Raw genomic sequence first — 57,671 nt, forward strand, 5'->3', positions numbered from 1 at the left:
TCGGTTGACGCTTTAGCGTCTTACTCTGGTCCCATGCAAGATAGTTGTTCGGTTGACGCTTTAGCGTGTCGACCAGAGTTCGCGCTTTAGCGCGCTACTCTGGTCCCATGCAGAGCACTTACTCTGGTCCCATGCAAGATAGTTGCCCGGTTCGGTGCAGATCAGTCCTTCAGACTGTCGAGCAGATGTTTCTTGAGCTTGCCGAGGCGTTGATGGGTACGCGATTTTTCATCAAGGCTCAGGCCGCCGAACAATTCGACGACCCATTGCTCGTGCGCGACCGCCATATTGTCGAACGCCTTGCGACCCGCAGGCGTCAGGCAAACGCTGATCGAACGGCGATCGTTGGGATCGGTATCCCGCGAAACGAGCCCTTCTTTTTCGAGCTGATCCGTAATGCCTGTGACGTTGCCGCCCGTCACCATCAAGCGGCGTGACAACTCGGTCATCTTCAGGCCTTCTGGATGACGTTCAAGTTGCGCCATCAGGTCGAAACGCGGCAACGTGGTGTCGAATTCGTTACGCAGACGCTTGCGCAGTTCGGCTTGCACAAGATTGGTCGTGGTCAGCATGCGCAGCCACAAACGCAAACCCATGTGACTATCGGCACCCGTGCTCATTTCCAGATCCACGACGTTCTCCGCAGGTTTGGCGATGCCTTTGCGCGGCGATTTAGTCTCAGCCGTCACGGGCTTTTTGACATTCGATGACTTGGTCACATTACTTCTCCACCGGAGATGGAAATGGATTGGCCCGTGATCGCGTCCGAGCCGGGTTGGCAGAGCCAGAGCACAGCGTTGGCCACCTGTTCAGGACTGACAAAGCGACGCTGCGGATTTGAGCGCAGTAACGTGTCGCGTGCTTGCTGTTCGGTGCGCGAGGTCTTGCTGGTGATCTGTTCGAGCGATGCGTGCAGCAGTTCGGTCTCGGTATAGCCTGGACACACCGCGTTGACCGTCACACCTTTCGTCGCGACTTCCAGGGCGAGCGAACGCGTCAGGCCGATCACGCCGTGTTTCGCGGCGCAGTAGGCAGCGACGTACGCGTAGCCGATCTGTCCCGCCGTGCTCGCGACATTGACGATGCGGCCGTGGCCGCGTTCGAGCATGCCCGGCAAGGCGGCGCGCGTGCCGAGGAATACGCCGGTGAGGTTGACGTCGAGCATGCGCTGCCAGAGCGCCATGTCGGTGTGCGTAAATGGGGCGGCTTGTGCCTGGCCCGCGTTGTTGACGAGGATGTCGATTGCGCCGGTTTGAGCGAATGCTTTTTCGACCGAGTCTTCGCTGGTGACATCCACACTGATGCAAGCGACCTCGCCGAGCGCTTCGAATTTTTCCCGCTGTGTATCGAGACGTTGCGGGTTGCGGCCCATCAAGGTGACGCGCGCGCCGGCTCGCAGCAGCGCTTCGGCTACTGCCGCGCCGATGCCGCTGCCGCCGCCGGTGACGACGGCGTGCTGTCCTGCCAGCGTCGAGATCTTCGTATTCACGTGGTTCCTTCAGCGCGTTGCGCGCGTTCTTGTGGCGACAGGCCCGCATTGGCGGCAGCCTGCGCGCGTTCACGTTCGAGATTGCGTTCGAGCTGCGACTTTGCCGCCATGTAAGGCTTAGGCCACATCACGTCGAAATAGCCGATTTTTGCGGCTTCGTTCAAGGTCCACGACGGATTCGCCAGATGCGGACGCGCGATTGCACATAGATCGGCACGGCCCGCCGCGATGATGCTGTTCACGTGATCGGCTTCGGAGATCGCACCGACCGCGATCGTCGCGATGCCAGCTTCGTTGCGGACACGATCCGCGAACGGCGTCTGAAACATGCGGCCAAATACGGGTTTTTCTTCTTTGCTGACCTGACCCGACGATACGTCGATCATGTCCGCGCCCGCGGCTTTGAACGCGCGTGCGATTTCAACCGCGTCGTCGGGCGTCGTGCCGCCGTCGACCCAATCGTGGGCGGAAATGCGCACCGAAATCGGCTTGTCTTGCGGCCAGACTGCGCGGATCGCTTTGAAGACCTGCAACGGGTAGCGTAAGCGGTTTTCCAGCGAGCCGCCGTACTCGTCGGTGCGATGGTTGGTCAACGGTGACAGGAAGCTCGACAGAAAGTAGCCGTGTGCGCAGTGCAGTTCGAGCCAGTCGAAGCCGGCTTCGTTTGCCATTTGCGTGGCGCGGACGAATTGCGTTTCGATTTCGCGCAGATCATCCTGGCTCGCTTCGTGCGAGCGTTGGCTGATGCCGCGCAGATATTGCTGTGGCGATGCGGATATAAGCGGCCAGTTACCTTCGGCGAGCGGCTGATCGATGCCTTCCCACGCGACGCGGGTCGAACCCTTGGCGCCGGAATGGCCGAGTTGCATGCCGATCTTCGCGTCCGACTGGCGATGCACGAGATCGACGATGCGTTTCCACGCGGTGAGATGTTCCGGCGCATACATGCCGGGACAAGCGGGCGTGATGCGCGCTTCCGGCGACACGCAGGTCATTTCCGTCATGACCAGCGCGGCACCGCCCATCGCGCGGGCGCCGAGATGCATGAGGTGATAGTCGCCGGCGATGCCGTCGACAGCGGAATATTGCGCCATTGGCGAGACGATTACGCGGTTCTTCAGCGTGACGCCGCGTAGCTTGAACGGCGTGAACATCGGCGGGACGGAATGCTTTTCCGGTGCGCGTTCTACGCCCGAACGCCGCGCGAGCCAGTCTTCGAATTCAGACAAGTAGTGCGCGTCGCGCTCACGCAGATTCTCGTGCGAAATGCGCTGCGAGCGTGTGAGCAACGAATACGCGAACTGTTCAGGCTCGAACGACGTATAGCGGTCGACGTGCTCGAACCATTCCGTGGAATTGCGTGCGGCGTTCTGAATACGCAGTACGTCGATGCTGCGCACGTCCGTGTAATGCTTCAGCGCGGCGGGCAGATCGCCGGGGTGCGCGCCCATGCTGTTCGCGAGTTCGATCGAATCTTCAAGTGCGAGCTTGGTGCCTGAGCCGATCGAGAAATGCGCTGTGTGCGCCGCGTCGCCCATCAATACGATCGGCGTTTGGGTGCCGTCGGCGTTGTCGCGCCAATGCACCCATTCCTCATTGACGACGCGCGGAAATCGGATCCATTGCGACGAACCGCGCAGATGCGCGGCGTTCGATAGCAATGCGTTGCCGTCCAGATATTTCGCGAAGAGCTTTTCGCAGAACGCGATGCTGTCTTCCTTGCTCATCTCGTCGAGACCGGCGGCGCGCCACACGCGCTCGGGTGTTTCGACGATGAAGGTCGAGGTCTGATCGTCGAAACGATAGGCGTGCGCCTGAAACCAGCCGAATTCGGTTTCTTCGAAGGCGAAGGTGAAGGCGTCGAATAATTTTTTGGTGCCGAGCCAGACGAAGCGGCAATCGCGCATGTCGATGCCGGGCTTGTATGTGGCCGCGTGCTTTTGGCGGATGGCGCTGTTGGCGCCGTCGCAGGCGACGATCAGGTCGGCTTCGTAGGTGGTGTCGTCCGTCACCTGGGTTTCGAAGACCAGCTTGACGCCGAGTTCTTCACAGCGCGCTTGCAGGATATTCAGCAGACGTTTGCGGCCGATGCCGCAAAAGCCGTGACCCGACGAGCGAATCTGCCTGCCGCGGAAATTGATCTCGATGTCGTCCCAGTGGTTGAAGGCGTCGAGGATCGCATCGGCGCTTGGGGCGTCCGCTGCGCGCAGGTTGCCGAGGGTCTGGTCGGAGAATACGACGCCCCAGCCGAAGGTGTCGTACGGGCGGTTGCGCTCGACTACTGTGACGTCATAAGCCGGGTTCCGGCCCTTCATCAACAAGCCGAAGTACAACCCGGCCGGACCGCCGCCGATACAGACGATGCGCATGCTTGTTCCCCAATGTGGACTCTGCTATGGGGGGTAATTTAGGCCTCGATAGTTTAGGTGTCAAGTAAATATTCATGCGATCCAGCCCTATGGCGGCGGCGCTTGTGTCACTACACATTTAAGTCGTGACGAATTTTCAGGGCGATTTTTATGCATCTAAGATGTGACACCGCTTTCGGAATGTGAAACGAAAGCTGGCGAGGCAAAGCAGGCGCGCCAAGCAAGGCGATGCGTACGCCGAAAATGCTGCGGAGCGGGGACGTGTTGGTCTCTAAACGTCCGAGTTAATGAGTAGTTATCCAAAGCAATAGTTGTGACAAGACGTCCCGTCGGGCTTGTGCGCGAGACCGGAGACGCGCGAACACAAAGGCTTGGAAAATTCCTGTTTTTGTGCTCGGCTCGTCACGAGATAAATGTTAATTAAATCAATGGTCTAGCTATTTTGCGATGCATCATTGCAAGTGCGACTGTGGTGAAGTCGCGTTACTGCGGGCGGGGCAGTGTGTAGTGGCTGCGCTCGGCGACGTGCCGCCAGGCGAACGAGGTCAAGTTTGAATTCTTACAGTGACGGACTAATCGTAATAATAATGAAAGATAAGTGGTTTCGACGCAAACCAACTGCGGTAACATTACGAGGCCGACCCTGGCGCATTATCAATTCATCGTTCCGAGACTCTTCGCTTCGGATTGACCACGAGCATTAGCAATTGACCGACTCTACGGAACTCGCGATCGTCGATTATCGACGTCGGCTTGGCGACGTCCTCTGGAACTTGCGCACAAAAAGTGGCAAGACTCAGAGTGATGTCGCAGCGCAGGTCGGACTCAGTCGACAGTTCTACGCGCACGTGGAACAGGGGCGAACGAATCTCGGGTTTGATGTGTTATTCCGGTTATGTCGCGTTTTTAGCGTGACTCCAGCAATCCTTCTCAGTATGGTCGAACAGGAAGAGACAACGTCGGACTCAACAATTGCGGAACGTGACGCGACCGAGAACAATGATTGCGCTTTGACGGACGGGACTCATTTGCGACCGCAGACCAAGCCGCCCAACCCGTCCTGATATTCAATTGTCCAAAGTCATCAGTGCACGGAAGGTTCGCCGCAATTCGGCACCGAGGTGCGGGTCAGTCGAAGCGCTGCGACAACGCCATCGCCCTCCTGCATGTAAAACCGCCTTTTGAATTACCGGCGCGGTCACACGGATGACCGCCGTCACCAATATTCGCGTTTGCAAGCGTGTCATAGATTGCCGAGTACGCGAATTCGCAATGACCCACCCTGAAAAGGTGAGGGCGCTGTCGCGTCGTTGCTCACCAGTCATTTTCTTGCGAGTAGAGGGATATACCGAAAGGTGCGATCAGGAGCAGTCCTAGATAATGCGGCTCATGACGCATCCAGGTGTTTACGCTATAAATGTAATGTATACATTGCATTGTCGCGCGTATGCTCATAGCCTGATTTGGCATTCCCACTTTTGGAGAAGGCCATGCGGCTTCAGGTTGCGTCTGACCTGCATCACGGCTACATCGGTTCCGGCTTGGCGACGGCGCGCCGGTTGACCGTAAGTCCCGAAGCTGACGTCCTCGTGCTGGCGGGGAACGTGCATTCAGGCGCAGAAGGCATTTCCCTTTACGCGGACATGCATGTGCCGGTTGTCTATGTCCATGGAAATCAGGAGCTACACGGACTGGACATCGACCGCGCGAGACAGGCATTGAGGAAACGTGCTGCGGCGACGTCCGTCACGTTCCTCGAGTGCGCCGAAACATATATTGAGGGCGTACGGTTCTTGGGCTGCTGTCTATGGACCGACTATCAACTGTCATCGATCGACAAAGTGTTGACGATGAGCGAGGCGGACAGGTATCTGGTCGATCACCGGCGAATTCGTCGTGGGGCCAGGAAATTCCTCCCCCAGGACGCTGTGCGTGAGAATCAGAAGGCGCGTTCCTGGCTAACGGACCGCTTGCACGAGATCACTGCAAGTCCAACGGTAGTGGTCACTCATCACGCACCCTGTTTGAGGTCAATCCCAGAATCTCTGATTTCAAGTCCGTACGCGCCGAGCCTCGCATCCGATTTGCGAAACCTGCTTCCGCTGGCGAGTCTGTGGATTCACGGACATATTCATAACACGCACGAGTACACGGTGGGCGAAACTGCGGTGGTTTGCAATGCTCGAGGCTATCCGTGGGAGAGAAACAGTTTCAGGCGAAAATTCGAGCCCGAATTCGTGATTGATATACCAGTGACGAAGCCCTAGACACCCGGAAGGGTTGAGGATGTCGTCGACGTGGTCCACCAGTCTGAGGACGTTGCTATTTTGTAGATGAGCAGAAAGAAAGGCAAGTTATACGTTATGTATTAAGGATAGCAAAATGAATACACGTAATCAGGTGGCGTGGCGCGCGTGCGCGTACGAAAGAAAGGTCTTACAGGATATGCGTGGTGAGCTGTTGTGGGCTAGTCGCGGGCAATCTCGTTTCGGGCTGGATCGCGAAGCACCGCAGGACATCGCGAGTCAGTGCCTACTAGCAATGCGTCTGCTGTTTGAGCAACTGCAAAAGGACCACGATCGATCGAAGTCGATGGCTCAGATGTCTCCGGGGATGAGTATCGTCGTCGAAAATCTCGTCGACGAGCATTCTCTCAGCGGGCCGGTGGTAGCTCATCTCGACATCGATGTCACTAATGGGATTGCATACGCGAGAATTAGTCCATCGGGATCAGCGATGGTCGAACTAAACCCCATGGTCGTGGAGGCGGACGCAAACGCATGGGCTGTGATCGTTGCGTTGCTCGCGTATCTCTAGTCAACAACTCGCTCAAGACTCGGTCGTCGTCTTTGGCGTAGAAATCAGGATCAGCCGACTATTGCATCAATTTTTGGTTTTGGTGACCTGGGTCAAATGCGGACCGAGACTTTTGAGAGACTAGGATTGATGATCTCACGAGAGCGGACATTACAGCGCCCGCTCTCGACTCGCTCGCAGTCAAGACGTAAGACGACACTCGACAGTGACGTCATGGTGAACCCGTGCAGGTTGTCACTGCCTTACTGTGCCATGTTAAGATTTTCGAAAGAAAATCGCGCAGACGCATTTCACGTTAATCGATGCAGGGTTAGAGTCAAGTTGGAGCCGGCTAAGATGGACGATACAGCTTTGCAAGATTCGGGTAAGTCGAGCGCAGGAGAGGTGCGGGTTTTATCTCGCGGACTCGCCATTTTGCGAGCGTTCACGACCCACAACACGGAGACACCCAGGGGGCCCTGGCTGTCGAACCAGGAAATTGCTGAGGAAGTTGGACTGCCACGTCCCACGGTATCTCGGCTAACAGCGAATCTGACGTCAGCTGGATATCTCGAATACTCGCATACGACCGCACAATACCGGTTGGCGAGTGCTGTCCTTACATTAGGCTACGCGGCATTTCTCGCGCTTGACGTTTTTACCGTTGCACGGCCGATTCTGCGATCTTTTGCTGAAAGCGTCGATGCGTTGGTTATACTCGCGACTCGCGATGGATCACAAATGGTTTGTCACGAAGTCCATCACGGACCGAATCTCGTGACTCTAAAGTTGCAATCGGGCTCCCGAGTACCACTAGCCTGGTCATCGATTGGGCACGCTTGGGTCGGAAGCGTTTCTGCGAGCCAGCGTCAAAAGGCGCTTAGTGAACTCCAGGCCCTATATCCGGAAAGTGAGACGCAACTCGAGAAATTAGTGGGCGACGCGTTGTTGCAGATCGAAACAGATGGGTTTTGCGTTTCGATTGATCCGCAAGGCGAAGGAGTGAATAGCGCGAGTGTCGCGCTGAACTTCCCCAGGGATTCAAGTACGTACGTGGTCGGTTGCGCGGGGCCAGCGAATAGATTCTCCGCCAACCGCTTGCACACAGAGATTGGCCCGCAATTAATCGCGGTCAAACGCAGAATCGAGATGCAGCTGGACGCCAGCACTGGTTAGCGTCCTTTCACGTTGTATCAAGTGACCTCATTGAAACAAGGCTTGCCGCTCCATCGCGGGAGCGTTAGCGGCAGCGGTCGTGTCGACGCGTACGATGTCCTTTTTTATAGCTTCCAGAGCGTCGGTAAGCTGATTGGCCAAATTGCTCTGCGCTGCGGGTGTATTGAAGTCGGAAAGGGTTGCGGTGCACGAAACTGCGGCGTTGACGGTGTCGCGTACCTGAAGCGGCATCGCAATTGTGAAATCGTTCGCCGACGACTCGTTCACCTCGGCGCAGTATCCGCAGATTTCCAGGTCGTGGAAAGCGCGATAAACGGCGGAAATGGCGACTCTTCCATATTGCGGTTCGACCTCCCTCCGGATTTGTTGTATCAGATCCGCCTGCAGATGCGGTGGCTGTGCCCAGAGCCAGACGCGGCCCAGCAGCGATGCGGCCATCGGAACCGTGGCGCCCTGCAATGGCCGATCGTTCGCGCCCAGACGTGGCAGATGGAGAACGAACAGCATATCAAGTCTTTCACGAACTCCCACGCACACGCTCGAGCCAGTTCTCTCAGCTAACGCACCGAGCACAGGTGACGCTGCGCGGACCAGTGCCTCATTTTGAAGAAAGGCATTTCCGAGTTGATGGCAAGCAAAACCAGGTCGATAAAGATCGGTTCCCTCGATAGCGGTGATAAATCGCTCCGCGACGAGCGTATTGACGAGACGTACCGCCGTCGGACGCGGTAGGCCTGTTCGCAAGGCAACTTGAGCGATGGATAGGGATGTCGTTGTTAAATCGAAGAGCCTGAGGAGTTGCAAGCCACGTTGAAGCGAGTCCACGTTCGCGTGCAGGTCAGGCGCGGTCGTCAGGCTAGGAAGAGGTTGGTTTCTAACGCGCATTGATGGCAAACGACTAAGTAGCAGCACTCATATGGTCCGGCGCACGACGCTGAATAGGTGCGATGGTCTCCGTTATCGTTACAAGGCTAAGAGCAGTGTTGACGGCGTTGCCTGGACAACCCGCAGCGCGGACTATGCCGAAGCTCATCCGGGCGTGTTATCAAATCATTATCAAATGTAGATATTCCACTTTGATAAGTCAAATTTCATTTTGTCAACACGAGCGTTCGATGTCTTTCTGAACATCGATAACACGTTGTTGATCCGGTGGTCTTTCCAGTGTGCCAACCCGTACATCGCACAACTGGATGGGCGACCAAACAATCATCCTCTAACGGCCGGCGCATGACAACACGTATAACCGCCGATCACAGGAGGACTTAGCCTATTTATCAGCTGAATGTTTTAGCTATCCGGCACGTAACTATCCTCAGACAACAGCAAAAATAAGAGTGCGACCCTGTTTATCCAGTCGGTTTGTCTGACTAAACAACACTCCATTACTGCTCGTGAGAGGGTACGTTCCCGTCAAATTTCATTTCATTGCACAGCCGCTGTGTTTGAACTAGTGTTAAAAACCCGACCCTTTGAGGTGGTCGCGGCCGAGCACCCACAGACGGAGGTCGATATGGACGGATGAGAGGGAAAGTGTACAAGCGCGAAAGGTGTCGAGACAGCGCGCGCGGCGATCCGCCTGGCCTAGTAACCGAAGGATCGCCGCCATCGTCTTCGCACCCGGCATTAACGCCGTTGCTCCTCAGTATAGCGGAGAAACGGCGATGGTCAACGCACGTCTCTTTGGAGCGCAATATGAATTCGTCTGACTTTTCGGCCCTTTCTGAACAGCCTGGCGCGACGCAGCACACGCCGCTCTCCACAATCGACGCGGAACCTGCCCCAGCATGCTCGCGCCCCCCGGGCAGACCACTAGGCGGCCACGTCGGATGGGGGTTTCCCGGTTTCGACATGTCTATCCTCGCGTTGATTTTGGCCGTATTGCATTGCCCATTTGACGTGACCTCCTGTCTGTTGCATCTGGTCGGCGTGCCTAGCCGAGTAGCGAGAATCTTGATTGCACACCTCGCCGCCGAACTCCCCCAATCGGGGGTGTGGATTCCCAAGCCAATCTACGTCTCGAAGGGGATGACCGATCGAGCACTGTCACGGCGAATCCGGTCTCTATTGGCGCAGTCGCAATTTACCGGCGAGAGATGTCTGATTTTGGTGCACTGCATCGAGAATCTACATGGAGTGGCACGGTTCATCGACGAATTGAGTCGAGCCGATCGCTTCGATTTCTCCAACGCGTCTCTGTTGGTCACGGGGAATTCAGACTCGTTCGCCAGCCGGCGGATATTTGGCGCGGTAACCGAGGCGAAAAACAGGACCCTGGAGTGCACGAAACACCTGCGGTTTGGAATGTATCTTGAGGAGGACTCGCGAATTCTGGGCGAGATCGCCTGCCGCCGGTATTTCAGCCATCAGTATCTCAGCGATAGCGAGCCGGGCAAATCGATGGACGGTTACGCGCGAGACGAGATCGTTGACTGCGCCGGCCTTCATGCGTCCTCGGGCGGAAAGCATCACTACGCGTGTCCGGTTTGTATTCCGGAATTCACGGTCGCACGAGTGCTCCACTGGGCAAACCATTCGACCTTTGCGCTGGAATACTTCGCGCACGAGGCCGCAGCGTTTCTGAAAGAGGTTGGCTACCCAGACTTCTCCCCTTCTACTCTTTCACATCATCTGGAGTCGAACCTGTTGGCGAGCTATTCGGACTGGGCCGAAGTCCAGGAGAATCAACCCGTCACGGCAGACGAAGGTTCGAACTAATCGTTCCGAGAGTCTCGCAAGAGACGGAGTATGCCTGAGCACCAGACCTCGCGCCTGCTGAGGTCAAAGGCTTCGGCTCGTAGAGTCGAAGCCTTCTACTTCGCCAACAGGCTCAGCATCCACGCCGGGAAAACGTCATAAGGTTGACGAATCGCGTCGTGCGGGGCGCAAAACCTTACTGGACGGGCGTTTGCGGGGAAAATGTTCGAAAAAGTTGATTTGTCTCCGTCGCGCCGAGTAAAGTTGGTTTCATGGCTTGACACCCCCTTTCACTGGATTCGTCTCACGCAGTCTGCAAAAGTGGATGTTCGAGTTTCGTTATTAATTCGCAGTGCGAATCGACGTAGTCGTTGCCACCACTCGATCAATGTCAGGAGAATTGCCATGAACAGAACTGAATTTGCGAACAATATTTGTGGTGTGAAGCTCATGACGATGGCGGTTTTGGGCAGCCTACCGGACTGGGATGCCTTGCAACCGTTGCTGGTTGACTGCGACGTTGCGGTGACGTACGAATCACCCGAAGTCGTCGCGCAGCAGCCAGTCGTCATGGCTTGCTCGGGTGTTTCCTTCATCTGCGTCGGAGACGGTCGCGTTGAATCGAACCCCACGTCAAATGACGATGACGCTGGTTTGTTACCTAAAAACGTTCACGTCCTCAATCGCTCCGAGATTGACCTCGGAATAATCCGACTGGGCGGCGCCTCGCTGACTTTGTCCCCAACGGGCTCGCATGACCCCGCAATCGGTCGTGCGACGGCGCCTTCCACCAAGGAGGTGGTGACCTTCTGTACGGATGCGGAATGGCTTGCAGACGTCGAGGAACGACACCCCGGTGATGGGCGGCTCTACGTGCTCGTAATCAGAGGAGGGCAATCGTCGTTGCAAAATCCGGAAACACCTACAGGGGTCCGAGAAACCCTTCATAGTATTGGACGTCGAATCCAGCCTCTCCTCAGAGGTGGTCTACGTGTTGACGCCACGCTCAAGGCGCGAAATGAACGAGTCCTGCGAAGGGTCGGTAGCTATGCGTCCATTCTCATTGATCAACACTCGATAACGTTACCGAAAACTCCACTATTGCCGGACGTGGTGTCCGGTCGAGCGTTGCTTGGGGCACGTCAGCAGGTTTTCGAAAAGCCAACCACCTGGTTGACAAAATTTTGCATTGGCGACGCATTGTATACAACAGCCAGACGATTTCCGGGAAACGCTAGCGAAGCACCGGTTACCGCACACCTGCGGTCGAATGTGCTGGCATGGTGCAACGTCGTGTTACTCGTGACGAGATACGCAACCTTGATCGGTCACCAGTTTGCGATCGAGACGCTGCCGCTTGAGGCGATAGGTACCTACGATTCAATCTTAGTTGGCACTTTCGTAGAAGGCATTGATGACGCGCTTGCATCCCACATTCGAAGCGAATTGAATCAGGCAATTCGAAAAACCCGGTACTTCGGATTAGCCAGCGTTCATGTTGCTGGAGTCGACCGACTCACCGAAGTTAAGGCATTCGTGCGTACGCTCTCGGTGGACGCCATTGAGGCAATTCACGCAGTGATCAGCGGGGATGAAAGTTTCCTCGACGAAACTCTTACGCTCCCTGACAGCGGATCCGCTTTGCAAGAAGAGCCAGCTTCGATACAACCTGAGGCAGAGCCTGAAGTCGCTCCCGAGGAATCGGTTGCATAGCGGGACCCCAGCATCGTCATTAATCACTGTTACCGGAGCACGCCCAGCGCGGTGACGGATCAACGCGGTAGCCAGATGAGCCGTCGCGTGCGGTGTTGCGTAAGCGCATCTTCGATTGCTCGTAGGGGCGCAAATGTCTGAAAACCTTCTTGAGTCTAGTATCTGCTGGAGCGTGGGACGATCAAGCGACCGTGTTCATCGGAGCGGTGCGGCGCGATTTAAAAGCGAAACCATGTACCTGACGTCCAACTGCGAACTTGCAACATATCTGTTGATGTACAACGCGTTGCCCGTCGTTGTGCAAGGGGATTGTGAGCCTTTCGATGCAGTGCGGATCGCGGACGAATTGTGTATCAGACGGACACGAACACGCCGATAAACATTGCAGACAGCGTTGCAATAGTCACATCTTCTTTTACGCGTAGGAAACCTGAATGTCGGAAGACTTCCCTGAACCAGGTGTGCGACTTAGGGCGGGACCTTCGTGCGGTCGCATTCATCGGATCGGTACGGCGAGATTCAAAACCGATGCGATGTATCTCGCTTCCGATTGTGAACTGGCGACTTATTTGTGGGTGTACTACATGCGGCCGGCGTTGCACATTGCTGCCCAGGTGGATTGCGAACCGTTTGAGACGGGACGCATCGCTGATGAATTACGCATCAGTCACCCACGAAAACGTAATGGGGAGGCACGTGTCATTTCCACTGATCTCGTGGCAACTGTGGCGAAAGACGGTGAGTCATCGGTCGAAGCCCTAAACGTGAAATATTGGACCTTCGACGTGAAGAAACCATCGTTCGGTCGCCTGTGTTCTATCGAGGCCCGGTACTACACGTCGCGAGGCGGTGAATGGTATCTGGTCCGAAGTCGCGGCTTGAACACCAACTGGGCAAGGAATTTTTTTTATCTCTATCCAACCTCCGATCTGTATTTTTTCGAAGGATTTAACGATGCACAACTGACAGCGCAGGACATGTTTCTCAGGCGATTGCGAAACCCTCGTGGGGACGTAACTGTTGGCGACGTGTGCCGAAACCTTCAAAAGGATTCACAACTCGGGAATGGTGTTGCAGCGCGAGCATACCGTGAGCTTCTCGCTACAAAACGGCTCTGGACGGACATGAATGTGGACGACCTGATGCAGATAGCTCCGTCCGCGCTAGTGAGAAACTCGCCTGAACTGGTAATGACCTGACGACGGCTACAACCAATCGGGATTGGTGAGCAGAAACGGTTTGCGGCGGTAGAGCCTCCAAAAGGTCATTTCAGGAGAATCAAATGGCGATGCATGTAAAGGCCTTGCGTACGCTCGCCCTGCGTGACCTCTACGAGGAGATTGAGAGCAAGGAACTGTTTCGCATCATCTACACCGGCTTCGGTCAACCCAACACCTATCTTTGCAAAATACTCGGAGAGAAGCTTGCAGTTAAACGCTATGAGACGGAAGAGTTTTTGAATCTATGTGACGAAGATAATCCGGAGCGACGCTTCACCCAGTTCAAGGGAGAGGATCCATTTTGTCATACACGGCAAGCTGTCGGTCAAACGGACGGACAAACGGCGAAGACCAGTGAAAACTGGAGAATCACTTCAGGACTCGTCGATGCATTTGACGCGAACGGACGATGGGCAGTCGAGGAGCTAGTAGATGCGCGAACGCGTCGTCGACGTTTGCTGGAGTACGCGGACGAGCACGACTTCTCCATGCCGTTGCTCTACAAACTCATCCGACGTTACTTCCAGAGAGGTATGGACGCAAGAGCGGTTGCGAGTGCCTACGTCAATTGCGGTGCAAAACGGACCAATCTGCTTTACACAGATGGAGTTGGAAAAGACGGTCCGGTACAAAGCGTGCCGATAGTAAAAGAGTACACGAAACGCCCGGGTCCGGCGCCCAGTGAGGATGAGTATGATTACGCCATACCTGGGCCAGTCCTGGAAAAGTTGCTATGGATGCATCTGGATCTGTATACGACATGGCAGCAGGGCGTTTGGACGCTTCCCGAGGAAGCCAGGAAACTCGGAAAGAGATTGCGTCAGCGCAAACGAGACGAGCGCGGGCTCCTGAAGATTGCGCCGAAAGCCGCTGTAAAAGGATTGATGCCCAAGGCGAACTACAAGCCCGTTAAAGGACGACGAGGCAGGCCGTCGCAGCGAGACCTCACGGATTCCATCAACTATCACCTGCGAAGGCGGGTTGAGGTATACGACGAAAGAGGACGGATTCGAAGGCTTGAGTTTAGTAATCACGCTGTTGTTACTGATCGTCAGGTTCAGTGGTTTTGGCTCACCACCAGACCAAATTTTGTCCGACGGCGACGACGACATCCAGAAGAAGAGAAGGTACGTAAACGGTCGCCCGAAAGAGGCCACGCTCGTCAACATGTCAAAGGACCAGGGCAGTTCTACATAATCGATTCAACGGTCCTGGATGTTTATGTCGTTTCGCCGGTGGACCGCAAAATCGTACTAGGCCGGCCAACATTGTACCTGGTAGTGGACTTGTATAGCGGCATGATCTGCGGCATGTACCTGGGTCTCGAAAACCCGTCGTTCGAAGCATGCGCGTTGGCACTCGTAAACGTGGTGACACCGAAAGCGGAATTTTGCAAAAAATTCGGGATCGAGATATCGGATGAGGATTGGCCAGCACGATACCTCCCGTTCGCGTTTCTGGCTGACCGAGGAGCAGAGTTCAAAAGCGTAGAACCGTGGAAATCTTTGATCGAAAAGTTGCGTTGTGGGATCAGTAATCCGCCACCACGGACACCAGTTGCTCGCAGTGTCGGCGAGCGCCGCTTTGGTTCTGTAACTCGTGGCTACCAAAAGGCAGCGTTCGGAGTCGTCGAACAGGATTTTCACACTCGTACCGGTCGTTTCTATCCCTGGGATGCCCGATACACACTGTCGGAGGTTACAACAATGTTGCTTCGCGCCATTCACGATTATCACCGGAATCCGACCGAGGGGGGGCAACCGCCTCCGTCCGAAATGGTGTATCTGGAGAAAACTGACACTCCGCTTAATCGGTGGATCTACGGCATTAACTCGGAGAGCGGCATGCTTAAGTCGGCAACGCCAGATGAAATGCGACTCGCGGTGTGGCCGCACAGCCGGGCTCGCGCATACGCAAAAGGGATTTTGTGGAAAAAACTATGGTACAGAAGCGAGTCCCTGAAAGATGAATTTTGGGAATCGCCTGAAATGAAGGGCAAAAAGAAAAGTAAGTCGATTGACATTCAGTATGACCCTGCCGACCTTAACGAGATACGGATTGTGTCGTACGGTTATAACGAAATTTGTACGCTAGACCCGAGCAATCGGCACAAGGTAGCAGATGTATCTCTTGCGGAATGGCTGTTACTTAACGCCCGTGACCGTCGCAATCGTCGCAAAGATCGTCTTGCGAAACAGGCCGAGCGTTACGCGTCAATGCAGAACACACAGGTCGATGACGAGTTTGCGGCGCACGAGCAGCAGGAGCAACTGAAGACAGCTGGAAAGACACACCCCGACGCGAGTGACATGAGAGCGAATCGACGCAAACAACGTTTACTTGATGCTGCTGCAGCTCGGGCTGACAAGAGCAAACCGGCGCAGACTAGTAGCGTGCAACAACCGGCGATAGATGAGTCGAATGCCGAAACCGAATCGGGGGACATCGCGACCGAAATTAATGACGGCTTGCTGGATGTGTTGCACAACAGCTGAGCCGAGAAAAGCTCTCTTTTGACTGGAGGCGATATGGCAAAGAACGTGACTAAAGTGGATGATCAGATGGATGACGACAAGACGAAGACGGATGAGCCATTTGATCGCCGACGGAAACACGGCGTGACGGCGGTATATCACGATCCGTTGCTTGAACCGACAGAGTACAGAGATAACCCGCTTATCCTTGCGTTGCCGCCATTTCATCGACGGCTTGAAGTAGCCACAGCAGCCCTTCGACAGTTTGAAATGCCTTACAGCCAGGAGTGCCGAACGTGGAGTGACGAAATCAAACTCCTTTCCGTGCAACGAATCTCGCTCAACGGGATCGCCTTGCCGATCCAGATAAGAATAAGCGACTGGCTGCATGCAGCCATACGCACGCATTACCACTTGCTGCAGCCGATGGAAGAGCCTGATTTTCTCCAACGGAGGTATGCGGCACTGCAGAATGGGGAGGCGCATGTCCTCGGACAGTTGGTTCAGTCTCACTCAGGTTCCATGCTGGTTATCGGCATATCGGGTGTGGGCAAAACCACAGCGGCCAAGCTGGGTGTCAGCCAGTTTCCCAGGTTCATTGGTCACGAGTCATTCAACGGTCGACCGTTCCTTAGCGATCAGGTAGTCTGGATTCACGTAACCTGTCCACATAACGGTTCGATCAAGTCGCTTTGCAAGTCGATTCTGGCATGGGTTGACGATCTTCTCGGGACATTTTACGAGCGGGAAATGTTGAAGCACGGAGTAAACAGCGCCGACTACGTTGAGAAAGTTGGTAATGTCCTCCTGCATCACATGGTCGGTGTTCTCATTATCGACGAGATTCAAAATGCGATGCGCGCGACGGATCAGCGCGAGGTCTTCGATATGTTGGTTAACATGTTGAACAAAAATTCGTGCCCTGTCCTCGCCATCGGTACTCCGGAAGTGGCTACTCTAGCCCCGAAAGCATTTCGTCTTGCGAGACGCATGGCGGGTCGAACCATGACTATGGAGCCGTTTCGCAAGGGACCTAAGTCTAAAACTGCTGGCGAACGTGATTTGTACTTGAACGGCGTCACGCGACTGGATTTCTTGCCTACACCGTTCACGAACAAACAAGGTGTTCATGATGCGCTGATGGCGGTCAGCGCCGGGGTACCGGCGTTCATCACACTTGCGTGGATATTAACTCAGCACGCAGGTATCGTCACGAAAGCGCAGGAAGTGACCCCTTCGCTCATCGTGGCAGCGACCAAGCAGGCTTTCAGCATTGTGAGCGGATTGCTCGCAGCGATCGAAAGTCGCGATATCAAGAAGCTTGCCACTGTCAGTGATCTCGCTATCACCGAAGTTCGAGAGTACATCGAAAAGTTGGTGACCGACGACGGTCGAACTGAGTATGACGAGGCGCGCGACGAATACCGCCGCCTCAACACTTTCTATCGGGCCGTGGGGACACTTGTCAACTTGGGAATAGGTCAGGGCTCGGCTGAGCTGGAAGTAGCGACGATTCAGCGTGAGGAACCTGCACTTGATGCCATCGAACTCGTGCGCAAGGCCATTGATCGCTGTCGCGTGACGATCCCCAAAACGGAGGCGGATGCAGACGCAGGCAATGACACGAAACCGGAGGCTACACCGACGGGAGATTCTGTGGGTTCAAATGATTCCGTGAGGCCGAACCAGGCGCCGGAAACGAAGACGGCCGAAGCCCAGCAACATTCGCACGTTGCAGGCTTTCGTTCTCGCAAAAAGGCATCTTCAGCAGAGGGGACAACACGCGACAAGGGCGACTCGTCGGCGGAAAAGGCTGAGCCTCAGTTCACTGAGTCCCGGCATCCTGCCTCTGAAGAGGTTATTTGATGATCCCCTTGCCTGCAACTGCCGATGAGCGAAGGTGGTGGGTAGCGATGCATCTGGTGCGCGTAATGATCCGGAGGCCGGTGCGACGTGCACGCGGCCCGGATATAAGTTTCTAAAGAGGCCGCAGCGTGCAGTTGCGAAAATCAGCAAGAACCTGTCGACGGTGCGGCGCATTGTGTCGAACTATGGCTGGAAGCGGTGTCCGGCAGTGTGCTGCTGCAATTTGAACAAATGTGTTCTGCCAGAACAGAAACGGGAGCAGACTGGCCAATGGCGCTATATCTATTCAGCCCGTTCGACGACGAGCTACTCGAAGGGTCATTTTCACGGTACGCACTGGTGTTCAAACTAACGCGCTTCCGACACCTGAGCTACGGTTTTCAGTTCGACCAGATAGGGTGGGGCACTTTTGGGGCAACCGAAATTATCGCTCGAGAGACTGCTCGATGCTGGGGGTTCGGTTGGGAGGAGGTTTTGAATAAGTTGACGCTATTTCCGTTCCTATACGCGTTGACCCCCCCGGCTGAACGAGCCAGGTTACTGTCTACAGCGAGACACAGGCGATGCAGACGCGGGCTTATAGTACCTGACGAGCTGAGATATTGCGAAATGTGCTTTGCCGAAGACCGAGATGCAGGAAGACCTGAGTACTGGCGACGCTCACATCAGCTACCAGGCACAATGTTTTGTCACATTCACCGATGTGCGTTAGGGCAGATGCCGCGCTTGTCAAAATGGCTAGATCGATTTGATCCTCGAAATCGACGCGACAGTGACATATCGAAAGGTCTCGTTTTCTCAAGCGTTCAGCGAGAGCATTGCATTGATCTTGCTATAGCAGGCAATCGTGTCCTTCACGATGCGACTCAGTATTACCCCCCGGTTCATACATCTGACTGGACTCGTAGCGCTGTGCAGGCGGGGTATTTTCGTTCAAAAAAGAATATTGACGTCCGAAGGCTTGCGCGAGACTACATCGCATATTACGGGGAAGACTTCCTGCAGTTGATGCACAGATTACATCTCACTCACACCGCGACACAACTTTCACGGGAGGATTTCTATTTTTCTGTGTTTTCTTCACGTGCAAATGCATTTTTCCTTGGCACATTCCTCAGGGCGACTGCCGACTCACATGCTGGCTTCGATTGGCCGTATTGCGTGAATCACGCAGCAGATCACGGAAATAGGTATCTGGTGGATCACATCGAACGGGCGAAAGACGAGTGGTTCGCTGCCTGCCGTTGTGGCATGAGTTTTACATACTCCACTGTCGAGAATGGTCAGGCACGCAATGTGCGAATCATCCGATACGGCAGATTTTTTCAAGAGGAAGTAGCACGCCTATTTGCAGCAGGTCGCAGTGTTCTGGAAATAGCTGAGCTGACCGGGGCGCCCTGCCGTTCGATCTGGGCTTGGCTAAGTAAACAAAACACATCAAAGCGAGGCCTGAGCAAAGAAGATGTCGAGGATATTGAGCGGCAGTTTCGTGACGCATTACGGCAACACGGTGAGTTGAAACTGTTGGCGATGAACGATGTGGCTTTGTATCACCGAGTGCTCAGGTATGCGCCGCACTTGTTGCCGAGAGGTGCAGCAGTAGGACGAAGCCTCAACAAAAAGTAGTTTCTTCCCTGGTGTCGTGAGGACTCGCGGGCGTCTGGTGGCGTGCGCGTATGGGATGGTAGCGACCGATTCGGATGATGAGGGAGACGCTGAATAAACAAAGTCTGCGTGATATGCACACCATGAGATGCTCCCATCAGCATGAGTAATCGACGCCGCTCACGATAGAGCCGGCATTCACAATCGCCAGAATCGCACCGTGTTCCTAAATCAGCAACTCTTCCTGCGGAACATGGCTGCATGGTCGCGCTGGTTCGTCGAACCGTAGCAGTGACAAAACCTGTTTTTAGCGGTACGCAGCCAGCTTCACGTTCAGTCGCGTCTCCGATATTCGAGTAGGGACGCGATGCGCATGCGCGTCTGGGCGTCTCGACACGAGCAATCGCATGTCCGCCGGCATGCAGCGCGGGTCACAACCGCGAGCTATCACCTCGATCCAGATGAAATCTCGATCACCATCGCTGAAGGGCTGACGAGTGTCGTCATCGGACTCGGTTAGGTGATGTTGCTGAGAACTGGGAACGGCTAAAAGCCGCTCGCTTAACGTTGGATGACCATTCATCCAACGCCTCAGGCAACTCAGACCACACGGCCCTTCGTCAAATGGGCGGGCGGGAAAAGCCGTTTGTTAAATCATATCATCCCAGCTATTCCGGCAGGACGACGCTTTGTTGAGCCGTTCCTTGGCGGGGGGGCCGTATTTTTAAATGCGAAAAACTTCGACCAGTACTTGCTTGGCGACAGCAACAAACACCTAATCGACCTATACACATGCGTCGTCGAACATCGACATGAGTTCATCGCGTTGGCGTCAACATTTTTTGACGAGAGCTACCGTTCTCCCGAACGGTATCAGGAGGTACGACATGCATTTAACCATGAGCGTGACGTCATGGTCCGCTCCGCGCGATTCGTATATTTGAATCGATTTGGTTTCAATGGTCTCTGCAGATACAACCGGGCCGGCCAATTCAACACACCGTACGGCCACCCCAGGCAAGTCCCGGGTTTTCCAGTCAAGCAGATTCTCGCGTTCGCGGAGAAAGCGCAACGGGCAACATTTGTTCACGGTGACTTCTCCGAGCTTATGCGGCTGGCCACGCCTGGAGACGTTGTTTACTGCGATCCACCTTATCTAGACCGTGATGACAGCGCGAGCTTCCGCGCTTACGGCGCAGACGGCTTCGGAGTAGCACGTCAAGGTGAGCTAGCCGAGTTGTCGAGAGAACTCGCTGCAAGAGGAGTTCCGGTCGTAATCTCGAATCACGATTGTCGTGCTGCACGGGAGTTGTACGCTGGCGCCGAAATCATCACGTTCCCGGCTCGACGCTCCATTAGTGCCGCTACTGGTTCGCGTGGAAACGTAGGCGAGCTTCTCGCGATTTTTCGATGACTTTTGTCGAGATACAAGTCTCGACGAATGTAGCGACGGTGCGGGAGGTGGCGGCAACGAAGTCGCTGCGCCCATGAGCGTTGCGCACGGCGCCCTGCGTTACGGAATAGAGGAAATTGGGACTATATACGATGGTGAATCTACCACCGGAGATAGCTATGTCGCAGAATTTCGAAGAGGCTGGCAGATATTACGATGCCGACGAATTTTCGAGGAGGCTGAACTCTGAATTGGACTCGGACGAAGACGCGTGAGAACCGACAAAGGTTGGCTTTCGCGTTCGAGATTTCGTGCACCCGAAGTCCCATTCACATGACTGCTTTTTACTGCGGTAGATTGTTGTAGCCTGCATTTGTTGCGTTCGCTCTGCCTGTGCCGTCGGTAACGCGTTTGCATAATCTCCGCGCGGTCATCGAGTTTTCTTCGTTTGACAAGATAAGCACAGTATCTAGGGTGACCCGATAGCGAAGCGTGCACGCTCCTGGCTAGCGACTGGTTGCATCTGGCCACAGCCACCGCGCTTGCCTATCTGCACCGAATTGATAACATTACAGAACCAAACCGAAACCTGTGAAGAAGACTGCTATCGTGGCTTCGGTGGAAACTTTTGTTATCAAAGTCGCGCGCGTTCTGTGCGAGGCACATCAGATATTGATAATGCCTATCGAACGTCAAACGAAGGATCGTAATGGTCGAACGTCCTCCCGTAGGTAGAGTCATTCGTTCCTTGCGCCGGGCGCTGGACCTCACGCAAGTTCAACTGGCGCGGGAGTGCGGCATATCGAGCCAGTTCCTGTCACTACTGGAGCTTGGCGAAGTCAATGTTTCCCTGGATGTCCTCGTTGCGCTGTCGGCGCGACTTGGTCAACCGCTGTCAGCCATTTTCCTCGCCGCTGAGAAACCGCTCGCACCGCCGCGTACGACTCGAATCAAGCGAAAGCGGGCCGCATAGCCTCTGGGTTTAGTGCGTGTGGATAGCCTGAAAACTGCAGCAAACGCGACTCATCGGACGAAAAGAGGCATAGCACGCGCACCGAAAGTCACAAGGAGAGCGCTGACTCGCTTTGCGCCTTTCAATCACGTTTGCCTCGCAACCGTCACCCGTAAACACGCGTAGCGGACGGCGCGTACCGCCGATCCGCAGATCTCGTTTGCGCGATTAACGCCCAGCCTTGGTGACAAAGCGGCGCACTGTGTTCCGACTCATCAAAAAGGCTTCCATCAGTCGGCAACCTGCCAGAGCGGATCTCCGTGTCGTGTCGCCGGGAATAAACAGGGACGCGCCAAATCGAGATTTCTACACGTTCCGGACAAAAGTAGGCCAGATTTCGACACGTTCCGGACAAAGCTACGCCACATTTCTACGCATCCCGGACAACCAAGCGGCCACGCGCGGGGCGATCGTCAACCATTGCGACCGGTTCGATGCCCGTTTGAGCCTATGCCAAGCACGGCGTAGTGTGCAGCAAGAAATACAATATATAAACTGATAAAATCTAAACTTAGATTGAATCTTAGCTAGTTGTGCACCATACTGAAAGTGTCGCTGCGAGGCCAGTTCACACCGGTTCATAGGTCCGGCGCGAACGAGCCGACAGCAGTCGACAATCCGGCCGGATCGCTGGTGGCGGCTCCAGCCGATACACGTCGTTCCATAAGGTGTGCATCACCGCACGCGATACGCGATACGCGATGGGTGGTGCCTTGAGGGGAATTGTTGTTGCCACAACGGGCTTGAAACGATTCGCAAGTCGAATCTGACACTGGGTTGTTTTTGTTTGAGCTCGCCACGTTGGACACGCAGGCCACAAGAACACGGAGGTGATGTGCGTATCCAAGTCGCATCTGACCTGCATCACGAAATCGCTGCGCCGGGCAGCGATCTGGCGGCGCCGCTATCGATAGTCTCGGATGTTGATCTTCTTGTTCTTGCTGGCGACATCCACACTGGCACCAAAGGTGTCGAGCTCTATGCAAACTGTCGCGTGCCAGTGGCATACGTGCTTGGGGACCATGAAGCGCTGGGACACAAATATCCCGCACTCGTCCATGAGATGAAGGTGCGTGCAAACGGCACCTCAGTCCGGGTGCTGCAAAGCGACGAATGGGTCTACGACGGCGTTCGAATTTTGGGCACCAGTCTTTGGACGGACTATCACCGCTTTCCGTTGAACCTGGACGACGCACTGAGAGCAAGGTGGGGCAAAACAGCTCAAGACAGGAAAGTCTGGTCATACAGTAGCGAAGTGTTTAAACCTGAGGATCCGATAGGGCATCAGCGGCGGACCCTTCTGTGGCTGAACGCGCGTCTTGAGGAGCCGTTCGCCGGGAAAACGGTGGTGGTAACACATCACATGCCTTCAGGAATGTCAGTTCCACAGAAAAACCGCGAGCTTGTGCTTGCGGCGGCACGCGCAACAAACGTTGAACTCCTTGTTCTACGAGCGGATCTGTGGGTGCACGGTCACGGGCACTGGAGCAGCGATTATCGGATCGGTGATTGCCGCGTTGTGTGTAATCCCCGTGGTCGCCCTGGTCGTAATCGCACTGCGCCTGAGATTCCATACGAGAACGCTGCGTTTAACCCGGCCCTCACAATCGAGCTATAACGCCCAGCCACGAATTTGGAGACCGATATGTCAGTGTACACGGTGCTTCATGGCGAGGAGGTCTTCCTCGAGCGATGGTCGATTCGCGAATCTGACAGGGGTACTCGTCATTTCGTTGGTTTCGATATCCGCCGAGGCGATGGTCGGGTTAGTACGCCAATCAATGAATTTGACCCGGCAACGCGCACAGGGAAAACAGAGAACGGGAGCCGATACCAATTGATTGGGCGAGCTGGCCATGATTCGGATGCGGAATACGTATGGCGTATCGCAATAAGAGCATGGGGAATCGGGTCATGGACCGACGTCACCGCCGAACTGGTGCCAAATTGGAGACAGGGGCTTCTGCTTGCGTCGGGGGATGGTGACGAAGACGCTGAGAGCGGTGAACCAGAGGACGGCATGATTTAGCCAATGAGTAGCGGCCCGCGTGTGGCCACTGACATTACAGAGGGAACCAGCGATGACGACTCCATATGAGCGCACCCAGGCGGTATTGCGCGCACGAGAACTTCTGATGGACCTGACGACAGCGGACGAGAATACAGATTTAGGGGCGCTTCGCGGCCGCGCACAATCGCTCCTTCGACACTTTCGCGAGCGCGTCCATCTACACCTTAGTGCTGCGTCAGGACTCGGGATCTCGGCGGATCCGGATGAGAAATGGTACGAATAGGCATGAATCGCGATTGCTGTCTGTCCGCGACCATTTGGGACCTTGTCGGCCGAGGGATTTCTGTTGCGCTTACGGGCCGGGAGGAACTACCTGAGCGACCGGTATTGCCCGACGTCCCAGTCCATAAAAGTGACGACGAGCGGCCGATACCTTATGTACGGTTCAGGGAAATTCCTGAGCCAGCTCGAAAACTATTCAGGCAGAACATGAAGCTGTCCACCTGTCCAGTTATTGCAAGTGATCCCGATCCGACGGATTGCGCATATCTGTGGGACTGGGTCGCCTTTTTAGAAGGTAGAAGGTGATGGTACTGACGCGCCATCTCGAGTTACGCCAGTGAGAAGCATGCACTGTGGTTTTGGCCGGTGTGCACCGACGTTATCTGGACCAGATGAACTTGCACCTCACCGATATCTCCAGGTACTTTGGCGCGCCCGCTCTCATTGATGTAGATAGAACAGGTGGCGAAACCCATCGATTTCATCGGAATAGGAGGGTAGCGTGCCGACAGAACAGGTGGTCCCGGAGGATTTCCCCAGCGGGCCGTGCACAGTATCCATAGCTGGCGCACATCCTAAACTCGCTGTCAGACGCATCGGCGGTACATATCGTGTTGGTCTCACAGACGAGGAACTGCAGGAACGGTATGGCGCCTGTGAGGATTTGGCCCAGCAGCTTGCGTCGTACTGTGTACGCAAAGAGTTGGAGAATCCTTCATGGACCCGCGAGCATACTGTTGCCCGAGTAGGTGAAGGCGTTGCACAAAAGGTGACGGCCGGTCTCTGGAATCTGTCTGCGGCTGAACAGCGCTGGGTAATGGTGCGAGTTCAGCAGGTACTTGGTTGGTAGCGCACGTACCGGCAATGCGTCGCCAGTCGTCCGGTCAGGCTGACGTTGGTGGTCCTGAATTCGGCACAGGAGATCACAATGACCTTTCGCGAAGAAATTGAGAGACAAGCGCTGATGGCGCGTCGCGAGATGGTGCGCAGCAAGGAATTATTGACATCAAGTGAGTTCTGCGAGCGCCTGGGTGTGAGTGAAAGACGACTTGCAAGGATGATATCGACAGGAAGCGTCTTCTCAATTGCCGTAGATGATGTCCAATATTTTCCAGCCCTCCTCACAGACCCGTCAGTCGATCGGAGGCGCTTGCAGTCCGTCTGTCGCATTCTCGTGCCTGCTCCTCCAGACTGCCGGTTGGGATACCTTTCCTCGATGCAGGGCAACTTAGGCGGTCTCACTCCGCTTGCAGCACTGGCTGAGTACAAAAGCTATCGTCACCTGCGCCAGATGGCCCGCGCCTACGCTGCCGATTGGTCGCGAACTGTCGTAAATATCTGGGCTGGCCACTACAGGCCAGAGGAACTCGAGCCGACGTACGTGGCAGCCGTCGACGTCGACCCGAGGACGAATCTTTGGAAACGCGCGCTGGAGGCGATGGAAGCTGGTGGATACATTGCACCGCCGGGCCCTTATCCGAGTGTTGACGCGGCCACCGTACTTGTTATACGCAGCGAAGCGGGAGATTTGAATCACGTCGAGGAGGCACGGCTGGATGTGAGCATTGTCGACGAAGTGGCACGTGTCCTCATTTATACCCGCGACCTCCGACAGGAACTGGAGGAAGTTCCTGTTGCTGGCGCAGACAGCATTGTCGAGGTTGTTCGTCGTGTCGTAGCGGCCCTTTCCCGCGTTAAAAAACGCCAGGAGACGAAAAGTGGCCACTGAGGTCTTTGCATGGGGCTATGTTGCATGGCTCACGCAACGGCCATCAGGCTATTCGCTATCGGGGTACATTGACGGCCACGAATTCGAAATCACCACAGATACATCGCGAGAAGCTGAAAGGGCATTCGCCCGCGCGGCGCGCCGAGCGTGGGCGCGTCGAAAGCTTCGGGTCATTCGAGGCTTGCCAGCGCGCGAGGAAGAGCCAGTAGACACGGCAGACACGTATCATGAGGTATCTTTCCGCACTGAAGACATTTGTGAAACAGGTGCGCGGCTAACAGGCGCGAGGTCAACAAACAAGAGCCATTTGTTGAACTGCGTCAATTCGGCCGCCCATCTCACACTCGCAGCGTGTTGATTGGAATCCACTGTGCGTCTCCTGGACGCAGGCACTGCCAAAATGTCCAACCATTGACTGGAGATTGTGTGACGCTGCAGTCTGCCGCAGACGGTGAACTATACTCAACGCCATCCAGCAAGAGCGCCCCGTTTTTGACTTCCCCGAAATATTCCTTGCCATCGACTGCACCACTCCTTCCGGTCGGCTCTAGCAGCGACGATGACATATTTCAAAGTCCGTGACATAAGGTCATAGCCGCGCCAGCAGTCGCCGCTCCTGCCGAAAGCAACGCTTCGTTGCCACAGAAAGGCCGCCGTTGCTAGGGGTAACTGCCCGAGCACTTGCCGATGGCTGCATGCAGGGCATGGCGCGACCCCTCATCCAACGTACTAAACAGGAGTAGAGATGACCGCTGCTGAACTGATTGAGCGCCTACATACTGCTCACCCGGACGCCCGGGTGATGTTCTTGCCTTTCGGCGCCGATGAGGACGGGCTGGAGGACGTGGGCGTCGCTGAAGTATTCGCAATGCCTTGGACACTTGAGCGCTGTTATCACGGCGGGCATGTAGATGAGTTCTTGTATTCGGGCAAGCCAGACCAAGCGGGGGCCGACGAATGCGGGCGGGTCGAATATACGTCGGTCAGGGTCGTAGTTTTGTCTGTGGATGAGGGGTTCCTTCGCTCTCGCCGCTACGTACGTTCACCAAACGACGACTGACTGTCAACGATACCTCACCACGACAGTCTGCACCTGTGCAAACGGCAACCCCACTCACTCGGGAAGCTACAGCTTGGCACTGAACCGTCTGGATGTCCGAAGTCTTTGATTTTAAAGATTTGGCCGCGTAAATTTCAAATTTCAGTTTTACGCGGCCATTGCCCGTGTGCCGACGCATCTCTATTGCGCCATTCGTACAATTCTTCCGTTGACGAGGTCTGCATCCTCTCTGGGGACGGTGCCTATCTCCCTACGATTCGTGAGGTCATGCGCCAAGGGATACGCGTCTACGTTGGCGCTTTTTGCTCTGGACTGGACCGTCGATTACGCACCCAAAGTGATGAGTTCATCGACCTTGATCCGATGTATTTCGAAACCGCTTGCGGTACGCCGTAGGACACCAGCAAGCGCTCGTCGAGAGACATTGCGTCGACTTTTAAGGAAATACGACGTAGCGGGAGCATTGGTTCGGCCTAGTGTGACGTCGAACTTATCAGTTCGGTCAAAGGCGGCATTCTGTTGTCTACCAATAAATGGTGGTTTGAGGAGTGAGGCTAAGGATCCTCGGCGCGTAGCCCATCAACTCGACCGCCGAGCGACCGTTCTCCGTCTAATCATCTGGTAGCTTTGGGTCCGTGAGACGCCTTACGGATTGATATCCGTCCTTTTTTCAATGTTTCAGGCGCTCAGGGCCTGTTTGAACTGTTGCGCGTCAGCTCGCCGACCAATCGTGGATTCCGTTCGACGCTCGAGCGACGCCTTGCGCTTTTCTTCAGCGTTCGCGATGAAGTCGGACAGTTCGCGCTCCATGGCTGAGTCTCTGGCGCCCGGCTTCCATGTCGCGGCTCCATGCCGCCGGCGCGTGGTCCGGGCAAGTGCTAACGCTGCCATCGCAGCCTTCGCACATTCGTATTCAACCTGGCCACAAAGGTCGATCGGCTCAGCGAATTCGCGGAACGCTTCCACATACTCCCGAGCGGCGTGCACCGTTGCCGGGTACTCGCGCAGTTCGGAGATCACTTTGCGGCTCAGGACGTGCCACTGAAGCTTGTCCGGATAGGCAAAGGCGGGGATGGAGACGCCCTTGCTGGCTTCGCGGCACATGGGGCCGGCGGGCTCCGCTGCTGCCCAAGCGGCCTTATGCATCATTGTCCGACAGGTCCGAGCGTAACTTTCCAGCGATAGCGCAAGTTCCAATGCAGCGTCGCGTCGCTGACGCTTGCGCTCGCTGGCATCCCTTGCTGATATCCACGCGAGCGTTATGACAGAGCCGGCTGCCGCTGACGCCAACGCCAGTGTCATCGGAGTGTTCCAGCCAAGTCGCTGGAGATATTCAAGCCATTCCTGCCGCATACGATGCGCCTCGGAGAAAGAGGTGCCCAGAGTATAAGCAATCGTTTGCGGAGTATTCAGAGCAAAAAATGCGGTGTGTGTTTTCGCCACAATATCTTCGATGGGGCGGTGCGCATCTTGACAGACCGTGCCGAACCAGGGCCCTCGTCGGCCCAGCACCAGGAGAGACGACGGTAACAGTTTCAGGCCGGTTCGCTTCTTAACGGGGACGGAGTAGCGACGTTGGTCCGAACAGCGGCAATGTGTCTGCGGGCACCGCTCGAGGCAAACACCGTTTGATCGCAAGACGATCAACGACGGGCCACATCGCCTGATCAATGTCGGACGGGGTTCGGCCAGGAGTAGTCCTTCGTGGATTCGCCAGGATATTCGTTTCGCTTCGCTTTCTCGATTCTACGATCTAGCTCCTCAAGGTGCTTTGAGAGCTCACTGTATTGCGACATGCGCTACTCCTTCAGGTGACGAGATAGTTTACCGCGAAAATTTCTCGTCCGGAGAATGCAGATCGAGCGTCGGGAATGGTGAGGACTTCCAGGATGGTGAGCCTTTCCAGGAGTCAAGAGCAGTGGAAGGGTGGTCAACCCATCGCAAAGGTGAGGACTTCCAGGAGAACGAATGACCGAAGGAACGGTGAATGTTTCGGGCAGTCCAGCATCACCGGAAGTAATCGCGCAGTGCCAACGCAAGTGGGTTTCTGGCTGGTTAGGAATCGAGATGGATAACAATAACCTATCAAAGGCCGTGATTATTGCGAAACTGCACGCAGCCAGGCGGTGGGTAAGCCAGCGCGCGCCCGCTAGAAGCTTGTCTCATTGGTGAACAGTTCTCTCGGGTCTGCGTCACCTGAAGAGTCAATCCGCACGGGTGAGGCTTTTCAGGATGGTGATGCAGCGAGACTTGCTTGCATCACCGTCGCGTGCAAATGGGAATTGTCTGGCGATACTTCGATCAGGTGGAATTTTTGCTGTTTGTAGTGAGACCATATGCTCGATGGGCTAGGGGGACGCACGGCGAAAGTCGACTGCCACCGAGCAAATTGAGTTCGGCGCCCGCAGCCACCTCGGAGTTTCGATACTGCTCGATTACAGACCGATCTGAGTCGCACATTGATTGTGCGGTGGTTTCCGGCATCGACCTTAGATTGGCAGCGAGTCGACGCAGCGGGCGGTCTGAAGGCAGTGAGATGTGTACGCGAACGGTGACTGACACCGTCCGCCTAGGCAAATATCAAGCGATGCGATAGTGCGTTCGTAGTCTGTTAAGCACAATCCGGTGATTTTCCATCAATTCAGCAGGAGTCCACCGCGCATTTTTGAGTACACGCAGGGAGTTCGGGCAGGTATTGATTTTCTTGGAGAAATACTTCTTCAGCTTGACATCGTAGTCTGCGTTGCCTTGCGCAGTGTTCTTCTTCGTGGTGATGAGTACAAGATTGCCAAGCCGGTTTGTCCATTCCACGCGTTGTTCGTCTGTGAAGTCCCTGCGCCATTGACTTTCGGGTGCAGGGTGTTGAGGTAACACATGTTCGACGGAAAGCGACTCGAACGCCATCCGGTGTGCGTGGTCGTGGTAGAGATAATCAAGCTTGATGAGTAGATATCGGGTGAAACGGCGGCCATAGACGGCAGCCTCGATAGCGCGATCGACACCGGCGGCGTCAATGCCAAAACACGCGTCGTTGAGAACGTCATCTGGACTACGCGCACTTTCGACGACCCGAATGATCTGGTTCATGTTGTCGATCCGTTCAGTCGGCGTATACTGAGCAATCCAGTCTGCAGAGAATTTATTGTCCAATAGGGTCAAAAATTCGAAGAGACGACGATGCTTGAAACGGTCGAAAAAGCGCAGGGCAGGGGGAATCCAGTCCGTGGAGGGAAGGCCTGTTAGCATGACTTTGATCAGGTTGTCGCATTCAAAGCTCGCGTCCGTCTCGTCGTAATTCTCTCCGCCTAGCAGTCGAGCATAGTGGTCGAGATAGCGCTCAATGAACTCAAACGTCTCCTTACCTTTCGTTAGCAATGCCGGCTTCTTCTGGCCAGTAGCCCTGTCCTTTTCCTTCGGATCGTAAATTTTCTGCTCAAATTCCTGCAGCAGGTTCAACCTTGCCTTGTCCTTCAGGAGAATGGTGCGTAGATAATTCAGGAAACGGTCGAAATCGTCGCCGAGCTCGCTTTCCGCGTCTTCCCAAAGTTCGGCACACCGTGTCTTGTCAATTTCCCGCGCAACGGCTCCGAGATTCATTGACTTCAAAATGTCACTGTTGCGCAGAGGCACGCCTCGGGCGTTTAGAACGGTGAAGAGCCGGAATGCGTCGTCAAGGTCCTCGGTCGCGATGTAGATGAGGAGAACGCGGTTGCGCAGGAACTTAAGGAATTCCTCCAATACCACGGGCTGCTCTGGGTCGCTGAGATAACGTCGAATTTCTAGAATTGCACGAGCCATGTTCCGGATGGACGGGGCTTCGGACCGGGTCGCAAGCTGTTCAAGCTCTGTCTCACGGTTGGTACCTCCGTCCACCTTCACAAACTCGTCGACGAAATCCTGAACGTCCTTCCGGATAGCAAAGACGATGCGTGTGCGCTCCGGGATCTCGTCGATGTCATCGCCCTGCTGGAAAATCGAGCGCTGACAACTCGCTCGCACATTGCTACTTGTAGAAAGGTCGCGCAAACATGCGAACAGTAGAAACAGTGTCGTCATCCGCTGCTGGCCGTCGAGAAGGTCGTTCTCGTCAAAGTCCTGGCCGAGTCCTGGGTTTGCGCGCTTCGACTGAAATACAAATGATCCGAGGAAGTACTCCTGATCCGGCTTTTCTGCGAGAGCGAAGGAAAGGTCGTCGAGCAGATCGTTGACTTCGTCGCGCGACCAGATGTAAGGCCTCTGATATTCAGGGATGCGGAACCACATGTTGGAGAAAATATCCTTGACGAGGATCTTCTCGCTTTTGATTTCGTGACTGTTTGACATGGTCTCTCGTTATTTCTTGCCGTTATCGGCCCCCGCCGAGCGTAAGTCCAGCAGAGGCATTCTACGTTACTGCCGTCGTGTTCCGAGTGCAATTGTGCGGCGGACCTTCCCCCTCATTTTTTGTGGAAGGAAGCGTTTCATTGAAGGATCAGTCACCGTCGTGGATGTGGCAACGGCGCTTTCGCCTGAAAGGGCGTTCGAATGAGCCTGTGCGCATTGCACGCAGCGGCATGCGTTGAAAGGGGCGGCGAGTCGACTTTTTACTGCCGCTACGTCAGGGGAGCAGGGAATTCACATTCGCCAGGTTAATAGCTGCGGGATCTGCAGCTATCGCAGTGCGGAGTGGACGCTCAAACGAATGTCGTAGGGTCTTTCCGAAGACGCCGAGTCGCTCATTGTTCTTGAAAAGTCCGTGCAAACCGTTCTATTGTTCTGGAAATGCCAACACTAGCGGATATGAGCATGGCATAGTGCGGTCATTCTCTTAACCAAACGGAGTTCAATATGGCGACGCTAGAACAAATCCAGAATCGGGTGAAGAAGCTTCAGGCGCAAGCAGACGCATTGATCGCGAAAAAAGTGCAGGAGGCAGTCGATCAGATTCGAGGACTCATGTTGAAGTATGGTTTGACGACGGCGGACATTGAGCCGAGTGCAAAGGTTCGACGTGAAACGAAGACCCCGGGCCGCAAAGCTATAGGTGCCACGGCTGTGTCTATAGCGAAATACCGTGACCCACATACCGGCGCGACATGGACCGGTCACGGACGTGCGCCTGCCTGGATTGCAAATGCAAAGGACCGTAGCAAGTTCCTGGCTGATGGTGTGAACGAATCCGCGACTGCGAGTACTCAAAAATCGTCTACGAAGAAGTCGGCGGCCGCTGTGAACGGCGCAGGACATACGGGACAACCGAAAGGCAAGCAGCCGGCGAAGTACATTAACCGGAAGACGGGCGCCACTTGGAGCGGACGGGGTCCCGCGCCCGCGTGGCTTGCAGGTGCGAAAGATCGCACGAAGTTTCTGATTGAATCGGACGCTGAGTCAACGCCATCTGTTCCTAAAGAAGCGGTGGCTCAGAAGATCGGGCGCAAGAATGCGGTTGCGGCGAAGAAGGGTGTCGCAAAGAAGGCGGTCGCAGCGAAGAAGTCGACGGGCAAGAAGGCTGTTGCGAAAAAGGCGCTGCCCACTCCGAGACTCAAGAATGCCGCGACCAAGAAGGCAGTCGCCCGCAAGCGCGTCACAGGCAAGGCAAAGGCGACCGTGGCTGACGTTGTTGCAACGTCGGAGTCGCCGGTCGAGCAGGCGGTCGCATAAGATAGTTGCAAGACTACCCCCGTGATTCGCGGGCAGTTCCCTTGTTACAATCGCGCGATCACGGGAGGGACGGAGTCCTAGGATAGCTCTATAAGAGCGGGCGTCCCGTTTGCGGCCGTCCCTCGTGCACTTTCCTCCGACATGCGGCCCAATACCGACGCAGCCTCGTTGTACGCGCGGGAAGCCGGGCTGACGCTCGCGCAGGTAAACAAAACATAGTGCAAAAAAGAGTATGAGCGTTGAAACCGTTGAGCGGCTGCTCGACCAGGCGTATCTGCGCTGGCCGATCCCTCACCCAAATAGTGGGCTGTCGACGTGGTACTGCCTCACCGCCTCGGAAGACATGCAGCGGAACTTCTTCGTTGGGATGGCTGCGCCGCTTCCAAGCGCGCAATTGGTTTTTTACATCGATAAATACAAGTATTCGATGAGGTATGCGCTTCAGCGTATCGCACGTGAGTCGACCGATGGCTCGTGGGCACCGGTACCCAGAAAAGTCTTACCCAAGCATTACATAGCCGCCAGCAAGCTGATGGTTGCGGGAGTGGACTACTCTTCAGTGGCACAATTATGTTCGGCACTGCACGCGAAGACCGCGTTTGCCGTCGAGACGTCGGACAGTTGGCGACTCACCGTCGACTTCGAGCATCACGACAAGTCCTACGTCGCGCTAGAATTCTTTGGTATCGGGAAAAACGAAGAAACCGACCCTGCGACACGTCTCTTCACGTGGATAAGTGCTCCCGCATTGGCTCCTGACGTCGTGCGCAGAATCGCCGGAAGTGTCCACTCCGAGCGTGAACTGTTGTTTTACACCTTTCGTGGCGTGCTGGCTAAGGAGCTTGCTCGATACTATCCGAGGGCGCCGCGAATAATTCCCGAGTCGTGGCGATTCCCATGGGGAAGTCAGGCCGATACGTCGGAGCTGTTGGCAGCGCTCGGACTTCGATGCTTATACCATGTGGTCGCCATTCACTTTGGTGCCGCTGCCGAGGGAGTTCGTGGCGGCGGTCCATCGAACCTGCTTCTCGTCATTTCTCACGATGAGCTCGTCGCGAACCTTGAGCGACTGAGCGGGGTATCAAAAAACACCGCGAGAGATTTCGTTAGTCGACTTACGCTGGGAAACCGGACCCAATCGCCTGACCCTGCATTGCAGCCGATTGTGCCTCTTGGGGCGAAAATGCTTGCTATCCCGTGCATTCATTTTCTATCTTCACATGCTGAGCGCAACGTGCTCAGCCTGATGGCCCGCACCGAAACAGTTCAGTTCAATTCTCAGAGCAGTCTCTTCGAAAAGGGGATGGTAGGTCGACTGGCTGCGACGGCGTCGGTGCCGGCCAACTGCGCAATGCTAGTCAATAGAACGTTCAGGGGCGGAGGGACGGAGGAGGAAATCGACGTTCTTCTGATCGACGAGGGGTCGCACCATATTCTCGTATGCGAACTTCGTTGGATTTTGCCACCGGGTGACCCTAAAGAGGTACGCAACCGCAAGAGCGAATGTCTGAAGAAGGTGCGGCAAGTGCGAAGGAAGGTCGATTGGATCGCAAACAACTCGGATGCTATTGCTCAAAGGGCGCTTGGGCCCGGGCCAGTGGCCGCTGGGAGCTGCCTCTGGACTGTGAGCGGTGTCGTTCTCATTGAAGGTTACGGTGGGACCCGAAGTCCTGACGCTCGCTTTCCCATAATGCCAATTGGACTTTTCACTCGAGGCCTGAATATTGCAGCCTCATTGGCGTCGGTCACCCAGTGGATTTCCGGGATGTCGTGGTTGCCAATAGAGCAACAACATTTCGGTTCGAGCGACGTAGAGGTCGATATTGGTACAGAAAAACCCTTGATCGTCGAAGGCCTCAGTTCTATCGTACCGCTAGATGTATATCTCGCAGACGCTCTGAAGAGCCTCCACAAGCGCTCCGAATCCTTCGGCGGGGCGGTCGAGAAAATCGGCGTCCCTGAGTGACATTTGCCGCATCGACACCCCTGGACACTGGCACGCCGCAACCACCTGGGCCTTGAACTCCTGGCTGTAGCGGCGACGACGCCGCCGTTCGACCGTGCTCTTCTTCTGCGATAGTGTTCACGTGTCCACCTATCGTTAAGTGGATACGATGCTCCCAAGATCTTCAATGCAACTCAAGATGGGTTGCCCGTGCGCTTACGAAGCGTCGATTGAGACTCCGGTGCTTCCGCAGTCGTGACGGGCGAGACTGCAGCTAGCAGGTAGAACCAGTGAGGTTGCACGTCTTCTGGAACACTGTCACTGCATGGCTGGCGAAAGCCACCTTTCATCGCCGGCATGAATGCAAGGCCACCAGACCATGTCAGGATAGACTAGGAGAAGAAGGTTTCCGGCAAGGATTCCAGGAGGCCTCTTGTATATGACGCAGCCGCCAAGGCGGCGTAGCGCTGCCAGGTATCGTTCTTGTGGCTGTCGCAATAATCGCAGACTCCGCGAACGACCATTATGTCCTGCTCCATGGACCATGCTGCGTCTTGCACGCCACTCCCTTCCATTTCAATTGCCCGTACATTCCACTTGTCTCTAATCCGGTCCCGGGAGGAGGGATCTTTCAACAAGATATTTGCGCTACCGATTGCGCCTCGATGCACCAAAGGTTCACCCGCCCGCCTGTTCGACTGGGGAGGATGAGGGATTTTGAGACGGCCTTCATACAAGACATCGCTTCGTGCGGAGGGTCTCTTGAAGACGGCGTCCTTTTGTGCAACATTCTTGATCAAGGCTTTCCACGATGAACTTGAGTTCGCATCGTCGACCTCGAGTTCATGTACAGCATTCACCAACCTCCGGTCGGGCTTCTGTGGATGGGCGCGATTTTCGTCGCCGGCGATTGTGCGTTTAACAAAGTCATATTGAATGATGCCGCGTTCGTCAGCCACGACAACGTCGCCGAGGCGAACATGCTCAGATGGGTTTTTTGGACTCGGACACCCGCCGGCGATCCCGACCATTATTACGTGCTTCAGTTCCTTGTGGAAGCTTCTCAATGCATGAATTGCTAAAATAGCTGCATTGCTGTTCCCCATACCAGAGGTAGCAAGTAATACCCGACGCTCGAAGCCATCGATCGAGCGGTAGCAACCGGTTCGGTACGAGTTAGGATCGCCAGGTCCGCCACTGATTCGCTTGTCGTCAACTGCATCGAAGGTTTTCAGGACTGCCTGCGTCTCGAGCGGCAAAGCACAGACTATTAGTACAGAAAGCGGAGCGACACTCGAGAACTTAAACGTCCAGTCAGATCGGGACGGCGTCAATTTAACAGGTGGCAACTCGACATTGTTAAACTTGGCCGTTATCGAGACCGTGGCGGTTGGGGGGCTGACGAACTGTCTTATAAACCCCATATATTGCTTGACCACCGATCCTACGATTTCGCCTGCATCGGTACTTATCGTAAATTCAACGCCCGTGAGCGATTCGCCGTTACGATTGACGGCATCAAGGTATAAAGGTCTGAACTCTTGTTCGGGCGTCATATCCGGGGCGCTAGCAGCAGAATTTGACGGTGGTGTTTCCTCGAGTGCAGATTACGCAGCATTCGTCGGCAATCAGTTCGCTTACTGCACAGGTGACGTCACATCTCCTATCTTGGGCGGTGCGCGAATGGACGACCATGCCCGAAAAGACATTGCCGAGGCGACCATCCCGATTCCCGGGAATTGGGGCCAGCCCACCCATAATCGAAACGATATCGAACTCGTCAATCGGGCCTACATTGATCGACACCTGATCCAAGGCAACATGGATGATAATCCGAGCGAAAAATGAGCCAGCTGGGGATCCTATCGCGTCCATATAACTCGTACCAGGGAGAGGCATGGATACGTTGGCAAAAATCGAACCGGGACCCCGGCTAGTCAGGGATGGGATACTCTCCAGAGCAATTGAAGCGGGCCCAGGTAAGGGAAAATACCCAACTGGTAGTGGGAGTGATGCCAATTGAACGATCATGGCTGGCTCGCAGTGGTGGGCCCATATTCGGTGCGACACTGAACCCGTTAACCATAGTTCAACATCTCTGTTGATGCGAGTTTAAAAGGGGGCGATGCGTTCAATAGCATCGCTGGTACTTGCTCCGAGAGAGATTTGTGCGGGATTGCGCGATAGCGCACATACTTTTCCAAAGAAACTTTGAGCTTGAAGGAAAGTTGGGTATGCACCTTCAGTATACCCAGCAGCAGGGAAAGGCGGATCGAAATCGCTAACGTCGTGTTGCATCCGAAAAGTATGAAAAACACATGGCACGTTCTCCCACTTTTGTCCAGGGTTGATAGGGCGGATGAGCCGCAGAAAACGAAGAGTCGCTGGGATGTGGCATTTGTAAAATGGACAAGGCGATCGACCGCCGCCCCTAATCTTCCATTCCTAAAACCACGGCCCGTCTTGCGTGTCGGTTCGCTAACGCACGTATCGTGAACATTTTTTCGCTTGGTATAGGAAAAGTTATACCTATACTTCGGCAGGCACGGCTCAATTGTACAAATCGGGTCACTTTGATCAGTCTCTGACTAGCTCCATACGAGTGCGCATCCCGGAATAAATCAACCCGCAGTCAGGAATGTCTTCTATTTGAAAGGAGACGACGATGGCATCCGAATTTCCAATCGCACTGCTGGGTCCAAACGATTTACATTCGGATAAGGCGTCCGTCCTGACGACGTCGACATGGCGACTACTTGCCCAAGGCGACTCATGGTTCTCAATTGGCCAACTACCTCCATGGCTGACCGGGAACCTGCTTTTTAGCCTCAGATTTCCGGAGTCAAGCGCCGCTGTTTCATACGCTTCTCCCGGAAAAACCTTCGCCCAGATGGTCGACTGGCACCGGGAGACGTCGTTTGCAGCCGCCCTGGCTGGAGGCAATCTCGCATATCAATGGGACGCAATACTCCTATCGGCGGGCGGCAATGACCTGTTCGACGCCATACTTCTCCTTCCGGACGAACCCGATCCTGACAAAGCGTCGAGGCGAATTCTCTTGACGCCAGCCGAGCGCTCTGCGATCGGCAATGTGGCTCGCTACGTTCGAAACAGCGGTTGGAATAATCTTATTCGACTGCTTGTCGACTGCTTTGCGGCGTTGATTTCGAAAAGAGATAGCGCCGGCAGCCGATCGAGATTTGTGCCGATTTTTGTCCATACCTACGATTGTCCACAGCCCAGGTGGGCTCCCGCTGGACCGGGCATCGGACCATGGTTGGCACGTGCGTTTAAGGAGTATCAGATTCCGGAGGATGACTGGTTACCTTTGACGCGGCATCTAATTCAGCAATGGGCCCAGTTTTTGGGTGGCGTGAATGCGACCCTTATGCGGGATAGGGCTGTATCAACTCCGAACGTCGTTCCAGTAAATTTGATTGGAACACTTTCTCCGGCACCGGCAGCGTCTACTGGCGAAAGCGGGGATTGGCGAAACGAAATCCACCCGTCGTTTCACGGCTACGCCAAGCTGGCTGTGGCTTTCGAGAAGCAGGTGCACATCGTACCGACAACCGTCGTGGCCGCTGCCTGATCTTTCTCTCGAAGGGAACGGCACGCTGTCACTAATGGCTTACAAAGAAAGGTTGTTCAATGCCGCAATGCCGGGAATTTGACGCCCGCCAGTGCGGTAACACTTAACTTTCTAAGCAAAAGGAAATTGATTTACTGCACGTCGTTATAGTGCAGAGGATTGCAGGAAGTAACGGCGAGCGCTGTCGTCGGACGGACGCCGCATAGTATCGCGCCGCCCACGGCGGGCGAAGAGAAAAAATGAGAGAGAGGGCAATCATGCGGAACAGGAAAGAATCCGGCGGCCTAGTCGTCAAGGCTATCTCTGGAACTTACGTCGTACTTCTTGGATGGGACGTAGCGAAGGCCAATGAGGCCGGACTGCTCGGGATCGCCATTCAGCGAACCGACGAAACCGAGAACGAAACGTATTGGCTTCGCGGGATGAAGATCTTTCCCGATGCAAAGCCTTTACCTCCCGGAGGCACTGCATCTAGCCTGGAGCAACCGTTTCAATCTTTTCAATGGGCGGATTACTCCGCGAAGCCTGGTCGCAAGTACACGTACACGTTGACTGCAATGTACGGTTCGCCGGGAGCGCTGACGCCCGGGGCGTCGGTGACTATCCTGATCGAAACTGAACCTGAAGATAGCGGCGTCCACAGCGTCTACTTCAATCGAGGAGCGATTGCCTCTCAGGAATATGCGCGCCGTTTCCAGGATAGGGCGCCAAACGAGGTTGGTCAAGCTGCGTACGACTGGTTATCCCGTGGCTTATTTGAGGCAATTACCGGTTTCATAGCGAAGGCAACCGACGGAACGTTCGGCATCCGGGTAGCGATGTACGAGTTTCAGTGGGCCGGCGTGCTTCAGGCGCTGAAGTCGGCTGCTGATCGAGGCGCCAACGTTCAAGTGGTCTACGACGCGATCAACAACGCTAAAGAAGATCCGGTCCGCAGGAATGACGAGGCCATTGATGGAGCCAACATCAGGGCGCTGTGTCGCGGGTTCACAAATGGCCGAATCATGCACAACAAGTTCATTGTGTTACTGAAAGATGAGAAGCCAGTTGAAGTGTTGACCGGCTCTACCAACTGGACGGAAAACGGGATCTTCGGCCACCTCAATTGCGCTCACGTCGTCAGTGATCCAGCTGTGTCACGGGCATACCTCGATTACTGGACCCAACTGTCGGAAAACCCGGATACGGCCGTTATGCGCTCATGGGATGATGACAACGCGCCAGCGCCGAGCAACCCTCCGGAGGATGGTGTTTCAAAGGTCTTTTCGCCACAGAAGGGTGTCGCAACGCTCCAAAGATACTCCCAGATCGCCGGTTCCGCGAATGGTGCGCTATTTATGACGTTCGCCTTTGGAATGAATCAGGATTTCCTGAAATTATACAAGCAGGATGGCGAGGTCTTGCGGTTCGCTCTGATGGATAAAGAAGGTGCCGGCCGCAATCTCGATCAAGCCAAGCAAGATATCGAGTCGCTTCGTGCGGTCAAAAGCACAGTTGTAGCAATAGGTCAAAACGTCACGTTGAACCGCTTCGATCGCTGGTTGAAAGAGCGCGATGGATTGCCATCCGGCGAATTTGTGCGCTGGGTGCATACCAAGTTCATGCTTGTCGACCCTTTATCTGATGATCCCATCGTAGTGACGGGGTCGGGAAATTTCAGCGCAGACAGTGTTGAAAGCAATCATGAAAATATGCTGGTGATTAGAGGGAGTCAACGAGTAGCTGACATTTACCTGACCGAATTTATGCGGCAGTTCTCCAGTTACGCGTTTCGCGATGCCGTGTTCGATGCAATAAGTGCTGGTAACAAGGAGTTCCAGCCTCAGTTTTTGGCCACCGACTCGATGTGGATCAATCGGTATTCAGAGTCGGGTTCTGCAGGCGCACTGCGAAGGGCGTACTTTTCGAAATAGCGCAGAGCTCGCTGTGAGCACAGAATTGTTACCACAAGGAGGCTACGATGGCCCCGACCCGCATCATGTTCATTCGTCACGCAGAGAAGCCGGGGCACGGCGTCGCATCAGGGGTCGACTCAAACGGCATGGCTGACCCGAAGAGTTTGACTCCCCGGGGATGGCAGAGGGCAGGTGCCTTGGTTCGGTACTTTTCCCCGCTTCGCGAAACGGAGCCTGTCGCCACCATCAAACCGAGCACGATATTCGCAGCAGGGATTGATATGGGCGATCCCAGCCGACGCCCGATTGAGACTGTAACGCCTCTCTTCGAGTTCTTAAAGTCACAGGGACCGATCGAGCTGATTACACAACATCTGAAGGCAGACCACCAGGCGCTGGTCGATGATGTGCTTTCGCGTGAGGGGGTGGTGCTCGTCGCATGGGAGCATAGGGAGATTCCAGCGTTGATCTCTCTTCTTCCGAACAGGCCGAAAACACCAGAATCATGGCCAGGCGATCGATTCGACGTGACATGGCTATTCGACAATACCCCCGATGGGTGGACGTTTAGCCAAATGCCGCAACTTCTGCTGGCAGGAGACACGACCGAGCCGATTTTGTGAGCGACGCGCACGCGGGCGCGTGAAGCACGCCAGCCAATCAACCAACGCCAGATATTGAAAATGTCACGAAACACCTCTATGCCAAGGACAGAGGTCGCACGCTCGGTAGCTAAAAAAACTCTGGCAGGCACGACAGCAGAACCACGGCCTTTAAGCGTTCCGTTGGGTACAGGTGTAGCGACTCACGCATATGAGCAAGTCTCAATCTCAAACACAGGAGCGAGCCATGGGCGACCTACTTTTTGACCACGTCGTGGTACTTATGCTGGAGAACCGATCCTTCGATCATCTGTTCGGCTATCTCGGGAAGGGGGAGGGTGTCGGCGGCCTTTCTCCAGAGGCGACGACCAACTACCTTCAGCCGGGGAAAGCAACCACGACCGCATTTCACGTGCGTAAAGGCGGAGATTTCACAGCTGTGGGCGGTGGCCCCTCGCACTCCCTGAAACAGACAAACGAACAGCTATTCGGAAAGACTGACGTAGGCGTCAATGCGAAGGCGGCCGACGCGACACTCGACGGCTTTGTGGCGTCTTTCCGAGCCACGCTGGCGCATGACCTGAAGCGTGAGCCAACGGAAAGCGAACTGCAGCAGGTAATGAATTGCTGAAGTTGACCCGCCGAAACGGACACCTATCCTTTTGAGAAGGAGGTGCCGTGATGAGAAAGCATCGCACGCCGTACCCGGCGGAATTCCGCGCGCAAATGGTGGAGCTTGTGAAGGCGGGGCGCACGCCTGAGGAGCTTTCGCGCGAGTTCGAGCCCACCGCGCAGACGATCATCAATTGGGTGGCGCAAGCCGATCGTGACGCGGGAGTGCGTCAGGACGGGCTGACCACGGCCGAGCGGCAGGAACTCACGAGGCTGCGCCGCGAGAACCGGCAACTGAAGACGGAGCGCGATATTCTCTCTCACGCGGCCGCCTGGTTCGCCCGCGAGACCGGGGCCGTACCGCCGAAGGGTACGGATTCATGAAGGCGAACCGGGCCCGCTGGCCCATTGCCACGATGGCGCGGCTGCTGCAGGTCTCCACCGGCGGCTACTACGCGTGGCTGGTGCGTAAACCGTCGAAGCAGGCATGCAGTGACGCGCACCTGCTCGCACGCATCCGTACCTTGCATGCGAGTTCGCGTGGCACCTACGGGGCGCCGCGCATTCATGTGCAGCTCGCGCGTGCTGGTGTGCATGTGGGACGCAAGCGCGTGGCGCGCCTGATGCGTATGGCGGGTCTGTGTGGCGCAAGCCGGCGGCACTGGAAGGTCACCACGCGTCAACGCGCGGGAGCGCGGCGCGCGCCCGATCTGGTGCGCCGGCACTTCAGTGCCGAAGCGCGCAACGTACTGTGGGTGGCGGACGCCACCTACGTGCCGACCGGTGAAGGGTTCCTGTATCTGGCGGTGGTGCTTGACGTGTTCAGTCAGCGCATCGTCGGCTGGGCGATGTCCAGTCACTTGTACACGGAACTGATGCTGCGTGCACTGGACATGGCGTTGCTGCAGCGGCGCCCTGAAGGCGTGATCCATCATTCCGATCAGGGGTGCCAATATACCTCTATCGCCTTCGGACGACGCTGCCGCGAGGCGGGCGTGCAGCCCTCGATGGGTACCGCAGGAGACTGCTTCGATAACGCGATGTGTGAATCGTTCTTCGGCACGCTCGAAGCGGAGTTGCTTACGCGCGAGCACTTCGACACCCATGAGCAGGCCAGGCGCCGCCTCTTCTGGTTTCTGGAGAGCTGGTACAACGTACGCCGCCTGCATAGCAGCCTGGGCTACCGTTCACCGCTCGAATTCGAAGACCTGAACCCGACAAACCAGACCGTGTCGCCTTGCGGGTTGCCCACCGGCGGGCAGCGTCATGATCGTGAGAAGCGACCCGCCGCCCGCCCGTGGACAACCCGCAGCTCAACGCTCAATGGAGGCTAAATCACATTCAATCTCTGACTGCAAATCTGTCCGTCGAAACGGGTCAAGTTCATGCTTCGATCCAGTTCAACTGCCTGTCCTTTCTACGTTGGCCAAAGAATTTGTTCTATGTGACCACTGGTTTTCAGACGTTCCCGGGCCAACGGTCCCTAACCGCGCGTTTGTTCATGCCGCAACGTCGCAAGGTTATACAGATAACGCGGGTTGGAAGCCGGAGCTCAACTGCGACACGATCTACGACCGGTTGAAATCGAGCGGCAAGAGTTGGCGTGTCTACTATCACGACCACAATGATGTTACGGAGCTGTATCCGGGGTTGGCAAAGACGGTCGGGAACAATGTGCTGTTTGACGAAAGCTTTTTGAGCGATGTCGCCGGTGACAGACTGGCGAGCTACTCGTTCATCACGCCGGCTTTCATGAGCTCGCCGCAACAGCCGGTTAATAGCATGCACGCGCCGGCGGACGTCCGGCCGGCCGAGAAGCTGGTCGCAGACGTGTACACGGCCTTACAGGCTCACGAGGAGGTGTGGAAGAAAGCTCTCCTGATCATAGTTTTCGACGAGTGCGGTGGCTACTTCGACCATGTGAGACCACCAGCGACTGTCTCACCGGATGACATTCCTGGACATACTGACAAGCCTTACCTGGTTCCTTTTGACTTCCAGCGCCTCGGTCTTCGCGTGCCATGTATATTGGTTTCTCCCTGGTTCGAAGCACAGGTTGACTCGACGGAGTACAGCCACTCAACGATTCCCGGATCAGTAATCGAAGCTTTTCAACTAGGTGACTTCCTGACAAAGCGCGACAAGGGCGCGGCGAAGCTAACACAAAAGTACCTGCTGGGCGGCGCCAGAAGACAGTGGCGCACCCAAACTCCGACAGTGACCGTGCCGGTTCAGCCCCCAGCCATGGATCCGACGCAGCAGGAAATTCTGGAAGGGGCAGTGAATCTGGACCCTCATCCGGAGAACCGGAACAACTTGCGCACTCGGGATATCCGCGATCCGATGCAGGCGAAACAATTCGTTCAAACCCAAGTCGCCAAGCATCTTGAGCATTATTTTGCCTCGGCAGGCCAAGGGGACGCCGCCGAACATCTTGCAGCCGATCGTCAGCCGGCTTCGTCAACCGTCAGTGCCGCACGCATCAACGAACTCAAGCTTTCGAGTGGCAAACCGAGCCGCACTGACCCTCGTCCGTAGTGCGGTCAGGACAGCGTCTCGCAAAGCTTACTCATTGAAGCATGGCGATTAGAGCGCAACATCGAGCGGACTCACAGTTCGCTCGGTTATATGTCTGAGCGTGTGGCCAGACAAAACGGCCGCGTTCGAGCCGGTTGTACCAGAGCGCGAAGCCAGTGCGATCCCAGTAAAGAACCTTAACCTTCGAGCGATCGCGCCCGACAAACACGAACAGGTTATCCGAGGCTGGGTTCTGGGCAAGCAGAGGCTCGACGAGGTACGACAGGCCGTCGATTGCTTTGCGCAGGTCGACCGTATCGCGGCAGATGTGGGCTCGAACATCGGCTGCGATCAGCACCGTATACCGCCGAGCTGTCCCAGCACGAAGCGCACGATGCGCCCGGCGTGAGCGCCGGTCAGTTCAATGCGAACTCCGGCGAGCGACAACATCACGCGATCACGTGAAGACGACCAAGCGTCCAGCACCGGTGGCGGCGTCGGAGTGACTGGCGCGGCGTCCGGATGGGGGGCGATAAATGCAGCGTCTGGTGTGACCGCGAGCGGATGCGCCTCTGCTCTTTCCTCGCCCGAGAGCTTCTTGCGCCACAGGATGAAGGCACTGACAGCGAGCCCCTGCTCACGACAGAAACGTCGCGCGCCGACTCCGCTTGCTGTCCATGCCATGACCATTTCGCGCCAGAATGCCTCGCCGTGCCGAGGGCGTCGCACGCCCGTCGGTACAGCTGTCTCCCCCGTTGCGTCGTCCATCGCATTGCTCCATCGTTACGATGGCAACACCTTCGCACCGCGCTTACATTCGTTCAAGACGGGATGCGCTGACGGATACTTAGAGCTGCATGCCACAATGATCGACCATACGTACTAAGGCAGAGCTGCGGCGTACCATTCGATGCGAAACCGGTGCGTAACTCAGAACAGTGAACTCGTCTGTGGAGTCAAAATGTTGCGAGTTGCCAAGTTTCGGCCGTATCCCCGACTGCAACGCCGAGCGGCGTCACAGTTCGCGAGGCTATCTGACGCACGAACAGTTCGTCCAAGCGCAGGACGCCCGGCAGCTTTAAACCTCGGACCGTGGCAGCGGACCGCACTGAAACGGTGGCAGGTCACGAATCTCTACCCCGGCTAGGGCAATAGGAAACCGCGTGCGGGTGCGTGCCGGGAGCGAAGGCAAGCACGACGGGAAAGTCCCCAAGCATCTGCTTAGATCGACTGTGTCACAAAGCAGCTCCCAATTTCGGCGGGCACAACGACCACCAAGGGTTCGTGACACCCGCAAACTGGTCAAAACGCCAGAGCCACCTGAATACTTTCACGATCACGGTGATCGCCACAGTCTCAGCAGGCTTCTGCCCAGATTAGGAAGCCGCTATCTGGGAGAATAAGATGCGTCACGCGCGACGTGCACTCCATATCACAGATAACGTGGCGGAAAAATACTGGCTGTTTGTCTGTTTCTCCCCCCAAAGCAAAAAAAGGCGGCGGGCAACAGTAGATTTCATTTGCTCCAGTGTGATAGCTGGTCTATGGTTTAAGGGCCCATCCGCGCGCTGCCCGACTCGGCCGAGCAAGCCATTTGCGTCGCAATAGCAATCAAGAATCGACGCTTGATTATCTGCTACCCCCTGGCTTCGGTCGTAACCTGGAAAGTGCCTCCTCTTGGGGTCTTCCGCATTTCCCTCACCGAATGTATGGGGGCTCACACCCATGCAACAAATAAGCTATCGACAGGACGTTGCTTTGTGGAGGCAGCGTCACTCTGAAACACAAGCAGCCGCGTCTCAGTGGCCGATTGTTATCAAAGGCTGGGAGAAGCTCGCAAACGATGCGCGTGGCTTTGCTGATCCTACATCTCGCCTGACCGCCATCCTAATGCTCGCTGACGCGTATCGCGAATATTACGAGACTAGCCCGGATACCAGTCTGCTGGAAAAAGCCAAAAGACTTCTGCTTGACACCGCTTTGCCGCTCTCCGCAAGCATCGGTGATCCGCACCTCCGAACCAGCGTGGACTTGGAGTTGGGTTCGATATACCTTTCCCTGTACGAGAACAACAGGGACTCTGAGCACGCAGTCCAAGCCGACGGTTGTTTCATCAAGACAATTTCCGCAATCAGCAAGGGCGCGCGGTTGTGGGACATTGTCCATCACAACCGTGGCAACCTTTTCGCTCTCCGCTATGTCGTGACAGGAAACAATGCCGACTTTGATACTGCATTGTCCTGCTACAAAGCCGCACTGCAGGTGCGCGAGCACGATCCACACTCCGTCCGACTGTGCCGGACTTTGAACGGCTTAGCCGGGCTTTACGAACAACACTACCGATTTACGGGGAGGGCAAGCGATTCCCTGGAGGCAGAGGAATTCTACGAAAGGATCCTACTCGTCCTCGACCAGCACTATCCGGCCCTCGCGGCAACCGCTCACTCAAATCTTGGCAATCTTCTCTCGGCTCGGTACAACTTGACGCAAGAACAGGCGGATGCGCTCGCAGCCGACGAACACTACAAGTCCGCCCTTGAATCGGTGTCATTTCTGGAAAGTCCCGACCTGTGGGCCACAGTTCAATCGAACCGTGGCACGCTCTGGGCAACGGTTTACTACATTTACTCGGCCGTCAACGGCGAGAAGGCGTTCCAGAGCGCGTTGGAGTGCCTGAACGCAGCGCTCGATGTCATTCAAAAAGAGGCCGCTCCACATTTTTGGGCGACCGTACATCAGGAACTCGGACAAATCTATGTCCGCCATTTCGAAAGCACCGGCAGCGAGGACGATGCGAAGGATGCGCTGACGCATATTCGGAAGGCACTGCGAGTCTGTCGGCGCCGCGACGTGCCTACACTCTGGGCCACGCTGCACCAAGACGCGGGAATTCTTGCCGCTTTATCCTTCCGAAAATACGGCCCGGCAGTTGACGCACGCCGCGCCGACCGGCATTTCTCGCTGGTGCTGGCATCCACCTCCTTGCCCGATTCTTACCTAGTGAGCGCCGGCGCCGAATTGATGAGGTTGCGCATCTCGACGGCGAATTGGCAGGGCGTTTTAGAAGCCCATTCCCGCATCGGGTCGATGATTGAGACACTCACGCAGGTTCAGATCTTTCTGGAAACTGATGAGGAGTGGCTCCGACACGCCCAAGGCGTGTCTGCCATGGCCGGCTACGCATGCGCGCATCTTGATCGACCGCTTGACGCCGTTCGGTACGTCGAGCAGGGACTAGCGCGACGCATCGCTGTCGCGTTCGGTACAGATCGCGTGCTCCTCGAGACTACTGTTAAGCGCAACCACCTCGCTCAGTACACCGCGCTCAACGAAGCGGCGATGCTGCTTCGGGATGCAAGCCGCACTTCGTCAGGCCAAGTGAGTCTGAGTCTGTCTCAAACAATCGAGCGGCGAATGGAGAGCCGTGGCTGTCGGTTGAAGTTTGACGAACTCGTGAACTCCATCCGTCGCATACCTGGTTGTGACGGTCTTTTCCACGGAAGCGGTATCGAAGAGCTAGCTGCTGTGGTCGAGCCGAGAGAAGCCTTAGTCTATCTTGTCACGATGTCACCCGGAACCATCGCGCTTGTCGTGACAAAAAGTTCAGACGAGATCTCCGTTAAAGCTGTTCCCGCTGAGGCCCTCGACGCCAAAGCGATTGATGAACTCCTTACCGGGCCCGAAGATGGCGAATCGCTAGGCGGCTACCTTGCAGGTCAACTACTTGACAACAATCGGGATCGGCCGCCCGAGTCATTTCTAAATGCGGTGAATTCCAGCCTGTCTCTTTTCGGAACCCGTCTGATTCAACCAATATTGTCGCATCTGAACGGACACGACATCTGTCGCATCGTTCTACTTCCCGGTGGGCGCGCAAAGCTTTTGCCCTTTCACGCAGCATACCTTCCTGAAAATGACGGTCACACCACGTTACTCGACAAGCTCGACGTCATTTTCGCACCCTCCGCTCGCTCGTTGATACAGGCACGCCCGCTGAGTGCAGCTCGACCGGACTTGCCGAAGTACCTCGGCGCAGTCAGCAATCCTGCTCCAACCCACCAACAGTTACGCTTCGCGAACATTGAAGTGAGAGAAATCGCACCCCTCTTCCCGGCGAGTGAGTGCCTGTCCGGTCCGAACGCAAAAAAGGCCGCCGTATTGAGGCTGATGCAAGATTGCACCCACCTTCACTTCGCTTGTCATGGCGTCTTCAATCTGGAGGCACCCCTGATGTCCTATCTGGCTTTGGCTGGGGAGGAGCTCACGCTAGGTGAGCTTGCCCGGGTTTCTCCCCTACGCGCGGTGCGACTCGTCGTACTCTCGGCCTGTCGCACTGGCATCTCGCACGACCGAAAGCTACCAGACGAACCGACAGGCATCGCCACCGGCTTCCTGGAAGCTGGAGCACCGACAATCGTTGCGACACTTTGGCCAGTCGACGATGTTCCCACGACGTTTCTGATACTCGATTTTTACAGACGGCTCTTCGCGAACGATGCGAACTGCCCACCCGCGCGCGCTTTGCGGGAAGCACAGTGCTGGCTTCGTGACGTCAACGCCGACGCAATGTGCAAAGAATTAAAAAGACTAATGGTTAAGGAGCAAGACCCTGATACTTACGCAACGTTATCTGATACGTATCGATACCTCTACGGACTATCACCCGAAGCGCGCCCTTTTTCCCATCCGTACTTTTGGGCGCCATTCACCCTCACCGGGGCATAGGGCCGTAGCAGATACTGTTTGAAATAAACAACGCGAGTTGACGCGAATTCAACCGGTTTTGTTGGAGGAACTATGTCTTTCGACTACTTCACTTTCCTGCGCGGCCTGTTGCCCATTCTCGATAACCGTCGGTCGGAGAATGGCCCAACAGATCCGACATACGTCACGCTACTCAAGTTAGTCAAAGATTTCGCCGATCAAATGGCGAGCATGGATCGCGACGAGAACTCACTTCGCCATCTCGTTGACACGATTCTGGATTTCGGGAGTCAAGTTTCTGGCGACCTTGGACTACGGGAATTGCTTCGCCAGTCAACTCCATCGACTCCCAAGGGACTTACAAGTGGAGGAACCGGTCAGAGGCGCGGCGCTGCGCCGTCTGGCGACACATTTGGCGCGCCGCCTCCGCGCAACTTCGAAGAACCTCAGACTGGCGATACCAACATGGCTATCGAAACCGCAAAAGAGATCAACTCGTTGATTGACTCGTGGCCTCTTTCCGGCGAGTCCAGCTCAGAGCCTCGAACAAAGGCACCAGCACGCCAGATTCAGGTAACGGCACGTTCCATGTCAGGCGAACCGACTACGGAGTTCGAGCCGCAGACCAGGTACGACCTTCGCTTCTTTGTCGCGACGCCTTCGTCCGGAAGCCTCGCCGAAGGAAACGTCGACGTGACGGACGTGCCAAAGGCAGGGCTACAGGCCCGTTGGATCGTCACATCCACAGACGTCGAGTTTCTATCCGTTTCGCCTCGTGGAATCGTCGAAAAGCAAGGGGATACGTGGGCGTGTGACTTTCCGCTGGAGATCCCTGGGGACGGTGAAAGCGAAGTCGTTAGCTTGAACGTACGAACCACTGAGGTCACAGGCAATCTCATGGTGAGGATTCTGGTGGCCGGGGAGGAATACAGAAAGCTGGACGTCAAACTCGGTTTTGGTGCCAAAGTCATCGAAGATGCGGTATGCACTGCTCCCGGCCATATTCGACTTCGCCCAACTCACGAGTGGACGACGCCACCGGAGCATCTTGCTTTCTACATTGGTGCACGCGACACGCACATCAGCACAATACGTGGAGCCAATGAATACGGAAGCGCTGAATGGACGGCGAAAATCGCCACGCTCAAGAATCCGATCGATAACGTTCGAAAAGCCCTCGAGAAATTCCGGATCGCCGCCGAGACGCACGTCAATAGCCTGGACGTGACTGACATGCTCAGCCGCCTGAAGCAAGAGCGCTGGAAACCATATGACTGGGGGGCCTGTGCTACCGTCAACGTCGCTTGCCCTTCCGACAGTGCGTACACCAAGGCGCTACACGATCTGGCCCATGTGGGCTATACCCTTTTCGATACGTGTTTTCCCCCCGACTCGCGACTCCGGGCGATACTCGAAAGCCTTCCGCCCGGTAGCCGGACCGACTTCATTTGGACCAGTCGTGGCGCAGTCGACTGGGTTTCTCACGTACCGTGGGCACTAATGTACATGAAGTCCGTCGAGCCATTCGAGTCCGTAGACTGTAGCCAGTTTTTCGGCCTGCACTTTCGGATTGGAAGCACTTCCTACGAGTCAAATCAACCGTCTAAGGCGCTAGGGGATCCCGCCCAGGTTAGCGCACTGCATTTTCTGTATTGGGGTTCAAATCCGAACGATGACATCGGTGCTCAATCGAGCTGGCAACGAAATGAGTTCAAAAGCTGGGCGCGACATCACCTTGTGCCAAATGACCCGAAAAGCCAAGACCGAAAGAGTCAAGTGATCCTTGCACTCGCCAATCCAGGGCCGAGACCCGCTGGCATCCTCTACTTCTACTGCCAATGCAGTGTAAAGGATGGAAGCGAACCCATTCTCCAGTTTGGCGAAGACGCAAGAATCGAAGACACCGTTGAGGAGAAAGAATTCGGTCAGAAAGTTCTCACCGATGCGCCATTTATATTTGCCAACGCCTGTACAACTGCTTCGAGTGTTGCCCTGGGCGCGAGCGAACTGGAAGCTTCTTTCTTTCGGCGTGACGTGCGTGCATTTCTCGGAACCGAAAGCAGGGTACCCGTAGTGCTCGCCAGCAGGTTTGCGTGGCTGTTCTTTCAGTTCTTCCTGCGTCGAGTCGATCCCAAACCGATGGCGGCCGGTGAAGCGCTGGCGCAATCCCGAATGTTTCTGTGGTCCCAATACGGCAACCTTGGTGGTCTGTTTTATTGCTTGGTGAACAGATACGACCTCTTCCTGGCATCAGCCGACGAAGTGAAACAACTGAAGGAGTCGACAAATGAGTAAGCTCGAAGCGTTTCGACTTGCGGACTGGGAAAAGCAATCCCAGATGCTTCAAGATAGCGAAACTGAAAAGGCCGTAGAGAAATGGCTAGGATCCGCCGCCTTGGGAGATCTTCGCAAAATGGCTGGCGGTTCGCATCTAGCTGGCGGGAAGAAAAACATAATCGTCGTCCCAGGTGTCATGGGTAGCGTGCTCCAGAGTAAAGGCTTTGGGGGCATCTGGTGGATGGACATGGTTCGTGCACGAGACAAATTGAACTCGCTAGCTCTAGCTTCCGACGGGCTTCGCGATATCGACGCGTCCACCGATATCGACCCTTGCGCAATTGACATCGACTATGCTCCGATGCGCGCGGCAATCTCAAATTCTGACGATTTCGGAGGAAGTATTCAGTTTCCGTATGACTGGAGAAGGCCCCTTGCCGCGTCCGCAGAACGCCTTCGCGATGTCATTCTCAAGGTACACGCCGCCTATGGGGAGAGTGTCCATCTGGTGGGACATAGCATGGGCGGTCTAATGATACGCACCGCCCTCATGCTGCATGGCACCGAGCTCTGGCCGAAAGTCGGAAAGGTGGTCTTCATCGCGACACCTCACTACGGGTCTCCGTCCATCGCGGGCTACCTCAAGAACCATCTTTGGGGATGGGAGGCACTCGCCCTTGTGGGAGCCTTTCTTTCTCGCGAAACGTTCCGGTCGCTGTGGGGTGTGCTCAGCTTGCTGCCGGCACCAGCTTCAATTTATCCCGGCACTCGAAACGGCGAGCCTCATCCGTGCGCAAACTTCGATCTCTATGACGCTGGCGCTTATCACCTCAATCTGGATGCCACGGCAACCGTCAATTTGCAAAAGGCGCTCGACGCTGCCAAAAAATTCTATTCAGATCTGTATAACTGGCATAAGACTGCTCTGTCGCCGTCCGAGCGAGGGCGCATGCTTCAGATCAGTGGCGTCGGCCGCAAGACACTGTTCCGACTGGAAGTCAAGTCTGGATGGCTGGGCGCATGGGAGGACGTCGAAAAGATTACGGAGCGAACGCCCGGGGATCCGAATCGCGAGGGCGACGGTCGCGTGCCTCTGGCTTCAGCTGAACTAGAGGGGGTGCAACATCGGTATATCAAAGGACAACACGGGACCCTGCAGAACATTCCAGCCGTCGTTCAGGAAGTACTGGCGTGGATCAATGACTCGGAACTGACGCTGCCGGATTCCGCACAGGCAGCATTGAGCTCTCACCTAGCAGGCGGTGCCGACAGCATCGCCCCAAATCTTGACGGAACCACAGGGTTCAGCCCCAACGACGACGAATATGACAGGTACAGCGATATCCCGGAGGCCCGGATCCAAGAGCTAATTGCCGAGCTTCAGGCCGGCGGGATTCCTGGCATCGACCTAACTCGTATTCTCTAGACTGACAAGTCGTCGGAGCGGCCTCATCGAGGGTAACGGCGAGAACTAGAGCTTTCACTACTCGCGTCTACATCGTTTGCGGACAGCTACGTTTGCGTTGTTCGCCCCTTGCCTTGACCACGCGGGCAACCCCGTAGGGTTGCCCTTTTCTTTCAGGCACTTACCTTACTCACAACCAGATTCTCCACAGGTTTGCCAACAGAAACTGTGGAAAACTACGAATTTGCTTAATTCGAACTTGAGAACTCCGGCTGTGAGCGGACGCCTTGTGCATTTTTGCTAAAGGCACTCGCGATTAAATTGGACACCGCGCGTCCTGAAAGTCCGCTTGCCCGCACGTGGAGGCCGACCAAGCGTATCTGATTCACCGCGTACGACGAGCCCTCAGCCGGTGTACGCATATGGGCGCTCAGATGCATACGCTGCCAGTCGTAAAGACTCCGAGACCGCTGTGAATCCGTGCGCCACAGCCCGTCACTGACGGAAGACGGACCGGTTCACTTTGGCGACCCAATTGGCAACACCAACTGCTTACCCAGTCTCGTGCCCACTGAGCACTCGAAGGAGGTCGCTCAGAAAGTCGCGCGCCACGGGAGCAAGGTTTTCAGAACCGACTTCAGAGCCGGGCGAACTCCTGCTCCCTCGCGTTCCGCGAATCGCCGGAACATCGTAAGCGCCAGTTTCCGCCCACCTAGCTTCCGTGTTTGAGAAGGTCCACGATTGCGTCCGCAACCCAACTTGCGGACGCAATCCATGACCCAGGATGACCTGACCTTTTTGCCCTTACGTGTGACGCGCGTTGGTGTCGGCGGCAAGCGCAGCTTCGATCCGGCGGGCAAGCGACGGCTGATCGAGGCCTGCCTGCAACCGGGCGCATCGCTGTCTGGCCTGGCGCTGAAGGCTGGAGTGAACGCCAACCAGTTGCACAAATGGGTTCGGCAGCACGAACGCTCAAATACCCCGGTGAGAGACGACGTGGCGTGCGGGTCATCGGCCTTCGTGCCGGTCGTCGTCGCGATCGATGGCCCGGCGCCGGTGCTGGCTGCGGCACCCGCTGCGCGCCCCGTACCAGAACGGGAACCATCGCGTCTGTCGCCGCGATCAGCGACGTCGGCGCGGCTGTCGGCCCAGTCAACGGCGTAAGGAGTGGTCACGTCGCCGCCGCGATTTAGATGCAACTACGCTGTTGAGTTGCTTGCTCGTGGAGACGTCTCGTCGAAAGTAGTATTCCAGGCCGAATTTAGTCCGCGCATCGGATGGGCTCGCTCCGTTCGATGCGAAGGCAATTTGGAAGTATCTCGGACTGGGAGATGGGAGATCGGCTCAAACGTGAGCCGATTCCGGGTATTGGTTACCTACGGCCGCTCAGCATCCTTCAGCCATTCGTGAAGTGTACTTCCGGAGAGTCGAAGCAGAACATCCTGGACTGCAACAACGCGCCGCAAGAACTTTCCCCCATCTGACTCTTCGCGCTCCTCTGCCTCCTGAAACAGAGCACTTAAGGTTGCAGGCTCAAAAAACAATGACATATCGTCAGACCACTGTGTCCCCTCCAGCATGATCTCGACGGCGAGGAGAGCCTCGTCCGGCTCCTCATAAGCGACCGCCGCAAGCCACTTGAGGAACGAAGCCGGCGCTGTCTGTCTCGTCTGATCGACACGGTTTCTAAATGCAAACATCGCGCGCAGCAGTGGTTCGGGGATACCCCGAACGGGTGATTCCCCGTCGAACAAGCGTTGGTCGACTTCGTTGGCGACTGTCGTCGAAGGCGGAGAATGTTGGAGTACCCAAACAAGCATGCCGAGACAAAGGGTCCGGTGTTCATCATTCCCAGCATTTGTGGCGAACACACGAGCCGCACCGGTCCATCCGGGTTCGTCATCGATGGCAATGAGGTTGGTCGACAGCTCGCTGGTTGACACGTGCCCTGACAGGCACGCAAGACATGCAATATGTGCCCATGACTCAAATGCACGCGCCCCATATACAAGTGCAAGGTAGGGGGAGACCCTCTCAAAATGCGAGTGATAGCTGTAGTAGAGGCACGGCTCTGCCTCAGACCACGTCGGAGCATCCGCGTCCTGAGTGGCGAGGTTGAAAAGCGACCAACCGAGTTCAGGATCAACCTGCTGCAAATGCGGAAGATAGCGAAGGATGGCAAAGCGAACGGCGCGGTTCGTGTCGCTGGCAAGGCGACGGAGGGTCGAGCCAAGCATGGCGGGGATAGGTTTGGCCGCTGCTGCCCACCGCGTTGCGACGACCGCCGCCGCCTGGGTAGCATTTCCTCTTGTGCCGTTCAATGCTGTGGTCGCTAGATCGTCGCCCTCTTCCTGGGGGTCAGGGGAAAGCGACACGGTCACGAGGTGAAAGATAAATCGCGAAAGCTCGTCGTCGTCATCTATTACATGAGATGACGAATCAAGCACTTCGGCGGCTGCCCGCGTGCCACCCCAGGAGACCGGATGACGGTCTAACTCATCCAATGCTAGCTTCGCGAGCAGTCTTCCCGGCGGCTCCTCCTCCGTCTTCCATTCACCTGTGCTACTAAGGTTACCGAAGCGGTGGCTTATGTTCCGACTGATGCCCGACAGGATGGCGGCGCCGAATCGATCATCCAACTGAGGCCAATGGCCGGCGAGGAAGGTCAGGAATCGAACTGGGTAGCGGGAAGCGGCTTCTGACAACTGCGCCGCCACGGCGTCGGGCCCTCCAACGCGAAGAAAATCCTCCCCGTAGTAGCCCCTACTGTAATGACGCAATACGCGAACGACGCCCGCCGGCGAGAGTTCGACGAAACGTTTGTATTCGAACGGAGGTGGCACCCAGCCACCAGATCTCTCTATCAGCGGCTTGCGGTCAGCATTCCCAAGTTTGGTTTGAAGCTCGTCCAGGTAGGTGTCGGCCGCAGGCGATCTGAGGAAAGACGGTATCCAATCCAGGTAGTTTCGTCGCTTCCTTTGAATCCAGTCGCCGTCGAACTCGCTACCGCGCAGGCGTTCGAAGGTCGTCATAAGGTGGGTAAGGACCTCGTCCTGAACGTCCCGTTCGAGCAAATGAAACGAAGCATTGAGCAATTGCCCAATTTCGTAGTCGCCCCCATATTCGAGCATTGATGGGTCGCGAAGGACTGTCGCAATGCATGCAAGATTCGCTGCAGGTTCGGCGGTGACAGCGCGAAGCGCAATGTAGCGGAGTCCGCCGTCGGCGCTTTGCAGCAGGGAGCTGACGTTCTCCCGCCACCAGGCGGTGTCAGAGGCCGCATGCTGGAGGCACGCGGCCTCTATTGCACCGAGGAGCACTCCCCCGCCATCGACATGCTTCATGTCATATCGAGCGTGCGACTCCGAATACGACGTTTCGTGCAAGAATCCGGTGTGAAAGTCTCTTGTATCGATCTCGCCGAACTCGCGCCGGCTCCATCCGTCAACCTCAGCCACCGCGAGATTGAGAAGCGCCTCCGAGTCACGCATGCGTTTTGCCAGGAAGGCCCGATCAGTACCAGGATAATCGGGCCGGCATCGTAATTTCGATCCGATCCTGCGATAGTGGACATCTTCGGAAGTAACGTCTCCAACAATATACCGCCAGAGCAACTCATCACCGGAGTTCGAAGCGCAAACCCACTCTGCCAGATTCCTGCCCAGAAGGCTGCGGCCGACGAGAGGCGAGTCAATAAGCGCGGCGAAAACTTCTTCAAGCTGAGGCGCCGTCCAATCCGTCCAGTGCTGCATCGAACTGTAGACGATGCCGGCGGCTTGACCATGCGGGAGCCAGTCAAACCGCAGAATTTCCAGGAAGATTGGCAGAACGTGGCGTGGCGAGGTCGACACCCAAACATCTAGATGGTGCGCGTAAAGGAGCATGCCTTCAACGTTCCTTTTCGCGACCAATACCGGCCACCAGTGTAGTCTGAAGAACCCGAACCATTCAAACCCACGCGCCGCAAAGAAGAAATACCGAAAGAGTTCAGAATGCCTTGAACTCAGATGGGAAACCAGTCGCCAGTCGTCATCCGTTGGCTCGATTTCTGCAAGCGATTCTGCGACGAGTCGCTTCAGGTGAAATGCGATGTCGTTAGCGTCGGTGATCGCCCGAACTTGCGCGCGGAAGGCGCCCGGATCAGTGGAGCGCAGATGAAACAGGAAGCTGCGAACAGTAGGGCGCAGAAAAGGGGTTGCGGCATGAGCGCGGACGAAGCTGATCAATGTGGCTCCCGACCTGATTGCCGCGCGCACGATCAGGACATCGAGCAGGGTCTGATGTCCGAATTCAATGCCTCGAGAGGCGTTTTCAACGATAACGCCGTTACTGAGCAAGGAGGTCTTTATCTCTTGCGGCAGGCGTGCACTGGTCTGCGAAACAGACAGCCGTCGCCGCATCAGCATTTGTTGTCCGAGCGCTTCGAGTTGCAGCATTGCTGGATCGCCCAGCGATGGGTCCCGGGAGACGATAGTTTCGAGGTACAGCTCCGTCAGTTCCTGAGCGGTACTTGCTGCGGGAACCTGTCCGTCGCGAACTAGCTCTTCGAAGATCGCGAGCATGCGGGGATTCGTCAGGGTGACCCGTAGCCGCTCGGCGAGCGCTGAAACATCCACGCGCCATTGATTTAGTAGCGGTAGGACGTCCACGTTCCAGTCTAACGGGCCTAGATTGACAGTTCTATCCCATTCCCTGTGAGTTAGCCGGCGATCGTATTTCAGATCATAGCGCCTGCAGGCGGCGATTACCGTTACGTTCGGCACTATTGCCAGTTGGTCGATCACCGCGAGGAAGAAATTTAACGATGAATGCTCTCGCGAAAGCGACAGCACATCGATGGAGTCGAGAACAACCACAACGGGTCTATACTCGGCCATCCGGCCGACGGAGTTGAGAAGGTTGGGCACCAGTCCTAGCGAGCCGCGCTCAGCGTCGCTCGCTGCATCGGCAAATTCCCGACCCTGCACGAAGAGAACAGCGCGGTCGCTTTGTTCCTCAAGCCTGTCGACCAGGTCGAGTAGCAGGCAAGTTTTTCCCGCCCCTGGGCCGTCGGATATGAGAACGCGCTTGACACCTCTGCTCACGTGATCGAGGAGTTCACCGAGTGCTGGCCTCATGAGCTTTCGCGAGCCAATATCCCTGCGCCACGCCCTTCCAACCGACGAGGCCAGCCTGAATTCCCGAAGTAGGTCTACTTCATCACGAGGAGGGGCGTGCGCCGCTCCTGCCTTGGCAATGAGCTGTAGCAAGGTCTTTCTTGTCAGAGACGCGACAGGTGTTGTTTCAGCCGCATCGACCGTTGTCCGGCTTTTCAGGCGGTTCAGGCGGGCGGTCAAAGCGTCGAGAACGTCGTCAGCTCGAGTGACGTGTAACCTCAATCCTTCGAGGATGTCGGCGCTCAGCTGTGTTTGCGACGGAGTGACTTCGAAAGAGATGCGTCGGAGAAGACTGAAAAGTGTGTTGCTCCGTACGTCTATCCACTCTGACCAGAGAACGGTGAGCGCGTCGGCAACTTTCGATAATCCCTTGTTGGCGGCGAGACTAATCCGAAAAGAGTCGCTGTCAGGAAAGGCGTTGGAGTGCTCCTGTA

The 57,671-nt window shown here is 55.8% G+C and carries 36 protein-coding genes and 2 pseudogenes (1 of these 38 only partly in view); 28 read left to right on the forward strand and 10 right to left on the reverse strand.

The window, feature by feature from the left end; genetic code table 11:
* Positions 1-161: 161 nt before the first annotated feature.
* The 3 genes from WN982_RS39980 to WN982_RS39990 are packed head-to-tail and all read right to left on the reverse strand — an operon-like array spanning position 162 to position 3,858.
* On the reverse strand, positions 162-719 hold the full coding sequence (locus tag WN982_RS39980) for a MarR family transcriptional regulator (RefSeq protein WP_341317452.1): 558 nt from the start codon (positions 717-719) through the stop codon (positions 162-164).
* Positions 716-1,489: an SDR family NAD(P)-dependent oxidoreductase gene (locus tag WN982_RS39985; RefSeq protein ID WP_341317453.1), complete on the reverse strand. Its 774-nt coding sequence runs from the start codon at positions 1,487-1,489 to the stop codon at positions 716-718. The genes WN982_RS39980 and WN982_RS39985 overlap by 4 nt, the downstream gene beginning before the upstream one ends.
* The gene (locus WN982_RS39990) at positions 1,486-3,858 is read right to left on the reverse strand and encodes a bifunctional salicylyl-CoA 5-hydroxylase/oxidoreductase (RefSeq protein WP_341317454.1); all 2,373 of its coding nucleotides are present in this window, start codon (positions 3,856-3,858) and stop codon (positions 1,486-1,488) included. The genes WN982_RS39985 and WN982_RS39990 overlap by 4 nt, the downstream gene beginning before the upstream one ends.
* 1,490 nt (positions 3,859-5,348) lie before the next feature.
* On the opposite strand from WN982_RS39990, the gene WN982_RS39995 reads away from it, so the two are divergent.
* Positions 5,349-6,125, forward strand: a complete 777-nt coding sequence (locus WN982_RS39995; protein WP_341317455.1) for a metallophosphoesterase — start codon at positions 5,349-5,351, stop codon at positions 6,123-6,125.
* Positions 6,126-6,240: 115 nt separating this feature from the next.
* Positions 6,241-6,675 (forward strand): hypothetical protein, encoded by a 435-nt coding sequence (locus tag WN982_RS40000; RefSeq protein ID WP_341317456.1) that lies wholly within the window; start codon positions 6,241-6,243, stop codon positions 6,673-6,675.
* Between the two features lie 1,182 nt (positions 6,676-7,857).
* Here the strand turns inward: WN982_RS40000 and WN982_RS40005 are convergent.
* The gene (locus WN982_RS40005; protein ID WP_341317457.1) at positions 7,858-8,655 is read right to left on the reverse strand and encodes a helix-turn-helix domain-containing protein; all 798 of its coding nucleotides are present in this window, start codon (positions 8,653-8,655) and stop codon (positions 7,858-7,860) included.
* Positions 8,656-9,525: 870 nt separating this feature from the next.
* On the opposite strand from WN982_RS40005, the gene WN982_RS40010 reads away from it, so the two are divergent.
* From WN982_RS40010 to WN982_RS40065, 13 genes and pseudogenes are all read left to right on the forward strand, one after another.
* A complete protein-coding gene (locus WN982_RS40010) occupies positions 9,526-10,548 on the forward strand; it encodes a hypothetical protein (RefSeq protein WP_341317458.1) in 1,023 nt (340 codons plus the stop codon).
* Positions 10,549-10,932: 384 nt separating this feature from the next.
* The gene (locus tag WN982_RS40015) at positions 10,933-12,240 is read left to right on the forward strand and encodes a hypothetical protein (RefSeq protein ID WP_341317459.1); all 1,308 of its coding nucleotides are present in this window, start codon (positions 10,933-10,935) and stop codon (positions 12,238-12,240) included.
* Between the two features lie 434 nt (positions 12,241-12,674).
* On the forward strand, positions 12,675-13,439 hold the full coding sequence (locus tag WN982_RS40020; RefSeq protein WP_341317460.1) for a hypothetical protein: 765 nt from the start codon (positions 12,675-12,677) through the stop codon (positions 13,437-13,439).
* An 83-nt stretch (positions 13,440-13,522) separates the two neighbouring features.
* Positions 13,523-15,955 carry a hypothetical protein gene (locus WN982_RS40025; protein WP_341317461.1) on the forward strand — a complete coding sequence of 811 codons (2,433 nt, stop codon included), beginning with the start codon at positions 13,523-13,525 and terminating at the stop codon, positions 15,953-15,955.
* A gap of 33 nt (positions 15,956-15,988) precedes the next feature.
* The gene (locus WN982_RS40030) at positions 15,989-17,800 is read left to right on the forward strand and encodes an ATP-binding protein (RefSeq protein ID WP_341317462.1); all 1,812 of its coding nucleotides are present in this window, start codon (positions 15,989-15,991) and stop codon (positions 17,798-17,800) included.
* A gap of 270 nt (positions 17,801-18,070) precedes the next feature.
* Positions 18,071-18,451, forward strand: a pseudogene (locus WN982_RS41115) (TniQ family protein); the annotation flags it as partial.
* A 546-nt stretch (positions 18,452-18,997) separates the two neighbouring features.
* Positions 18,998-19,426 carry a hypothetical protein gene (locus WN982_RS40035; protein WP_341317463.1) on the forward strand — a complete coding sequence of 143 codons (429 nt, stop codon included), beginning with the start codon at positions 18,998-19,000 and terminating at the stop codon, positions 19,424-19,426.
* A 550-nt stretch (positions 19,427-19,976) separates the two neighbouring features.
* On the forward strand, positions 19,977-20,819 hold the full coding sequence (locus WN982_RS40040; RefSeq protein ID WP_341317464.1) for a Dam family site-specific DNA-(adenine-N6)-methyltransferase: 843 nt from the start codon (positions 19,977-19,979) through the stop codon (positions 20,817-20,819).
* 1,826 nt (positions 20,820-22,645) lie between these two features.
* Positions 22,646-23,428 (forward strand): metallophosphoesterase, encoded by a 783-nt coding sequence (locus WN982_RS40045; RefSeq protein ID WP_341317465.1) that lies wholly within the window; start codon positions 22,646-22,648, stop codon positions 23,426-23,428.
* A gap of 27 nt (positions 23,429-23,455) precedes the next feature.
* Positions 23,456-23,839, forward strand: a complete 384-nt coding sequence (locus tag WN982_RS40050; protein WP_341317466.1) for a hypothetical protein — start codon at positions 23,456-23,458, stop codon at positions 23,837-23,839.
* A 106-nt stretch (positions 23,840-23,945) separates the two neighbouring features.
* Positions 23,946-24,104 carry a hypothetical protein gene (locus tag WN982_RS40055; RefSeq protein ID WP_341317467.1) on the forward strand — a complete coding sequence of 53 codons (159 nt, stop codon included), beginning with the start codon at positions 23,946-23,948 and terminating at the stop codon, positions 24,102-24,104.
* A gap of 927 nt (positions 24,105-25,031) precedes the next feature.
* Positions 25,032-25,832, forward strand: coding sequence for a hypothetical protein (locus WN982_RS40060; protein WP_341317468.1), 801 nt, complete (start codon positions 25,032-25,034; stop codon positions 25,830-25,832).
* A gap of 745 nt (positions 25,833-26,577) precedes the next feature.
* Positions 26,578-26,892 (forward strand): hypothetical protein, encoded by a 315-nt coding sequence (locus tag WN982_RS40065; RefSeq protein WP_341317469.1) that lies wholly within the window; start codon positions 26,578-26,580, stop codon positions 26,890-26,892.
* Positions 26,893-27,570: 678 nt separating this feature from the next.
* On the opposite strand, the gene WN982_RS40070 is transcribed toward WN982_RS40065, so the two are convergent.
* On the reverse strand, positions 27,571-28,245 hold the full coding sequence (locus tag WN982_RS40070) for a hypothetical protein (RefSeq protein ID WP_341317470.1): 675 nt from the start codon (positions 28,243-28,245) through the stop codon (positions 27,571-27,573).
* 1,227 nt (positions 28,246-29,472) lie between these two features.
* Positions 29,473-31,215: a DUF262 domain-containing HNH endonuclease family protein gene (locus WN982_RS40075; RefSeq protein WP_341317471.1), complete on the reverse strand. Its 1,743-nt coding sequence runs from the start codon at positions 31,213-31,215 to the stop codon at positions 29,473-29,475.
* Between the two features lie 504 nt (positions 31,216-31,719).
* Here WN982_RS40075 and WN982_RS40080 point away from each other — a divergent pair.
* Positions 31,720-32,532: an H-NS family nucleoid-associated regulatory protein gene (locus WN982_RS40080; RefSeq protein ID WP_341317472.1), complete on the forward strand. Its 813-nt coding sequence runs from the start codon at positions 31,720-31,722 to the stop codon at positions 32,530-32,532.
* Between the two features lie 232 nt (positions 32,533-32,764).
* Entirely contained in the window at positions 32,765-34,498 is a 1,734-nt protein-coding gene (locus WN982_RS40085) for a nuclease-related domain-containing protein (protein ID WP_341317473.1), read from the forward strand.
* A gap of 371 nt (positions 34,499-34,869) precedes the next feature.
* Here the strand turns inward: WN982_RS40085 and WN982_RS40090 are convergent, their stop codons facing one another.
* Positions 34,870-36,033, reverse strand: a complete 1,164-nt coding sequence (locus WN982_RS40090; protein ID WP_341317474.1) for a 5'-methylthioadenosine/S-adenosylhomocysteine nucleosidase — start codon at positions 36,031-36,033, stop codon at positions 34,870-34,872.
* 127 nt (positions 36,034-36,160) lie between these two features.
* On the opposite strand from WN982_RS40090, the gene WN982_RS40095 reads away from it, so the two are divergent.
* The 7 genes and pseudogenes from WN982_RS40095 to WN982_RS40125 all read left to right on the forward strand — a co-directional run bounded on the left by WN982_RS40095 (position 36,161) and on the right by WN982_RS40125 (position 43,716).
* Positions 36,161-36,325 carry a hypothetical protein gene (locus WN982_RS40095; RefSeq protein ID WP_341317475.1) on the forward strand — a complete coding sequence of 55 codons (165 nt, stop codon included), beginning with the start codon at positions 36,161-36,163 and terminating at the stop codon, positions 36,323-36,325.
* An 817-nt stretch (positions 36,326-37,142) separates the two neighbouring features.
* Positions 37,143-38,069, forward strand: a complete 927-nt coding sequence (locus WN982_RS40100; RefSeq protein WP_341317476.1) for a hypothetical protein — start codon at positions 37,143-37,145, stop codon at positions 38,067-38,069.
* A gap of 239 nt (positions 38,070-38,308) precedes the next feature.
* A complete protein-coding gene (locus tag WN982_RS40105; RefSeq protein ID WP_341317477.1) occupies positions 38,309-39,982 on the forward strand; it encodes a phospholipase D-like domain-containing protein in 1,674 nt (557 codons plus the stop codon).
* Between the two features lie 47 nt (positions 39,983-40,029).
* Positions 40,030-40,587, forward strand: coding sequence for a phosphoglycerate mutase family protein (locus WN982_RS40110; protein WP_341317478.1), 558 nt, complete (start codon positions 40,030-40,032; stop codon positions 40,585-40,587).
* Positions 40,588-40,813: 226 nt separating this feature from the next.
* Complete coding sequence (locus WN982_RS40115; protein WP_341317479.1) at positions 40,814-41,197, forward strand: alkaline phosphatase family protein; 384 nt, start codon at positions 40,814-40,816, stop codon at positions 41,195-41,197.
* Positions 41,198-41,247: 50 nt separating this feature from the next.
* A pseudogene (locus tag WN982_RS40120) lies at positions 41,248-42,383 on the forward strand (IS3 family transposase); the annotation flags it as partial.
* A 217-nt stretch (positions 42,384-42,600) separates the two neighbouring features.
* Complete coding sequence (locus WN982_RS40125) at positions 42,601-43,716, forward strand: alkaline phosphatase family protein (protein ID WP_341317480.1); 1,116 nt, start codon at positions 42,601-42,603, stop codon at positions 43,714-43,716.
* Between the two features lie 31 nt (positions 43,717-43,747).
* On the opposite strand, the gene tnpB is transcribed toward WN982_RS40125, so the two are convergent.
* Positions 43,748-44,053, reverse strand: coding sequence for an IS66 family insertion sequence element accessory protein TnpB (gene tnpB, locus WN982_RS40130; protein WP_341317481.1), 306 nt, complete (start codon positions 44,051-44,053; stop codon positions 43,748-43,750).
* A complete protein-coding gene (locus WN982_RS40135; protein ID WP_341317482.1) occupies positions 44,047-44,463 on the reverse strand; it encodes a hypothetical protein in 417 nt (138 codons plus the stop codon). Before WN982_RS40135 ends, tnpB begins: the two co-directional genes overlap by 7 nt.
* 957 nt (positions 44,464-45,420) lie before the next feature.
* Between WN982_RS40135 and WN982_RS40140 the strand changes: the two genes are divergently transcribed.
* The 4 genes from WN982_RS40140 to WN982_RS40155 all read left to right on the forward strand — a co-directional run bounded on the left by WN982_RS40140 (position 45,421) and on the right by WN982_RS40155 (position 53,245).
* Positions 45,421-48,420 carry a CHAT domain-containing protein gene (locus WN982_RS40140; protein WP_341317483.1) on the forward strand — a complete coding sequence of 1,000 codons (3,000 nt, stop codon included), beginning with the start codon at positions 45,421-45,423 and terminating at the stop codon, positions 48,418-48,420.
* A 72-nt stretch (positions 48,421-48,492) separates the two neighbouring features.
* Positions 48,493-50,694: a hypothetical protein gene (locus WN982_RS40145; protein ID WP_341317484.1), complete on the forward strand. Its 2,202-nt coding sequence runs from the start codon at positions 48,493-48,495 to the stop codon at positions 50,692-50,694.
* Positions 50,687-52,102 (forward strand): alpha/beta fold hydrolase, encoded by a 1,416-nt coding sequence (locus WN982_RS40150; protein ID WP_341317485.1) that lies wholly within the window; start codon positions 50,687-50,689, stop codon positions 52,100-52,102. Before WN982_RS40145 ends, WN982_RS40150 begins: the two co-directional genes overlap by 8 nt.
* A 753-nt stretch (positions 52,103-52,855) precedes the next feature.
* A complete protein-coding gene (locus WN982_RS40155) occupies positions 52,856-53,245 on the forward strand; it encodes a transposase (protein WP_341317486.1) in 390 nt (129 codons plus the stop codon).
* 212 nt (positions 53,246-53,457) lie between these two features.
* Here WN982_RS40155 and WN982_RS40160 read toward each other — a convergent pair whose 3' ends face one another.
* On the reverse strand, positions 53,458-57,671 hold the 3' portion of the coding sequence (locus WN982_RS40160) for an ATP-binding protein (RefSeq protein WP_341317487.1). Its footprint extends 346 nt past the window's final position; the window shows 4,214 of its 4,560 coding nt (coding positions 347-4,560); its start codon lies beyond the right edge, outside the window; it ends in the stop codon at positions 53,458-53,460.

It is taken from the genome of Paraburkholderia sp. IMGN_8, from assembly GCF_038050405.1.
Classification (GTDB): Bacteria; Pseudomonadota; Gammaproteobacteria; order Burkholderiales; family Burkholderiaceae; genus Paraburkholderia.

Bases quoted from the DNA above. Each gene is read 5' to 3' on its own strand.
- WN982_RS39990 (WP_341317454.1), bottom strand. From the start codon at position 3,858: ATGCGCATCGTCTGTATCGGCGGCGGTCCGGCCGGGTTGTACTTCGGC.
- WN982_RS39995 (WP_341317455.1), top strand. From the start codon at position 5,349: ATGCGGCTTCAGGTTGCGTCTGACCTGCATCACGGCTACATCGGTTCC.
- WN982_RS40000 (WP_341317456.1), top strand. From the start codon at position 6,241: ATGAATACACGTAATCAGGTGGCGTGGCGCGCGTGCGCGTACGAAAGA.
- WN982_RS40010 (WP_341317458.1), top strand. From the start codon at position 9,526: ATGAATTCGTCTGACTTTTCGGCCCTTTCTGAACAGCCTGGCGCGACG.
- WN982_RS40015 (WP_341317459.1), top strand. From the start codon at position 10,933: ATGAACAGAACTGAATTTGCGAACAATATTTGTGGTGTGAAGCTCATG.
- WN982_RS40020 (WP_341317460.1), top strand. From the start codon at position 12,675: ATGTCGGAAGACTTCCCTGAACCAGGTGTGCGACTTAGGGCGGGACCT.
- WN982_RS40025 (WP_341317461.1), top strand. From the start codon at position 13,523: ATGGCGATGCATGTAAAGGCCTTGCGTACGCTCGCCCTGCGTGACCTC.
- WN982_RS40030 (WP_341317462.1), top strand. From the start codon at position 15,989: ATGGCAAAGAACGTGACTAAAGTGGATGATCAGATGGATGACGACAAG.
- WN982_RS40040 (WP_341317464.1), top strand. From the start codon at position 19,977: ATGACCATTCATCCAACGCCTCAGGCAACTCAGACCACACGGCCCTTC.
- WN982_RS40050 (WP_341317466.1), top strand. From the start codon at position 23,456: ATGTCAGTGTACACGGTGCTTCATGGCGAGGAGGTCTTCCTCGAGCGA.
- WN982_RS40055 (WP_341317467.1), top strand. From the start codon at position 23,946: ATGGACCTGACGACAGCGGACGAGAATACAGATTTAGGGGCGCTTCGC.
- WN982_RS40060 (WP_341317468.1), top strand. From the start codon at position 25,032: ATGACCTTTCGCGAAGAAATTGAGAGACAAGCGCTGATGGCGCGTCGC.
- WN982_RS40065 (WP_341317469.1), top strand. From the start codon at position 26,578: ATGACCGCTGCTGAACTGATTGAGCGCCTACATACTGCTCACCCGGAC.
- WN982_RS40070 (WP_341317470.1), bottom strand. From the start codon at position 28,245: ATGCGGCAGGAATGGCTTGAATATCTCCAGCGACTTGGCTGGAACACT.
- WN982_RS40075 (WP_341317471.1), bottom strand. From the start codon at position 31,215: ATGTCAAACAGTCACGAAATCAAAAGCGAGAAGATCCTCGTCAAGGAT.
- WN982_RS40080 (WP_341317472.1), top strand. From the start codon at position 31,720: ATGGCGACGCTAGAACAAATCCAGAATCGGGTGAAGAAGCTTCAGGCG.
- WN982_RS40085 (WP_341317473.1), top strand. From the start codon at position 32,765: ATGAGCGTTGAAACCGTTGAGCGGCTGCTCGACCAGGCGTATCTGCGC.
- WN982_RS40090 (WP_341317474.1), bottom strand. From the start codon at position 36,033: ATGACGCCCGAACAAGAGTTCAGACCTTTATACCTTGATGCCGTCAAT.
- WN982_RS40095 (WP_341317475.1), top strand. From the start codon at position 36,161: ATGGACGACCATGCCCGAAAAGACATTGCCGAGGCGACCATCCCGATT.
- WN982_RS40100 (WP_341317476.1), top strand. From the start codon at position 37,143: ATGGCATCCGAATTTCCAATCGCACTGCTGGGTCCAAACGATTTACAT.
- WN982_RS40105 (WP_341317477.1), top strand. From the start codon at position 38,309: ATGAGAGAGAGGGCAATCATGCGGAACAGGAAAGAATCCGGCGGCCTA.
- WN982_RS40110 (WP_341317478.1), top strand. From the start codon at position 40,030: ATGGCCCCGACCCGCATCATGTTCATTCGTCACGCAGAGAAGCCGGGG.
- WN982_RS40115 (WP_341317479.1), top strand. From the start codon at position 40,814: ATGGGCGACCTACTTTTTGACCACGTCGTGGTACTTATGCTGGAGAAC.
- WN982_RS40135 (WP_341317482.1), bottom strand. From the start codon at position 44,463: ATGGACGACGCAACGGGGGAGACAGCTGTACCGACGGGCGTGCGACGC.
- WN982_RS40140 (WP_341317483.1), top strand. From the start codon at position 45,421: ATGCAACAAATAAGCTATCGACAGGACGTTGCTTTGTGGAGGCAGCGT.
- WN982_RS40145 (WP_341317484.1), top strand. From the start codon at position 48,493: ATGTCTTTCGACTACTTCACTTTCCTGCGCGGCCTGTTGCCCATTCTC.
- WN982_RS40150 (WP_341317485.1), top strand. From the start codon at position 50,687: ATGAGTAAGCTCGAAGCGTTTCGACTTGCGGACTGGGAAAAGCAATCC.
- WN982_RS40155 (WP_341317486.1), top strand. From the start codon at position 52,856: ATGACCCAGGATGACCTGACCTTTTTGCCCTTACGTGTGACGCGCGTT.